A 57,671-nucleotide genomic window follows, 5' to 3' on the forward strand; every position below is an offset into this window, starting at 1 on the left:
AACCAGCTCAGAGCTGACACAGACCCTTGTGATCACCTCTTCGACCGTAACTGAACAGATCACTGAAGCGAACACGGCCCTCACCGGCACGCTCAACACATCTGTACAGTCCATCAGTGAAGTCTCTGAGCACGCAAGCACTCTGATTGTCGACACGCTAAACTCCGGCGTTGCTACGCTGACCGAGAGCGTTTCCGGTGCAAGCCAACAGCTCAACGAAACCCTGACAGGTACAACGGCTGCCGTTACAGACCAGATCAACAGCGCGAACGACACATTGAACGAAACAATGACCCTTGGTGTTGTTTCCATCAACCAAAGTGTCGAAAACGCCGGATCCGAGCTGACAACAACGCTTCTCAGCACCTCTAACGAAGTCACTGAGAAAATCGCGACAGCCAACGACAACCTTACAGAAACACTCAAGGGCAGCGTTGAAACCATCACACGTACAGTGGATGGCGTCAGTGGCGAGCTTTCTCAGTCTCTTGATAGCGGTGTAGAGCTTCTGTCGCAGACTGTGTCTGGCACAACCTCTGCCATTGCCGAGACAATGGAAAGCGGCGTAACCAACCTTAATGAGAGCGTACACGGTGCGACATCTCATCTGACAGAAACACTGGAATCAAGCGCCAGCAACTTCACAGCATCTGTTAGCGGCGCAACTGCCAACATTTCAGAGGCTCTGGAAGGCGGTGTATCAAGCCTGAGCGAAACTGTTACCGGTGCAAAGGCACAGATCTCCGAAACTCTCGACAGCGGCGTCTGCAACCTCAGCGAAACAGTCAACTCGGCCTCGTCTCAGATCTCCACCACGCTAAACAGCGGCATTGGTAGCTTGAGCGATACTGTAAACACTGCAAATGCGCAGCTTACAGACACACTGAACCTGACAGTAACCTCGGTTGCAGAGCAGTTTGGAAATTCAAACGCGCAACTGCATAACACTCTAGAAACGTCCATTACCGGCATCACTGATCACTTCTCGACCGCAAGTACTCGCCTCACCGACGAGATCCTTACCCGCGGCGAAGAAATCAATGCCAACCTGTCTCTTACAAGTGGCCGCCTGATCGATACGATCACCGGACGCACAGAAGAGATGATGGGCGTTGTTGATGAACGTGTTACCAATCTGGATACAGCCTTGCGCGCAACCGGCGAGCAGGCTGCAGACGGCATTGCCAACCGTGGTCGCGAGATCAACGATGCAATTGCTATCCAGTGTACCGACTTCATCGAAACCTTGTCCCACCGCTCCACAGAGGTCTCCGAAGTCCTTCGTGGCGCTGGTGAGAGCATCATTGCTGATCTGTCACTACGTGGCGGCGACATTGCAACGCGTCTTGACGAAACTGCAAACACTTTGGGTACAACAATCACCGTCAGCGGCGGTGCATTGGCTGATCGCCTTGGCGCTGTCAGCACCCAGATTTACGAGAGCATCACAATCAACGGCGCTGAGCTGGATCAACGTCTTGCAGAACGCGGTGCTGAAGTTGCTGAAACAATCAGCACTCAAACTTCCGTCTTCAAAACTGCGCTGGAAAGCACCACAGCTGACATCACCGGTGCCCTTGGTCTGCGGACTGAAGAACTGGCTGATAAACTGGCTGACACCGGTACTGAACTGGCCTACCTCATCGGCTCTCGCGGTGAACGCGTCACAGCTGATCTGAACGAGATCGGTGATCGCATCACTGAGACGCTCGACATTCGTGGTCGCGCACTCAACGATGGTTTGGCAAGCCGCCTTGCAGAACTGGAGCAAGTGGTTACTGAGAACGGGTCCGACCTTGTTCAGTCCCTTGATCTGCGCAGCCAGAACCTGGGCGCTTCCTTCGACAGCCGCATTCAGACGTTGGATGAAAAACTCGAAGAACGCACAAATACGTTCGAGCAGAGCTTCGATACACGTGCTGTTGCACTGACAGAAACCATCGAAAGCCGCACCAACAAGCTGGCCGACGCTGTCGAACAGGGTACCGGCATCATTGCCAGCACTCTGGAAGAGAAAACTCAGTCGATCTCGAAAATTCTGGAGGATCGCACCGACCTTATCGCGGTCAATCTTTCCGAACGTGTGGAACAGGTTGGGGTTTCCCTCTCCAATCGCGCAGAAAAAATCGGCGAAATCCTCGCACAGCGCAGCGAAGCCATCGAAGAGACAATCTCATCGAGCCTATCCACCTTCGATCAGGCCGTGGGCGATAAAGTTGAAGCAGCAGCAACTGTCATTTCCGACCGTGCTGAACACTTGGCTGACTCCCTGTCCACTGGAACTGAGCGCATCGACAGCGCACTCGACGCCCGCGCCAAGCAGATCTCAGAAACACTGGTTACTCGCACCCGTGAAATTGCTAAGGCATTCCACGAGGGCCAAACCGAGATCAACGAAGCGCTCGACAGCCGTCTGGAAGAAGCTGGCAGCATCATCGTACAGCAGTCCAAAAACCTTACAGACGCTCTGTCCGAGCAGGTTGCAGAGATCAACGTATCACTCGGCTCCAAAGTCTTCGAAGTTGCCGAAACTCTCGACAACCGTTCCAAAGCTCTCGAAACAATCCTCACAGATCGTCTCGAAGCCATCTCCTCTACAATGGGAGACGAAAGCGAGAAGGCAGCCACCACGCTCACAAGCGCAATGGCAGAAGCAACAACCTCCCTTGGCTCTGAGAGTACTCGTGTACGCGACCTTATCCTTGAAGTTGTTGGTCAAGCCTCTGATCGCCTTGCACAAGAACGCGATCTCACAACCGAGAAGGTTGTCAGCAGCGTAGAGCAGCTTTCCGGTACATTGAGCAAGGAAGGCGAACGCCTTCAGGAGATCGTCTCCAACTCAATCGGCCAAGCCCGCAACTCTCTGGAAGGCGAAGGCGAAAAAGCAGCCTCCGCAGTATCCGACGCGATGGCAACCGTTCGAGGCACGCTCACGAAGGAAGGCGACGAGGTTGCACAGCGCGTTCTGTCCACCGTTGCACAGGCCGCAAACGCCCTTGCAGTGGAAAGCGAAAACGCACGCGCCATGTACACTGCAACCCTGGCAGAAATGTCTGGTGCACTGACAGGCGAGAGCGACAAGGTACGTGGTGACCTGTCACAAACCATCGAACTGGTTACCGGTCGCCTGTCTGCAGAAAGCGAACGTTCCAAAACGATCCTCGCAGAATCTGCAGAAGATGTTCGCAGGCTCCTGGCTGGTGAAACAGATGAGGTTCGTACCCGCGTCTTCAACACCATCGAAGAAGCAGCAGGCACCTTGTCCACCCGCGTTAAATCTGTAGCAGACGAGCTTCTTGCGAAAGCAGAAAACCTCAACGATGCATTCGGCAGCCGCTCAGCTCAACTGTCCGAAATCATCGGCAAGGACGGCAGCGAACTTATCACTGCAATTGAAACCCGCGCCCATGACCTCACGACCCGTGTCAACGAAGTGCAGAGTGCAATTCTTGATGCAGTGACCGTGAAGGGTCGCGAAGTTTCTGACCGCTTTGCACAAAACGGATTGCAGGCAACCCGCGATCTCGTTGAAGCTGGTGAAAAAATTGCGACCGTCATCGACGAACGCAGCAACATTGCAACCACACGTCTGGATGACAGCCGTGAACGGATGCAGTCTGACATGAATGCCCTCCTCAATGCAGTTTCCACCAAAGGGCATGAGGTCGCGGAGAACGTCACACGCCAAGGTGCAGTCGCAACCGAAGCATTGACCCAGACGATCGATGGCATCGGCAACACCATCGAAGACCGCACCCGTATGGCTGTAAACGTCATGACAGGAACCAAAGAACGTCTGGAAACAGATGTCTCCGAGATCCTGACACGTTTGAACGCCTCCAACGGCAACCTCCGTCAGATTCTCTCTTCTGCAAGCGAAAATCTGTCTGAAGTTGAAACCAACCTTGCCAACCGCGCAGGTGAGTTCAGAACAGCAATTGATCGCGCTGTAACCGAGACTGAGGCCGCTAACGCAACCATCGAGGCTCAGGTCGGCCAGCTCCGCAACACAACACACACTGTGCTGGCGGACGCTGCTAAAATTGCAGGCCGGATGGAAAATCAGAACCAGCTCCTTGGTCAGGCTATCTCTGATCTGGAAGCAACAAACAACCACGTGGACAGCCGCTTCACAGACCGCCGTATGGCGATCGAGATGGTTGCAGACACCCTCATCCAGAAGACACAGGGCGTCGAGCAACTTATGGCCAACTACACCAACACTCTCGGCGATACGCTGGAAGTTGCAGACGACAAGGCACGCGAAGTATCAGGCATGCTCCGCGCCGCTGCAGAAGCGGCAACCAAATCTGTGACAGAGCAGTTTGAAAGCATGCGCATGACTGCTGGCCTTGAAGGGCAGAAGGCTCGTGATGCGGTTCGTACCGCTCATGATGAAGTCCTTCATGACATGAAGGCAACAGTCACAGAAGCATCCGAGCGCTTTACAGATGCAACCGCACGCATGCGCGATGTGGCACGCTCCGTCCATCAGGAACTGGAAGCAACCCGCAGCGAGCTCAACGCAGGCATTCTGGCTCTGCCAGATGAAGCAGAAGCATCAACCTCTGCACTGCGCCGTATCGTGAGCGAACAGGTGAAGGCACTGGAAGAACTCTCCACTATCGTGTCTCGCCAGTCCTCTCAGTTTGATGTGTCGACACCAGCTGAACCTAACCGTACCGTTACCGCAGCTCCTGCTGCAGTGACAGCTGGGGCTCAGTATGCAGCAACCGAAGCACCAACCTTGCAGCAGGTTGCAGCATCTAATGCAAAGCCAGCACGCATGGCACCGGCCCCTCGCCGTATGGAAGCACCTGCGCCTCGTGTAAAGCGGGCACAGGCCGCACCAGCACCGCAAGCAGGCGGCACGTCCAAGGGTTGGATCAGTGACCTGCTCCGCCGCGCATCAGATGATGAAGAGGGTATGGGCGCACCACTACGCGATACCTCAAACGCCCGCACACCTCAGCACATGGTGGAATCCCTCAACTCGCTCAGCATGGACATTGCAAGAGCCGTTGATCATGAAACCTTCGTTGATCTGTGGGAGCGCTACAAGCGCGGCGAACGTGATGTCTTCACACGCCGCCTGTACACACTGCAAGGTCAGCAAACCTTCGACGAGATCCGTCAGAAATATGGTCGTGATCCTGAATTCCGCAGCGCAGTAGAGCGCTACATTCAGGACTTCGAGCAACTTCTCTCCCAGGTCTCCAGAAGCGACAGCGACAATCAGCTTGGTCAGACGTACCTGACCTCTGATACTGGCAAGGTCTACACCATGCTGGCACATGCAAGTGGTCGCTTCGACTAAGCTGCAATAGACACTTAAAATCAAAAAAGGCTCCTGAATTTTCAGGAGCCTTTTTTGTTGGTTAGCTTGAGCTTTAAAGTCACACGTGGAGACAGTCTTTACTGATTGGCAATCTGCTCCCATATGGCTTGCGCCACGGTCCCTGCTGGTATGTCCCTGCGTCGCATCACATAGTGCAGCACCGGGGTTGCCGCATAGCCCTCAACGTTAAGCGCAACAAGCGTGCCCTGCTCCAGCTCCTTCTCGATCATGTAGTCAGGCATGCCACCCCACCCCATGTTCTCCAACAGGATCTCCTTCTTGGTTGCAAAGTCAGAAACAGTCCAACGTAACCCTCCCGGCATCAGGCCTCGGCTTTGCTCTTTCGACTGGCTACTGTCAGCGACCACGACCTGTACATAGTTTTGCATCTCAACCATCGTTCGAAAACCATTGTCCTCTGCAGCCGGAAAATCTCGGTGTGCAACTGGCAGCATCGTAATCGGTGTCAATGGAACCGCTTCGACCAGATCCATTGGTACCTCATCCAGCGTGGTAATGATGATCTGTGCTTCCTCAGAGAGCAATCGCTCGAGCGGCCCACCCATGCTATCGCGTGAAAGGCGAATATGAGTGGCTGGGAATTCGCATGTCAGCTTCCCGATCAGCTTCAAAAGTGGTGGCAGTTGATAAGTTGACGAGACAGAAAGCAGCACCTCTGCTTCATGGTCGGAATTCAAATTCTGAGCGATTGATTTCAGGTCCCGCATTCGGCGCAGAACTCTCGTGGAGTGTCGATAAAAGACCTCACCTCGTGGAGTTAGTTTGGGGCGGTAGTCCTCACGTGAAAGCAACTGAAACCCGATCTCGTCCTCAAGTTTCTTCAGCATATGACTGACTGCAGATTGCGCCTTATTCAAATGCTCAGCCGCTCCCCGAAACGTCCCTGCACTCACAATTGCATCCAGCACAACCAACTGCTCAAACGTCATTCCATTTCCCTCCAACATTACGATCTATAAAATAGATCATCTATGTGAAAATACAATGTTATTAATATATCAAAATGAGGGTTAGGTTCTTTTCAGACAACAAGGAACCAAGCAGATGAGCTTGAACAACACACGTATTATCCACCGCGAAGACCTGCCGCTTGGGGGCTTTGCAGGCATCATTGAGACCCGGATGGTCCAAAACCCCAAGCTATGGAAAAGCGCAAATGAACGCACAGACATCAGTCACGGTCTTGGAGACTTTCTCTATCTGGCGACGGGCCACTTCAAACCAGATGACGGAGCGCCCCTTCACCCGCATCGCAACGTAGACATTGTAAGCTTCATCCCAAAAGGCGCCGTCGGCCACGAAGGCACAATGGGTCACGGGACGACAATTCAGGGCCCAGGCGTCCAAGTGCAACGCGCGGGAACCGGCATTGAGCACGCCGAATTCAGTTTGAATGGAGAAAAAGCTGATCTCGTTCAGCTCTGGTTCTCTCCACCAGAAAATGACCTTGAGCCTGGCTACCAAGAGTACAAGCTGGAGTCCGGTAAGATGACAACAGTGCTGGGAGGGCATGACGACAGCGTGTTCGCCAATAACATGACATGTGAGGTAGGCCTATTGCCAAACGGTTCACAAGCGACCACCGATCATCCTTTTATTGCCTTCCTTTACGAAGGAGAGGCAACCGCAAATGGACTATCGCTCAAATCAGGAGACTTGATCGAGGGCGATGCGCTGGACCTTGTCACCCATACGCCATGCAGTCTCGTTCTCATCCAGTTCACCAAAACATTCTAAGCAACCGACTCATTTAGATACGGAGATAACTCATGAAACTGATCGCCTTTGGAGCAAGCAATAGCAAGAGCTCGATCAACAAAAAGCTGGCAACCTATGCGGCTTCACTCGTAGACAATGCTCAGATTGAAGTGCTGGACATCAACGATTTCGACCTGCCACTGTTCAGTGAAGACTTGGAAAAAGAACTCGGCCACCCACAGGCAGCGCAAGATTTCATAGCGAAAATCTCAGAGGCTGATGGCTTGGTGATTTCCTTTGCAGAACACAATGGCTCATATACCGCCGCTTACAAAAACCTTTACGACTGGGCAAGCCGCATCGAACAGAAGGTTTATCAAAACACGCCGGCGGTGTTTCTTTCAACCTCCCCTGGTCCAGGTGGTGCCTCCAGCGTCTTGAACTCGGCTGTCACATCCGCACAGTTTTTAGGAGCAGAATTAAAGGCCTCTCTTTCTCTAGGAAGCTTCTACGATAAGTTCAATCTAGAAACCAATGAACTGCACGACACCACAGCTTTAAACGAACTCCGCACAACCATGCAGCAACTCGCAGCCATTCCAGCCTAATCTTGAGGTGAAATTGTTCCGTTAAACTCATGTCAAAACCAATATCCTGCACACCCTCATAATGTCAGGTTTCATGTCTACAGCGCTGTCGGGCGTTCTATCATGGCTAGAACTCAGCTTCACCCTCGCGTGGCTTACAACTTGGGGCAACCCGATCGTAATCGCATGGTCCATTGCACTCACTCTGGATCTGATCGCCAGATCAAGTCTGCGTAATGTATATGTTAGGGTTGCAAAATATTGGGAAGGAAGTGGCGCAAATCTTCAAGCTTCAACGGCACAAAGCGAAAGCCAGCAGGCCACTTTCGTTTACCAATACCCAAGTGGTCTGCTTGTAAGATGGTGTTAAACCCGGTTCAATGAGACGTTACGCTTGGCCCTTAACAATAAAGTATCTTTGGCAAAACGAATGCTAACCTCTTGAACACAAAGCCGGTCTTTATAAGAGGTGCTTAGGATAAGAAGGAAGCCTATGCTTGATATACCCGTCCGCTTTCGCAATTGGATCATCCTTGGCCTTGTTTCCGCTCTTATGGCGCTGATCCTTCTGGACGAATCTGTATTTGGTCCTGCCCTGCCAACAATCCAGTCAGACCTGGGTCTGTCGCGCACAGCAACTCACTGGGTGATCAATGCCTACCTGCTTGTGTTTTCAAGCTCAGTGGCGCTTGGCGGAAAGCTGCGAGATATGTACGGGCTCCACGTCCTAGTGGGACTAGGCGGAAGCTTCTTCTTGATTGGCAGTCTTCTAGGGGGAGCATCACAGTCGGAAATCATGATCATCATTGCAAGAGCCAGTCAAGGCCTTGGCGCAGGCATGCTCTACCCGGTGGTAGCAACAACGATTACGGCAACCTTTCCAGCCAAACAACACGGCATGGCTCTTGGTGTTATGGCAAGTACCGGCACGACTTTCCTCGCTCTTGGCCCGCTGCTGGGTGGGGTTTTGACCGAATATGCCAGCTGGCGTTGGGTATTCTGGTTCAATGTCCCCCTTATCTCTGCCATCTGGTGCGCCATTGCTCTCATCTTGCCGCACGCACCTATCACTAAAAAGACACAGGAGAAAGATTGGCTTGGTCTGAGCCTGTTGCTTTTCGGCTTGCTTTTGTTTGTTTACGGTATCATGGAAGCTCCAGTGGGAGGGAGCGCCCAACTATTAATAGTCGCCGCCATTCCAACAGGTCTTGCGGTGCTGTCTTTCTTCTATTGGTTTGAAAGTAAAGCCCGCTCACCGCTAATCGATGTAAGAGTTCTCAAAAACCTATCGATTACCGCATGCTGCACAACAACTTTTGCGGCCCAATACTGCAAGCTCACAGTAACGATCTTCATCGCACTCTATTGCGTTAAGGTTCTTGAACTCTCACCGCTGAAAAGTGGGTTAGCCACATTCGTATGCGTTTCAGCAGCCCCAATAACTGCGCCATTTGCCGGTCGCATAGCCGATAAATATGGTTCACGACGGCCGGTCCTCCTAGGTCTTTTCATTGCAGGCACATCGCTTTTTGCAGCCGCCATCTGCATCCAGCACAACCTCCTTTATCCCACATTGGCAGTTTTATTTATCTGGGGCATAACCTTGCCCTTTTGTTACGTGCCCTCAGTTCGCCTCACCATGAACCAGACCACCCCAAGCAAGCGCGGTGAAGTTCTCGGGATTTTTGGAACAGCCAGAATTATGGGGGGCACAATCGGAATCGCCGTCAGCAGTATGATACTTTCACTCACACAGACTTACGATGCTGTCTTTTTCACAGGTTCAAGTATCTTAGGCCTGAGTTTCCTATTTGCGCTGTTCTTTATGATTGCCAAAGAGTCGGAGGGTAGCAGCGGCATCAAAAACTAACCCTTATCTGTGATCCAGCCTTATCTGTAAAACAACCCGCGGCAAGCTCTGGCTTAATTTGCCTTTGCACCAGAACCAGCAGCTGCTGCCAGCTGACGGTTGCCTGTTGCTTGCTGCTGATTAAGCTCAGCGCGTTGAGCCGCAGCCCTGCCACGTGAAAGACGGCCAACCGTGTTGATCGACCAGCTTGCAATTTGGGCCAGCACATTGTCAGAGGCAGCATTGAGCGCCGGGATCGCATCAGAAACGCTATCACCACTTGTCGGCACACTGGCCGCAAATACATGCATACCAACAGAACGACCATCACGATCATCAACGATGCGCGCGGCCACTTCCACATAGGCCTGATCACCACCATCTACCTGCAACTCGAAGGCACGCAACGTCGTTTGCAGCTGATAGTCAATCAAGAGCCCCTGACCAGGTTGAGAAACACCGCGCAACTTCCCTGTATTTTCCAAAGTCTCGACAAGCTTAGCCTGAAATACACGAGGAAGCGTGTCAGTCCAGGCAACCTTAGGGAAATAGGAATAGACGGGGCCCCCGCCCTGCGTCACAGCAATGTTGCTTGTATCCAGCGCCTGCAATGCAACCGGTGTTGCAACCAGCACCTGATAGTCAGAGGCGCCGACTTTGACAGGAATATCGCTAGGCGCGGTCAAACCATACAGCGCATCTGGACCGCTCGTTCCACACCCAGCCAGCCCACTCAGCAGAACGGTAGCAACAACGATATGTTTAATTGTCGAACCGAACACGCGGAGCTCCAGCTTTCTGCAATAAGCCACCCTCATTTTTCCGAGTCGCTTCCCTATATCTTTGTCAGACATTTCAAAAAACTCAACGCCGCTGTGCCCCATTAAATACAGGTGTGTCTGATCCGCCGAAAATCACACGGTTCGGATTACGATCAAAATTGCTTACAGTGCGCCGAATCTCAATAAGTGTCTGGTTTAACTGCTGCATCGCTGCTGTAAAGTCCTGCCCGCCTTGTTGGCTCAATTTCAACAGGGCAACTGAGATTGGTTCTGCTCGCTTGGCAAAAGCATCTGCGACTTCCCGAATAGAAGCAGCCGCGTCTGTCGCTTCCTTGATAAAGCCTTTTCCATCAGCTGAAACCATGCCGTCAACTTTCTCCAAGATCGTATTCACCCGAACAGAGGCTGCGTTGAGATTCGAGGCGATGTTCTTTGCCTGGTCGATAACCTTCGTGACGTCCGGAACCTTCTTTTTAATCTCAATGCTCATGTCATTGACTGACTTGGCAGCATTTTGGATTTCATCAATTGCTTTAGCAAGTTCCGGTGTTTTATCTGCAAGCGTGGTGGCCACTTTATTTGCAGAGGTAACGATGCTTGTAACTTTCACTGGATCAATCGCTGCAACAACCTCGTTAGTATTGGCAATCAACGCATTTGCATTGTCCATCGTTTTGGTAAGTTGGCCAGATACCACGGTCAGGTTGTTGCCAATTTCATCGGCAGAAACAATAACGCGATCAATCTCTTTATTCCGCCCGGCGACCAGATCACTGACCTGACGAATATTGGCTGACGCCTTACCCGCATCATCAATCGCTTTAGCAATTACCTGATCCTTATCGGACAGCGTTTTCGTAACCGTTTCCACCGATGTCACAATGTTCCCGATCTGCTCAGGGTTCACCTTATCCAAGATACGGTTGGCGTTTTGAGTGGTTAAAACAATCTCCTGTGACGCAATCTCTGCATTCTTAACGATGCGGTCAATGACTGCCTCGTTCTTGGTCAGCTCCACAATCAATTCACGCGCATTGTCCACCACCAAAGAGGCGGAGGCTAACATCGAATTGATGTCACCGCGGCGCTCAGTAAGAACGCCGCCAAGATCTGAGGCTCCCTTGAGAATACGCTCAACTTCCTCTGGCTTAACAGCCGCAATCACAGCCTCAATCTGGGCAAGCTCATCGGAGAGCTCTGTGGTAAAGTTTAGCAACTGATCAGAGGCGAGCTTGCCGTTTGCAACGATATCGCCAACCCCATCTGCCGAAGCTGACAGTTTGTTGGTCATCACCTCCACATTATTGACGATCTGACCAAGCTTATCGGGCGGTACATTCGCCAAGAGCACTTCACCGCGATCAACGAGATTGCCAAGTTTGCCAGATAGCCCAGTGAGCGCCTTGCTGGTTTCCGTAATACCGGCAAGAAAATCATCAACTCCCGAAGCATTCTTTGCCAAAGCGTCCGTAAAGGCCTCTACGTTTTTGATGGTCTTTTGCACATCTGGGCGCGCACTAATCACAAGTTCATCAATATTGGAAAGCGTCGAATCCGCTTTACGCATAATGTCCTTCGCCCCTTCCAGCAGATCTTCAAACTGCGATCTGCGAGCGTACATAACCGGGATTGTCTCCTCAGCCTTGGAAAAGAGCGCAGGAGATTCTGTGGAACCACCAGACAGGTCAACATATGCAACGCCAGTCAGACCAGTAAACCCAAGGGAAGCAACGGTATCGCGGCGCAACGGAGCGTTTGCATCAACGCGCACAATGGCAACAACCAGCTTCGGGTTACTCGGATCATACGTCAGAGCGCTTACGTCACCAATCTTGATACCGTTAAACAGCACCTGACCACCAATCGGCAAACCAGTAACAGCGCCCGGGAAAATAATCTTGATATCACGCCGGCCCGAACGGTCACCCGCACTCAACAGCCAGAATGTGAACAGGAAAGCAATAGCCACCACGGTCAGAACGAATGCACCGATAGCGATATTATTTGCGCGGGTTTCCATGCGTCCTCCTCACACCCGTTTGAGCGCGCGGGCGCCCCGGAAATAGGATTTAACCCAAGGGTGCTCCACCTGCATCATATCTTCAATGGTTCCTTCAACCAAAACCCTACGTTCACTCAAAACAGCAATGCGATCACAAATACTATGAAGGCTGTCGAGGTCATGCGTTACCATGTAAACTGTAAGTCCCAGAGTTTCTTTTAGTTTTACAATCAGATCATCGAACTCGGCCGCACCAATCGGATCAAGACCAGAGGTCGGCTCGTCCAAAAACAAAAGGTCAGGGTCCATCGCCAGGGACCGTGCAAGTGCAGCTCTCTTGATCATTCCGCCCGACAGCTCAGATGGCAGCTTCTCCGCAGCGTCCAACGGCAGCCCGACCATCTCAATTTTCAACAGCGCCAGCTCATCCCGCAATCGGGCAGAAAGCTTCAAATGTTCACGCAGGGGCACCTGAACATTTTGTTTCACCGTCAAAGACGAAAACAAAGCCCCCTGCTGGAACAGCACCCCCCATCGCTTCTCAATCTCGCGGCGCATGTCATCGGTTGCTTCATCGTAGTCCTGCCCAAACACTTCAATGGAACCCGAGCGCCGTGGGTTCAGCCCTAGCACGGTGCGCATAAGGACAGACTTGCCCGTACCCGATGCCCCCACGAACCCCAAAACTTCGCCGCGGTACACATCCAGATTCAAGTTCTCTAAAATGAGCTTTTGGCCAAAACCAACTGTCACATCCCGAGCCCGAAGCAAAACTTCACGTTCATCCACCAGGTCGCGCCCTGTGCCCTGCCCCGATACCGGCTCAGTTCTCTCTTGTCCCATACTGGTTAAAACCCAATAGATGCAAAGAACACCGCAAAAACTCCATCCACTACGATGACCATAAATATAGATTTCACAACAGAAACAGTCGTATGTCGGCCAAGTGACTCAGCAGAGCCTTCAACCTTCATTCCTTCCATACAGGCAATCAGGCCGATGATCAGCGCCATAAATGGTGCCTTCAACACACCAACCATCAGTGTATCAACTGTAACAGCCGCCTGCAGCTGCGCAATGAAGGAATTTGGTACAATGTCCAGGTACCACCAGCATGTCAGCCCAGCCCCAAAAAGAGCCGCCAGGTTTGCCATAAACACAAGAATGGGAAGGGCGATCATCAATGCCACCAGGCGTGGCAAAATAAGGACCTCAGTCACCCGCAGTCCAGTGACCTGCAAAGCATCAATCTCTTCCCGCATTTTCATGGAACCGAGCTCGGCTGTATACGCAGAGCCTGAACGCCCGGCCACCATAATAGCAGTCAGAATGACACCAATCTCTCTCAGCACCAAAATACCGGAGAGATCCACGACAAAAATCTCAGCCCCAAACTGCTTTAGGTAAAAGCCGCCTTGCTGGGCAATAATCCCTCCGATCAGAAAACTCATCAGACAGACTATGGGCACCGCCCCCATGCATGAGCGCTGGAACTGCACAGCAATGGAAACCGGTCGTAAACGTCTCGGGTGTGTCGCGGCAGCCGTAACTGTCGCAGTCAACCCTCCAAGCATCGCCAGGACATCACGCGTGTCGCGCCCCAGCTGGCGGGTCGCTTCGCCCACGCCTGCAAGATAATTCAAAAAGGAGTTACCAGAGACTTTCTCGGGTGGATTATCGACGTCTTCCCGGTCCACTTCTCTCAACAAAATGTCAAAACGTTCGTCTTCGTAAAGAAACTGGACCTGCCGCCCCTGCTCTGCCTGTTCCATCTGAAACCGCTGCAGCAACCAAGCACCAGCCGTATCCAGAAAGCTAACCTTCTTTAAATCAACGCAAATTACGGAGTGAGTAAGCCTAAGCGCTACCTGGGTAATGAGCTTTTCGCATGTCGCTCCTTGGCGGATGCCCCAGGCACCTGAAGCAGTGAGCAAAAGCAACGCACCATCTTGGGCCGCAACCAGATTCGGCGCATCCATCTTATCAGTCAGCTTCATCACAAAACCCTGAGCCCCGAAATTCGAAAATCCTAATGATCCTATACAGATTTCTGTAATGTGTCGTCCAGTATTACGCACTCAGCCACAAGTACAACGGATAATGTCATGACACTATCTAAGCCCTACCTATTATTTCTTGGGGATGCAAAAGACGAGCTTGCTGCAAAAACTGCTCACGGCATAGCCGATTGGAGAGCGGATTGGTGCGTCGGGCAGCTTTCACTTCCCGGTTGTAAGGCCCATACAAACCTGCCTGAGATGACCCCGGTTGAAGCTGCCAAAGCTGGCGCAAAAACCATGGTTATCGGCTGCGTAAACGCTGGGGGGGTTCTTCCTGAAATTTGGATCGAACCCATAGTTACAGCCCTAAACGCTGGACTGGACGTTGCAACAGGTCTGCATATCCGCCTTTCCAGCATTCCTCAGGTGAAGGACGCCGCCGCAAAGAACAATTGCAAACTCCACGACCTGCGCTTTCCAGAACTTTCATTACCAACCGGCAGCGGGAGTAAACGCCTTGGAAAGCGTTTACTCACAGTCGGTACAGATTGCTCCGTGGGCAAAAAATACAGCGCATTAGCGCTACAAAAAGAATTCACTCAGCGAAACATCAGTGCTGATTTTTGTGCAACAGGTCAAACTGGAATTTTGATTGCAGAACGCGGCATCGCTATTGATGCAATCGTTTCTGATTTCATTTCTGGCGCGGCCGAACACCTTAGTCCAGCCAACAAAGACAACCATTGGGATATAATCGAAGGACAGGGCTCGCTGCTCCACCCATCCTATGCTGGCGTTTGCCTTGGGTTGCTTCACGGGTCCCAACCCGATGTCTTTGTTATATGCCACGAACCCACCCGAGCGACCATGCGTGGTGTTTTAACGCCAATCCCCTCCATCAAGGAAATCATTGACCTGACAATGCGTTTAGGGCGCATCACCAACCCCAACATTCAATGTGGTGGGCTTGCCATCAACACGATGATGCTCTCCGAAAATCACGCAAAGAACTTGATTGAAGAGCTCGCAGAAGAGCATAAACTACCGGCAACTGATCCAGTCCGCTTTGGGGCAGCCCAAATCATAGATCATATTTGCCAGGAGCTAAAACTCGCTTGACCTGTCACCTATCTATTAAAGCCGAAACTTTCCCTATTGCGGGAAGCTTTACAATTGCTCGTGGTTCTCGAACCGAAGTGCATGTTGTCACGACCACGCTCACCCAAAATGGCCTGACAGGTCGTGGGGAATGCGTGCCCTATTCCCGCTATAATGAAAGTGTTGAAAGCGTCATCGCGCAGATCGAAACTGTACGCGCGCAGATTGAGGCTGGCCTGTCGCTGGAGGAGCTGCAAAACCTGATGCCACCTGGGGCTGCCCGCAACGCAATTGACTGTGCCTTATGGGACCTGACTGCCAAGCGTAGCGGAACCAGTGTCGCTGAGCTTGTGGGCATCAAATCCCAGCACCGGCTGCAGACCGCCTATACTATTTCCGTGGGAACAGCTGAGAAAATGGCGCAAGACGCGGTAAAAGCTTCCAACCGCCCCCTTCTCAAGGTCAAGCTTGCTGGTGAAGGAGATGTACAGCGCATTGCAGCCGTCAGACAAGCCGCACCGCACAGCAAGCTCATTGTCGACGCAAATGAAAGCTGGTCAGAACACAATCTGGAAGCCAATATCGCAGCCTGTAAAAAGGCCGAAGTCGGTCTGGTAGAACAACCTCTGCCCGCAGGAAAAGATGCGATCCTAGCGCAGGTGGAACACCTGATCCCAATCTGCGCGGATGAGAGCTTACACACGTCCAGTGACCTGGAAAGCCTCAGGGACCGATACTCGGCCATTAACATCAAGATCGATAAAACCGGTGGACTGACCGAAGGCCTGAAGCTGCTGCGCAAAGCCGAAGCATTAGACTACGTCATCATGGTCGGCTGCATGCTTGCCACATCTCTTTCCATGGCCCCAGCCATGCTGCTGGCGCAAAATGCGCAGTTTGTTGATCTGGATGGGCCGCTGTTACTTGCAAAAGACCGCGATCATGCGATCCAGTTCGAAGGCAACCTAATGCATCCACCCTCCCCACAGCTCTGGGGCTAAATAATCAGAAAGGCGGCCTTCATGAGAAGAGCCGCCTTTTTAATATCATACGCGTTTTGAAACCAGCAGGAGTGTAAGCACACCAGCCATGCAGATACCCGACATGAGGTAGAAGGCATACGCCTGCTCGACCTCGTAGAGCCATCCACTTGCGATCCCACTGATCCCCATAACCGCACCAAAAGCCGTTTGGAAAAGCCCCTGAGCCGTTGCCAGCCTCTTATTGGAGACCAACTTGGACAAGTAAGAAACGACGCCCAAAAACACCATTCCAAAGCTACCGGCGTGAAGCAGCTGTAAGATGATTGCAGACCATGCTTCTGTTGCAAAGGGGAAGAGAAGCCATCGAATGATGCTTGCAACTCCGCCTGTCACCATAAGCCCCCAAGCTCCCAGATGCCTTAGGAAGAACGCACCCCAAACAAAGATACCGATCTCTGCCAAGGTACCGAGCGCCCACAGTCCACCAACCATCGCATCACTAATACCCACAGACAGCCAGTATATGCTTGCAAAGGCATAAAGCGCTGAAAAACTTCCGAGCAACAGTCCACCAGAAAGGACCACTAAAAGAAACTGTGGGTCTCTTAACTCCTCAGCGGACCAGACACTTTCTTTGGTCACACTGCGACTTTCAGAGGGCATACCAGGCAAAAGAACCGCAACTACAGCCAGCAACCCAAGACTGCCCACGGTCAAAAACAGCAGGTCAGCTGGCTCACCAAAAGAGAGGTACCAGCCACCAATGAGTGTCGCGACCACAAACGCAATCGAGCCCCATGATCGCATTGGACCATAATTCAAACCCAGCGTATGCACCGTTTCGTAGGCATAAGCATCCTGAAGAGGCTGAATGGGCGTGTAGAAAATGGAGAGGAAAATAACAAGACCAATCACAACCCAGTAGTCACTAGCGTAAATCAGCACCCAAAACGATAACAGCGCGACGACACTGAACAACGCCATGGAATGACGCCTGCGCCCTGCTCGGTCGGAAATACTCGTCATGATCGGCGTTGCAAATATCCGCACAATATTTGGCAGCGCAATTACAAATGCAATTTGGACGGGCGTAAACTTTATCTGTTCCAGAAACAGAGGAAAGTAAGCAAGAAAAAAAGCATTTGCAAAATTGAAAGCAGCAAACAAACCGCTCACACCAGTGGCAATCCAGAATAGGTTGCTTGGTTTTCCTAAAGGAGAGGTACTTCTGGGCATAGTCATTGGAAAACAGTACAAATGGGGGTGGAGAGTACCCATAAACGACAATGCTTAGGGATACTCCTTTTACTTGTGCTAATAGGGACTATCCAAATCAATGTAAACCAATTATTAGCCGTAGAATCTGTTACATAAACTTGTAGTATTATCTTAGATAATTATGAGGGAGCTACATATGGCTTGCAGCAACCGAAAGGTCCTTTTGAGCCCCGAGGAATTTGATGCCATCAAAGGTGCACTCTCCGAAACAGAGAGAGGCCGCGCTTTCCTTCATGATCATCTCACATTGAACAGATCAGTTGAAACTGCAGATCTTTTGGATGCCGTAAGACGACTGGAAAAAACACTAGTCGACCGCGAACTACCCTCAGAGATGGAAAGTTACCGCCTTCACACCTATGAGATGTATGAGGCGATTGAAAGAACTAAGGACGAAGTCTCAAAGATAAGACTTGAAAATGCTGATAATAATCGCTTTTCAGTAGCATCTGACGAGTTGGATGCAATCGTGACTTCGACAGAAAGCGCCACTCAGTCCATTTTGGAATCCTCTGAAGCAATTCAGGATCTGACCGACAAACTACGCGCCTCCGGTAGTGACGATGCAGCATGTGACGCCATTGAAGAAATGGCCATGGAAATTCTCATGGCTTGCTCCTTCCAGGATTTAACGGGTCAACGCATAAACAAAGTTGTGAAGGCCCTCCATTACCTTGAAGATCGCATCAACAAGATGATCCGCATTTGGGGTGTGGACCTGACTGAAGACGGTCACCCGAAGGCAGAAGAGACCGATCAGCACACCAAAAATGATCGCCACACCGACTTGCGTCCAGACGCCCACTTGTTAAACGGTCCGCAAATGGACGGCGAAGGGGTTGATCAAGCTGACATCGACGCGCTGTTTGACACCGCGCCTGTGTCCAGTGAGCACGAACTGATAGAAAACGTGGTGCAGTTTTCTGCAGACACAACCGATCAGGAAGCTCATCAAGAGCTGAAGGAAGAACCTGAAGCAAAAGCATTTCAAGCTGAAGAGCTTAACGATAAGGCAGAAGACCTTGCTGCTCTTGAGGTGTCCCAGAGCGCACAAGCGCAAGATAAAAACCTGGATATTGCTTCAAAAGATGCATCTCAAGCTGGTTCTAGCGCTCAGAAAACCCCTGATGTGAACCCGGTTAAGATAGAGGGGCAATCACCGCCTCTGACAACACCATCAGGCAATAACTCCGATCCGCTACACCATCTTTCAACGGGTGAACGCTTCGCTTTGTTCTCCTGACGAACTATCGAATGGGACCAAGGGTGCTCTATTGAGAATCTCATGAGGAGCCATAGCAGTTTACACTCGCATACTGCTATGGCTTTTAATCAGGCTTCTGCCTTCTCATCGCTATACTGCTTTAACGCAGCTTCAAAGACAGACGGGTCAACATTCCCGCCAGAGATGGTAATGACAGCTGTCTTCCCGTCCAGATCAATTTGCCCACTCAAGAGCGAGGCTAAAGCAACGGCTGCGCCCGGTTCAACAACAAGCTTAAGTTCAAAATAGGCATAAGCAACCGCATGCATGGCCTGTTCATCACTTACGCTCAGTCCCTTGGCCTGGCGCCTTTTTAAAATGGCAAAGCTCTTTTCACCCGGTGTATCAGTCATTATCGCATCGCATACAGAACCACTAAGCGCAGCGTTACGAACCCGCTCGCCACTTTCAAGCGACCGTGCGTAGTCGTCAAAACCGGCAGGTTCCGCAGTATAGATCTGACAGTCGGGGAGGCTCTTTTCCAGCGCCAGAGCGATTCCACTGGTCAACCCACCGCCACCAGTGCAACTGATCAGCACGTCCGGCGACACGCCCAACGCTTCACATTGCTCAACAATTTCCAGTCCACTCGTTCCCTGTCCAACAATCACACCACTGTCATTGAATGGATGAATGAAGGTCGCACCGCGTTCCTCGCAAATGGCATGTGCAATTGCCTCACGATCTTCGCTATGGCGGCAATACAATATCACCTCAGCGCCCAACGCTTTGGTTCGCTGGATTTTTAATTCCGGCGCATCCTTCGGCATCACAATCACCGCAGGAAAACCGAGTATCTTGGCAGATGCAGCAACCCCTTGAGCATGATTGCCCGAAGAACAAGCGACAACACCGCCTGCACGCTGCCCCTGAGGTATTAAAGAAAGACGGTTAAATGCTCCGCGGAACTTAAAAGAACCGGTTCGCTGGAGGTTCTCAGCCTTGATGAAAACTCGCCCATTCACCCGCTCATCCAAAACTGGATAGTTCAAAAGCGGTGTCATAGACGAATACCCTTGCAATCGTGCTCTTGCTTTTTCAATTTCTGAAACGGTAAGTTCAACGGGACTGGAAACATCTAAAACCATGGGAACCTCAAGCAAGAACAATATGGCGTGTGTATATCACGCAGGCGCACTGAGGCTACAAAGATTGTGAGTGCATTCCAAGGAGATTCACTCAACCATTCAGGCGACTTTTGACAAGCCCTTCCCGAAGCGCGCCGCCTTCTCAGAACCGACAGGCACAGTAGGATTGCACGCTTGTGAGGCATTCGCGAAGAACTGCTCTGCACTGGCGCGCCAGGTAAATTGCAAGGCAACCTCCCGGCAATGTTCTCGAGAAATATCAAGAGCTTCCAGCGCGGCCTCCTGGAGGTCGTCCTTCAAAACCCCAGCCCCGCTGCTTCCAATCACATCAATTGGCCCCATGACTGGGAACGCAGCAACTGGCCGCCCGCAGGCGATGGCTTCAAGCAGCACATTTCCAAATGTTTCTGTCAAACTAGGAAACACAAACACATCTGCACCAGAGTAGTATTCAACCAGCTCTTCACCCTCTTTAGGGCCAGTGAAAACAACATCAGGATAGGTTTTGCGCAGTTCGTCCAGCTGAGGCCCGCCCCCCACAACAACTTTGGTTCCCGGCAAAGAAAGGCGAAGGAAGGCCTCTATGTTTTTCTCCACCGCAACACGCCCCACATAGAGAAACCGCGGCCCTGGCAAGTGGGCGAGCCGGTCAGAGTGGATAGGCCTAAAGCGGTTATGATCCACCCCGCGAGACCAGCGTAACAGGTTGGAAAACCCACGCTTACGCAAATCCTCCTCTAGAGTGCGCGTTGCAACCATGCACCCTTGCCCACTATTATGAAACCGCTTCAACCAGTCATACGTTAAGGACAAAGGCACCGGATAACGCGCCCGTAAATACTCTGGAAAACGCGTATGATAGCTCGTAGTGAATGCTCGGCCATCTCGTTTTGCCACCCGCCGCGCCATAAGCCCCAACGGCCCCTCAGTCGCGACATGTAGAAAATCACAATTATTCTTCTCAATAGCATCACGCACCAAATGCGGCAGCGTCAAGCTCAATCGGATCTCGCCATATGAGGGCATGGGCACACTATGAAAAGACTGGGGCGTTAAGAGCTCAACACGAAGCCCCATCTGGCGCAATTCAATCGCCAATCGCTCCAGTGTTCGCACAACGCCGTTGATTTGCGGCTTCCAAGCATCCGTAACAATCAGGATCGAGTTCATGCCGCCACCTGTCTGTCCGAACTGTCTTTTTCCGTCTCTGAAGCTACTCGTCGTCCATCCCCCCATCTGATCACCTCAAAGGAGCCGTCAAAGTTTTCTGCCACAGCTGTGCAGCTTTCGACCCAGTCACCAGTGTTGATGTAATGGACACCGCTAACCTCATGGTCAGCTGCATGGTGAATGTGACCACAAATCACTCCATCAACATTCTGGCGCTGCGCCTCATGGACCAGCGCATCTTCAAACTTTCCAATGAAGTTGACTGCGTCTTTGACTTTTAGCTTGGCCCACGCTGATAAACTCCAATACGTGAGCCCCATTTTCCGACGACAGTAATTCAGCACGGTGTTGAGGTTAAGTGCGCTCACATAGGCCCAGTCCCCCAAAAACGCCAACCACTTTGTATGACGCACCACCACGTCGAACTGATCTCCGTGAATAACAAGGTAGGATTTGCCATTGGCCCCGTCATGAGTGAACTGGTCAACAACTTCGACACCACCAAAGTGCATTCCAAAGAAGTCCCGCAGAAACTCATCATGATTGCCAGGGATGTAGATTATACGTGCGCCCTTGCGCCCTTTTCGCAAAAGCTTCTGAACCACATCATTGTGAAGTTGTGGCCAATACCAGGAGCGCTTAAGCCGCCAACCATCGATGATATCACCAACAAGATAAATTCTGTCAGCGTCGTTCTGCCTCAAGAAGTCCAAGAGTAACTCTGCCTGACACCCACGCGTTCCCAGATGCACATCAGACAAAAACAAGCTGCGGTAGCTTTTTTGAATCGAAATCCCTGTCACCACACTGCTCCTCGAATAAAAGCCTTCCTCCTTTTATCTCGCGGAACAAGAAACAATTATGACAGGGCACACATGCCAGCACAGGATGCTGCAATCGCACACATTAAGGTACTCGTCCCTTGCCCCACAAAAACATAAGACACTGTATCTAAAAGTATAATATGGATATCAGGTATATTCATAAGCTCTGGTCCAAACACAACTTTGTCAGTAAGCTGCTCAAAGGTGGTATTGAATCAGTAGGAAATTGAAATGCATTTGGGAATTGAAGGCCGTAAAGCCATCGTATGCGCTTCCAGCCGTGGCTTGGGGTTGGCAACAGCAAAGTCACTGGCTGAAGCTGGGTGTGATTTGGTAATCAACGGGCGTGACGCAAAAAAGCTTCAACAAATCGCCGAGGAGCTGAGAGCGCAATACAGCGTTCGGGTAACTCCCATCGCAGGTGACATTTCCTCACCAGAAACTCAACAGGCTGTACTCAAGGCTTGTCCAAATCCTGATATTCTCGTCAACAACAATGGCGGCCCACCACGTAAGGATTTCAAGGAACTCAACCGGCAAAGCATTCAGGAAGGCGTGCTACAGAACATGATCACGCCGATCGAGCTGATCCAAGCCGTCATTGAGGGAATGGCCGAGCGCCGATTTGGTCGTATCGTCAACATCACATCCATGTCTGTAAAAATGCCAATTCAGGGCCTCGATCTGTCCAGTGGGTCCCGCGCTGGCCTCACCGCATTCTTAGCAGGCGTATGCAGAGAGTACGCGCCGCACAACGTCACCATCAACAATGTGCTTCCTGGTAAATTCGACACTGATCGCCTCAAGGGCGGTTTTGAGCATCAAGCCCAGCAGGCTAATATTTCCGTTGAAGAAGCAAAGCAGTTGACCTCAAAAGAGATACCGGCAAACCGTCTTGGAAACCCAGAAGAGTTTGGCAAGGCATGCGCATTTATGTGTTCCGCGCACGCTGGCTACATCACAGGCCAAAACCTTCTACTGGACGGTGGCCTCTATCCAAGTGCCTTTTAAAAAATATTTATATTCATAGCCTTAGATACAAAAACCTTCCCGAATTAGGTTTTCGGGAAGGTGGTAACACTACACAGCGATCCAGCTTTAAAACTTGATCCTTGCACCGAGACTTATGATATCAATATTCGCATCATTAACTTTTCCCGCAATGGAGACACCTTCATAATACGCCTGTTCGGGGTTGATATCGATCCGGTCACTTTCAGGGAACAGGTGTGAATACCCAAGATCAAACTCAAGCCAGTCCTCGTAGAAATAGCTTAGACCGGCGCTGATCCAAAACCGGTTGGCATCAGGCAGTCTAGGCGAGCGGTTCGCTTCATCAATTGGCGACCATTCATAGGCTAAGCCAAACCGGCCAGTTATATTCTTTGTAAAATCATATTCTGTACCCAGAGATATGAAGTAGCCATCGTTGTATTGGAACGGTAATTGCGAAACCACATTGCCTTCTAAGTCATAGACTGGAAACGTTCCGAACCGCGACCAGTGCGTCCATTCGAACGTACCCATGCCGCGCCAACGTTCATTCAGTTCTTGCTGAAAAGAAACCGTGACCGTCTCGGGAAGCGTAACATTGGCACGGATCGGCGTCACATCCACACCGCTAACCACAAGGTCGCCTTTCAGATCTTGTTCAACAGGAGAACGGTAACCAATTCCCAGCTGCGTTCCCTTCCAAGGCCTAAAGAGTGCACCCAGTGTTGCGCCAAAGCCAAGATTGTAGTCTTCGCCGCGCAACTCGGCAGTTGGAGCATTGGGCACAAGCGGCGGTACGCCCAGCCCAGATTTCAAGCGCACTTGTAAATACTGAAACTGAACCCCGACACCGACAGAGAATTTTTCAGTCAGTTCATAAGCGGCCATGGGTGTAATGTTGACGGAAAGCACACGTGATGATCGTGCATAGACTTGCCCGGCCCACTCGATCTGAGGCTTGGTCTCAAAGCCATACGGTGCACTGGAGCTAATGCCCAAGGAAAGACGATCATTGACTTTCCACGTACCATATCCAGCAGGCACCCAAGCATCGACCCCAATGTCTCCAGAGGAATAGGGCACACCAGTAACCGGTATCTTGAATGTATCAGTGACATCAATAGTCGCACTGTCCAGATCGATCGTCCCACTGGGGAGAACAAGCGTTTGGGACGTCTCGGACTGCATTCCCTCATGTGCGGTCATTGTGGCTGGGTTCCAGTACATACTGGAAAGGCTCTTTGAAACAGTCGCGTTTCCAGCAAAAGAGAGCCCTTGGAACCAGGCCGATTGTTCGCGAATAGCGAAGGCACCGGCAAAAGCATCCGAGGCAATCAATAACGAAGACACGAAGCTTATTGAAATTGGTAAATATCTACACATGCACGGTACTTTCTGTTCTCAAGAAAACATTCAAGTAGTGCCTCGATCAAGCTACGAGTTACTTATCGATTTGGCTCTCTGTGATATATTTGACCATATTGAAAATTTATTACATTCGTATTTTTGGAGGTATGCTTTGATAATACAGAAACAATCAATGTCACGATCTGAAATCATCTGTAATCGATTAGCATTTTAGACAGTTTTACTGATTATTTTTCTGTGGTAAAACTTCCGCAAATAAAAAACCCTCCAAATGGAGGGCCTTCCAATAGTGTTCAATACGCTCTCTAAGCTCTTGTTGAGATGTTTTTGCCAAGTGACAGAGCACTCCAATCAGAGAGAGCTTCTTTCGCCTGTATGTAACTCTCATAAATATTACGAGTTGCTTTGTCTTTTTGCGTGTAAACGTCGAGCACCTCTTCACTCTTAATTTTCAAGGTGCTTAGAACGTCCTCCGGAAACTCGCGGATTTCAACGCTATGTTCCGTTTGCAACACCTTCAGGCTTGCGGCATTTTGCGCGTTAGCTTCTGAGAGCGCCAGATCAGCTTCCACACGACATGCATTTTCAACGACTGCCTGCAAATCAAGTGGCAGGCCTTCCAAAGCAACTGCGTTCACGATGCCTTCACCGGTGCCATTTGGCTTGTTGAAACCTGGGCCGTAATAATACTTCACCAGTTTCTGGAAACCCAATGCGCTATCGCTCCAAGGGCCGAGAAACTCGACGCCGTCCACCACATGTGTCTGTAGGCTTGTGAAGATCTCAGAAGCCGGAATGTTGACGGGCGTAACACCAAGCTTGCGCATGACCTCACCGCCAAGGCCCGCCATACGCAGTTTGCGGCCCTTCAAGTCATCAAGTGTCTCAACTGGCTCTCGGTACCACCCAGCCATTGTCGGCCCGGTGTTGCCGCCCATAAACGGCTTTACACCAAAGGGAGCATAAAGCTCATCCCAGAGCTGTTGACCGCCAAGTTGGTCAATCCATGCAGTGTGTTCATGTGGCAGAAGCCCAAACGGAACAGTAGTAAAGAACACCGACGCCGGCATTTTCCCTGCCCAATACATAGCAGCAGAATGCCCCATCTGTGCTGTCCCGCTGGAAACAGCATCAAACACTTCAAAAGCTGGAACCAGCTCACCAGCAGCAAACAGGCGAACACGCATGCGGCCGTTGCTCATCATATTGATACGATCACAAATGCGTTGCGCAGACATTCCAGGGCCCGGCAGGTTTTTTGGCCAGCTAGTGACCATACGCCACTCAATAACCGGCTCTGAACTTTGGGCAACAGCTGGCGCAGCCAATGCAGCACCTCCGGCAACAGCCCCTGCAGCAAGCCCAAACGCCTGACGGCGGGTCAGGTTTTTCTCGTTTTCTTTAATCATTATCTCCGCCTTCTACTTAGGCCAGAATTCATGGAAATGGTGTACCGGACCATGTCCTTCACCCACATCAAGCGTATCTGCAGCCCTAATCGCCTGACTTATGTATTTCTTTGCCTCACCAATTGCATCTTCCAGCTCAAGCCCCTTTGCCAGGCCAGCTGCAATTGCAGATGATAAGGTACACCCCGTCCCATGGGTATTTTGCGTTTTGTACCGGGGAGCAGAATACCACCTCTCCACTTCCCTGGTTAAAAACAGATCATCACAGGTCTCATCAACCCCGTGTCCGCCTTTTAAAAGGACCCGTTGCGCGCCCAGATCAAGCAACGCCAAAGCCTGTTGACGCATATCTTCACGAGACGCGGCCAAAGGCTGATCAAGCAAGAAAGCTGCTTCTTGCATATTGGGCGTGATCATCATCGCCAAAGGAAACAGCCTTTGCTTCAGCGAAGAAACTGCCGAGCTTTGCAACAAGACATCCCCGGAAGTCGCCACCATAACGGGATCAAGGACGAGGCGCGTTACATTATATTCCGCCAGTTTTGTGGCAAGAACATCAATTACTTCTGGCTGTGACAGCATTCCAACTTTTACGGCATCCACTTTTAAGTCAGAAAAAACCGCATCCATCTGGTCTGCAACAAAGAGCGGTGGAACATCCTGAATTGCGCTTACACCCTTTGTGTTCTGTGCAGTTAACGCGGTAATCACGCTCGCTCCATAAACACCCAGTGCAGAAAAAGCCTTCAGATCAGCCTGAATCCCAGCGCCACCGCCGGAATCAGAACCCGCAATTGTGACTGCTATCGCACTCATTCAGCCAGCACTCCACCATTATTATTTATTATTTCTAGTTTGAGGCGCTCGTTGAACTGGTCACCCTGCAAGCCATAGAGAGTATCGAGGAAAGCTGGCGTGAAGCTTCCCGGTCCCCTCGCCTGCTCAGCTGCAATCTCCCCGCACACACCATAAATGGCAAGTGCAGCAAGCATGGCGAGCTCTTGATCAGGCTCCACTGCCGCAAAACCAGCCATAACCCCGCCCAAAGCACAGCCAATACCAGTCACTTTGTCCATGTAAACATGGCCGTTGCTCATTTTGTACGTATGTTGACCAGAAAATACGAGATCCTCTTGCCCTGTGCGTACAACCAACTGTTTGTCTGAGACAGCCTCTTTTAGCCCCTCATACTCCGCTTGGTTGGCTTTCAGGATCGACACGTTCTCAGCCAGTATGTCTCTGGCAAACTGCATACGAATGTCAGAACGATCCACTTTAACCGGATCCAGCACGACTGGTATAGGTTTCTTGATAGCCCCCTCAAGGCCGAGCCGAATCCCGTGCCGCCGCTTGCCATCAAGCGTCCCAAGGTTCACGAGCAACCCATCCACACTATCGATAAATGTTGGAATTTCATCATGAGACGCAGTCATGGAAGGCACAATATTACAGGCCAGCATGACATTCGCCGTAATGTTTTGTGCAACTGAGTTCGTCAGGCAATGAACCCGAACACCGCGTGCACGCAGGTTTTCAAAGACCTGCCAAAAATCGTCAGCTGTATAGGACATTTGTTTTCGCTCCCCTATCGATTTCGGCGGGAACGATTACATTGGTACACATCCCAATTCCCTCCGCCGGTACAATCCGGATCAGGTTCTAGGAGTTGGCAGAACAGCCTCTCAGCCCGTCAATCATGTCAGGGCACCCCCATTGGCTCTTGTTTTTTGCTAACAAACTAGAGCAGGAACTGCAAGAGGAAACGAGCGACACCAAGCAGAGGCAACTGGGGGTAGTTTTCACTAAAAAACGCAAAAGCTTGCAAAAAAACGCTACTTCGCTGCAAAATGCCTACAAAACAACGCAAGCTCAAATTTAAGCTTACGGAACAGAAGGATAGCCGATAAATGATTCCGTTCTTTGTTCAAATCAAATGCCAGCTGGGAAAAACCTATCAGGTTGCCAATGCCATTGCTGACGCGGAAATTGCCTCCGAAATCTACTCCACTTCCGGAGATTACGATCTGCTGGCCAAATTCTACATAAACGATGATGACGACATCGGTCATTTTGTTGCCGACAAGGTTCAGGTGTTTGAAGGCATACAAGACACCAAAACCACTATCACCTTTAAGGCATTCTAATCACAACACAAACAGGCGGGCCACAAACCCGCCTGTTGCTTCAAAACTATTCGCTCCACGAAATACCAAAACTAACTTCCGGCGCTTTGAGCTTCCTGAATTGCAGTCCAGACCGCAATGGGTGTAGCAGGCATATTGATATGCTCAACACCGGCGTTCTTTCGCAGCGCATTTTGTACGGCATTCATCACCGCAGGCGCAGCTCCAATAGAACCAGCCTCACCAGCCCCTTTAATTCCCATTGCATTTGTCGTCGAAGGAACGTTGTTGGTTGAGAAATCAAAACTCGGCAAATCATCTGCACGAGCAACATGATAGTCCATGAAAGATGCACTCAGCAGCTGACCGTCCTCATCATAAACAGTATGCTCACAAAGAGCCTGTGAGATCGCTTGGCCAGCTCCCCCATGCACCTGCCCTGCCAAAAGCATAGGATTCACTGTGACACCAAAGTCATCAACGATCACATAGTTGACCACTTCTGTTTTGCCAGTATCAGGATCAATCTCAACCTCACACACATGGGTGCCATTCGGGTAAGTACATTCATCCTGCATCACTTTTTCGGCTGCACTCAAAGTACTTTCCTGAGATTCAGCCACACTCACAAGGCTGACTTGCTGGTCCGTACCAACAACGCGGACCTGACCATCCTCCAGCGTAAGATCCCCAACACCAACCTCTAGCTTCTCGCTGGCAATCTCTTTGATCTTAGCAACTAATGTCTCTGATGCCGCCTTAACAGAAGGCAGACCGAGCGGAATCGACCTAGACCCACCGGTTCCGCCACCAGTGGCGACACGGTCGGTATCACCCTGCACCATCTCCACCTGGTCCATCTGTAAACCAAATTGTTCAGCAATAATTTGCCCATATGCAGTCGCATGGCCCTGCCCATTGCTCTGAGTACCAATCAGCAATGTCACAGTGCCGTTCGCGTTCAGCTCCAGCTTAGCTTCTTCACCACCAGGAAATGCGCAGGCCTCCACATAGCTTGATAGCCCAAACCCACGGTAAAGCCCCTTCGCTCGGCTTTCCTCTTCACGCTCAGCAAATGTAAGATACTGCGCCTTCTCCAAAGCTTTTGTCAGGTGCGCTCCAAAGGACCCGGTATCATAAGTACGCCCTGTCGCCGTGGTATATGGGAGCGCATCGTCAGCGATAAAGCTTTGCCGGCGAAACTCAGCTGGGTCCATACCTATTTCATAGGCTGCTTTATCTGCCAAACGCTCAATCAAATAAAGGGCTTCAGGACGCCCTGCACCGCGGAAGGCATCAAGTGGCACTGTGTTTGTGTAAACGCCTTTTGCCTCTATCCATGTTGCAGGAACATCATAGAGTCCAGAGGACATTGTAATGCCAGTGCCGGGGATACCCGGGCCAAACTCATGTAGATAAGCGCCCATATTTGCAAGTACATCAACCTTAAGGCCAGTCATTCTACCGTTCTCATCCAACGCCAGCTCTGCAGTGGACACATTATCGCGGCCATGTGCATCAGATACAAAATGCTCAGTACGTTCCTGCAGCCATTTAACAGGGCGGCCCAGACGTTTCGCAGCTATCAAGCAGAGCGGGTACTCTAGGTAGGTGAATATTTTTGTCCCAAAGCCACCGCCCACATCAGGCGTCACCACTCGGATATCTTTTGGGTCAATTCCAAGAATGTGCTTCGAAATTACATCGCGAACAGCGTGCCCACCCTGGGTCCCTGTCGTCAAAGTGTATCGGCCACTCTGCGTATCAAATTCGCCAAGACAAGCCCGTGGCTCGACAGCGTTGGAAACGACACGGTTATTAACGACCTTAATCTTTGTAACGTGATGGGCAGTCTGGAAAGCCTCTTCCATCGCGTCCTTATTGCCCATTCCAATGTGAAATGCTTGGTTTGAGCCATGCTCAGGCCAAACCAAAGGCGCATCTTCACCTAATGCAGCTTCTGTCCCTATCGCGGGGTCCATGTCCCCATAATCTACCTCAATCATTTCCAAAGCAGCACGCGCTTGCTCAATAGTGTCAGCCACAATAAAAGCGATCGCGTCTCCCACAAAACGAACTGTATCAGAGCAAAGGACTTCACGCTTAGGAACCCAATGCTTGCTCCCATCGATCTGTCGCAGCACTGCTTTACACGGAATAGAGTTTGTTTCTTCAATATCCGCAGCTGTCAAAATGAGGTTCACACCCTCCATAGCCCGTGCATCATCCAGTCCTCCCAGAGTGAATTTTGCAAACGCAAGTGATGACCGCAAGACAACAGCGTGGGCACTTCCAGCCACTTTCAGATCATCGGTGTAATGACCCTTTCCGGAAATAAAGTCAGCATCTTCTTTTCGGCGAACGGGAGCACCAACTCCAAACTTCGGTGTAGCAATCTGATTCATGAAAACCTCAAAAGTCTGGAGAGCGACACAACACCGCACCTCCCAATACAGCTTTTTACGTATCAGCAGAGAAACTACAGTGCTTTTTTCAACCTGCAAGTGTTTTCTACAACACCGCAGAGGTCCAATTACAATAGTTACTTGGCACAAGTACCACCTGATATTGCGCAGTTTATGGCAGGATACTTGAACTCATAAGTTGTTACGAGCTTCGCGCTCCCTGTCGAAACTCTCAAGTTAAAATTTATTTTAGAATTTGACCAAACTACAAACATTAGGTTATTTAAGCCAAACACCCATCTGATCCTTGTTACGATGTACGCTCCTTAGCGAACATCACTTTGCACCGGACATCGGGTCTGGTCTTTTGCTCGTAACAAGGCAGCTTCGAAAGCAGTTACATGCCTGTTCCTTCAGCCACGCCTGAAGGCAGCTCATCACCTGCTGCGTACAAAACGAGGTTTTCCGAAAAATGGCAAAGCCTTTCAAATAACACACGCGGTATCTGCTGGGCCCTTCTGGCAACATTCCTTATGGCCGTTATGAGCACAATCATCAAACTGCTCGGCGATCATCTACACGTTACTCAAATCCTTATGCTTCGTCAGTTCTTCATGCTGGCAATCTCGGCACCAGTCGTCATAAAAGGTTTCCCGGGCTCACTTAAAACACAGGCTCCATTGCTTCACCTTGGCCGTATTCTGCTTGCAGCCGCTGCAATGTACTTGGGCTTTACAGCGGTTATCCATTTGCCACTTGCAGAAAGCACGGTCATCGGCTTTGCAAGAACGTTTTTCATTACGATTTTCGCCGTCATTTTCTTGAAAGAGGTCATTGGAGTTCACCGCATATCAGCAACGCTCCTAGGCTTTATCGGAGTGATGGTCATCGTTCAGCCTGGTACCGGCGCTGAAATGAGCATCTACAGCGCCATGGCTATTTTTGCCTCAGCCTGTGCCGCGCTCGTTGGCATCATTTTGAGAAAAGTCACACAGCTTGATCGGCCAATTACGATCTTGACGTTTCAGGCCACCTTTGTCGGGCTGATAATGGCGCCATTTGGCATTTACAACTGGGCTCCCATTAGTGTTAACGATGCAATCCTATTGCTCTGCTTAGCCGGTGTCAGCTGGGGTGCACAAATGTGCAATATTCAAGCCCTTAGGTTTGGTGAAGCTTCTGCAATCGCGCCATTCGATTACATCCGGCTCGTATATGCCGCAATCATATCCATCGTCATATTCGGTGTTTGGCCGCTCTGGACGACATATCTCGGCGGAGCCATCATTGTAGCAGCCTCGTTGTACACACTGCACCGTGAGACAGTACTCGGCAAAAAAGTTGCTACGGGAACAGCTCCCTCCAAAACACATTAACGTAACGATCACGTACAAAAAAAAGCCCTCGCACTTGCGAGGGCTTATCTTTTGCAAACGGCTTATTCAGCTTGCGTTTTCGAGAGTCCGAGCCTTAGCTTTTTCTTCCTCGACAAGCTCTTTCTTGGAGAGTTTACCAACCATTGTTTTTGGAAGCTCATCCCGGAATTCAATTGCCTGAGGCATCTCGATTTTCGAAATATGGTCCTTCAAGAACTCCTTCAGCTCACCTTCGCTGCTGCTTTCGCCATCTTTCAGCTTCACGAAAGCCTTAGGCGCCTGACCGCGGTATCCATCAGGGATCGCAATCACAATAACCTCAGCAACCGCTGAGTGCTGATACAACGCCTCCTCGATCACACGCGGATAGACATTGTAACCAGAGCAGATGATGAGGTCTTTGATACGATCTACAAGGAAGATAAACCCTTCCTCATCCATATAACCGACGTCGCCCGTGTGCAACGCACGGCCATCTTCGAGCGTCTTGGCCGTTTCATCAGGACGATTCCAGTAGCCCTTCATAACCTGCGGGCCGATAATACACAGCTCGCCTTTTTGACCGCGTTCAACAACCTTTTCAGGCTCATCCAGATCACGGAACTCAATAGACGTGCCCTGCATGACCACACCAATCGAACCGTCTTTACCAGTCCCGTCCATAGGATTAGCTGCGGCAACTGGAGAACTCTCCGTCAAACCGTAGCCTTCCACCAGAACACACCCGGTCAGCGCTTCAAACTTCTGCTTCACTTCAACAGGAAGCGGCGCGCCACCAGACATACAATAGTTGATCGAACTAAGATCGTAATTCTTGGTCATCTCGCTATTGTTGATTGCAGTGTAGATTGTTGGAACCGCTGCAAATAGAGTTGGCTTTTTCTTGGCAGCAAGATCAAGCAGTTCTTTCAAATCAAAGCGCGGCATCAGCAGCATCTCTGCTGCTCCAAGAATAGACAGGTTCTGCAAAACAGTCATTGCGAACACATGGAAGAAAGGCAACACGCATAGTGTTTTCTCTTGACCACGCCTCAATTCACCATAATGGCTATCCAGCATCTCCATATTCGAAGTGATGTTATAATGCGTTAGCATTGCGCCCTTTGGAACACCAGTTGTACCACCAGTGTACTGCAAGATCGCAACATCTTCCTTCGGTTCAATCTCGACCGGAGTAACCGCCCTACCTTTAGCAAGAAAGTTCTTAAAGCGGATATGAGCTTTGTCCGCTGGAATGTTGGAAACATCCTTGCGTTTGAACATCTTGAACAGGAGTTTTTTCGGCTGAGGTAGGATGTCTGCCATTGGACATACAATGATGTTGTCTAAAGCCCCTTCCTGACGAACCGCTTCCACCCGGTCATAGATCACAGAAAGATCCATAGTCACCATGATGCGGGCACCAGAGTCCCTCGCCTGGAAGGCGATTTCGCGCTCAACATAAAGCGGGTTGAAGTTGACAACGACTCCACCAACTTTCAGGATCGCGAAATAGAAAATGGTGTAATATGGCGTGTTGGGCAAACACAAACCGACCTTATCGCCTTTTTTCACACCCATCGCCTGAAGGGCGCCTGCAGTGCGCTCGACGAAGTCTCCCAGTTCGCCATAGCTTGTAGTCTTGCCCATAAAATAGATAGCTGGACGGTGAGCATAACTCTTTACGGTCTCATCCAGATAGCTGTCGATGGTACGAATTGGAAATTCCAGTTGTCCCTCACGATCTGTCACCATATGCAGATCTCCTCCCCGAATTATTTTAGTTCTTCAGACGAAGTTGACAGGAAACCCAGACTGAACGCTGAAGTTCGAGTGCGCACCATATCAGAAAAACCTTATTGCATCATGTTTTGCGCAGAACTTGAGATAAGCTTACCAGTGCGTCAACCCAGACATAGGGTTGAACTTCAATGTATCACTTTCCTCAATTCTCCTGATTTTTTCTCGATAAACAAAGAGATTTCAATGTCCTGCTCTATTGTACGAGTGCAAACTTAGAAACATCAAACAGCCCAAAATCAGTAATTTTAAGGTGGGGAATAACTGGAAGAGGCAAGAATGCAACCTGCAAAAACGGTTCTGGCAGCACACAATCAAGTGACTTTGCCGCAGCCCGCAACTCTTCAAGGTGTTCCTTTACAACTTCAAACCGCTCAAGGCTCATCAACCCGGCGAGCGGCAGCTCCATTTCAGCAATCACATCACTCCCTTTCGCGACAACGAATCCCCCCTTCAACGCAACACACCGGTTTACTGCGACGGCCATCGCTTCTTCATCAGCACCAACAACGCAAATATTATGACTGTCATGCCCGACAGAGGACGCGATCGCACCGCAAGTCATCCCAAAGCCGTTAACGAACCCAGTGGCGATATTGCCTGTTTTTCCATGTCGCTCAACCACTGCAACCTTAAGCGCATCCTGCCCAAGGTCGATCTGCGAAGCGCTATCCTGAGCAGGGAGTCTCATCTTCAAATGCTCAGTGATAATCAATCCCGGTTTCACGCCAATTACAGAGGTTTCTTGCCGCGCTTGCACATCAAAGCTGTCAGCACTCACTGGCGCGGCATGGCAACTGTCCTGCAGCCCTTCCGGCTCAACCAGCTTCCGGTTGGCAAACAGCTCTGGCGTCACCAGGCGTCCAGCGCTGATGACCTCAGCAACATCACAGCTATCCAAATCATTAAGCAAAACGATATCAGCACGCCAGCCTGGAGCAATTAATCCACGATCCCTCAATCCAAACGCATTTGCTGCAGACCAGCTTGCCGCACGATATACGTCCATTGGCGCACATCCATGGGCGATCAAACGCCGAATAAGGCTATCAAGGTGCCCTTCCTCAGCAATATCAAGCGGGTTCCTGTCATCGGTACACAATGCGACGAAGCTTGATGTTTGCGGTGTCAGAACAGGTGCCAGAGCATCCAGATCCTTAGAAACGGAACCTTCCCTGATCAAAATCGTCATACCCTTAGTGATCTTCTCCAGGGCTTCTTCAGCTGTCGTAGCTTCGTGGTCAGTGCGAATTCCAGCGGAAAGGTAGCCGTTTAAGGCTTTGCCGCGCACAAGTGGCGCATGACCATCGATATGCTCATTCTCAAACTCGGCGATTTTTGCAAGTGCATCCGGGTCACCTGCAAGCACGCCAGGAAAGTTCATGAATTCGGCAAGCCCAATGACACTCGGATGCTCCTTAAATGGCAAAAGGTCGTCAATCTCCAACCGCGCGCCAGCAGTTTCAAATTGCGTCGCAGGCACACACGAAGACAGGTTCACGCGCAAATCCATGATCGTCTCAACTGAGCTATCAAGAAAGTACTGGATCCCTGCTGCGCCCGTTACATTTGCAATTTCATGAGGGTCGCAGATCGCAGTGGTCACACCGTGAGGCAAGACACATCGATCAAACTCAAAGGGAGTTACCAGCGAGGATTCCACATGCAGATGGGTATCGATAAAACCAGGGACTGCAGTTTTCCCACTGCAATCAATTTCCGTTAAGCCATGATAGGTATCGTAGGTCCCAACGATCTTCTCACCGCAAATAGCAATATCGGTCGTGGTCAAACTTCCATCAATTACGTTGAACAGCCCGACATTCTTTAACACCACATCAGCAGGGGTATTCCCTTGCCCCTGATCGATGAAAGATTTTAAACCGGCGACTTTTTGCTGGCGAGATTTCATAATGCATCCTCCCAGAGGAAGAACATCCCATGCCCTCCTCACCTATTTTTCGTGCTCATCAGCTTAGCAAAAGATTACAAGCTCCCCAATCCCACCAATACAAATGCTTGTTGGAATTGTACAAATCACTCCAGCAAGGTAATAAAACCCACAGAATTTATGGCACATCAAAGCTCAGCTCTGGTTTTGCCAAGGCTCAGTGCCTAGTTTCTAGGCACATTCGTATTTTTGCTTGCTTTTTGACGAAACCCAGACCAAACAGAGGTGCGAATTCATAGGTACAACCTTTGTATGAGTTTTGACGTAAAAAGAGCAGTCAAACTGCCGGCCTGCGGCCCAAGAGCCGCGCCTCTTGCAACTCTACAAACAAATATAATTCAGCTGGCCTGTGGGATTTCTCCCACAATTCCCCCATCTGAAACAACGCATGCCAAGCAATTGAAGCCGGATATCCAATACCGGCTCACGACCAAGGGAACTCCATGCCGAACCGTCCTGCACAATCTGATCCATTTGATCTCGTCGTTTTTGGAGGAACAGGCGACCTTGCTCACCGCAAGTTGCTGCCGTCCCTCTATCACCGCGAACCTGTTGGTCAACTTGGCGAAGGTGCCCGTATCATTGCAGTTTCCCGCCGCCCGCTTAGCGATGATGAATACCGGGACTGGGCTCGTAAAGCGATCTGCGAACACGTTGCAGACATTGATCAAGATGCACTGGAACGCTTTCTGGCACGCATCCAGTATGTATCCGTCGACGTCGCCCAAAATACCGGGTGGGAAACATTGGAGCAAACGCTAGCTGGCCGCGAAGGCGTCGTCCGCGCCTTCTACCTGTCTGTTTCTCCTGATTTCTTCGGCCCGATCTGTTCATCCCTTGGCGAACATAATCTGGTGACCGAAAAATCTCGCGTTACGATCGAAAAGCCAATTGGCAAGAACGGCAAGTCAGCCCATACCGTAAACGAAACCATCGGCTCGGTCTTTAAAGAGCATCAGATCTTTCGTATCGATCACTATCTTGGCAAAGAAACCGTTCAAAACCTCATGGCCCTGCGGTTCGCCAATGTGCTGTTTGAACCCCTTTGGAATGCAGCTCACATAGATCATGTGCAGATCACGGTGGCAGAAACTCTCGGCGTTGAAGGCCGCGCTGGCTATTACGACACCGCAGGGGCTCTGCGTGATATGGTGCAAAATCACCTACTCCAGCTGCTTTGTCTTGTCGCAATGGAACCTCCAGAATCCATGGCCCCAGACAGCGTGCGAGATGAAAAGCTCAAGGTCTTGAAAGCTCTGCATCCAATGTCTGCAGAAATGGTCGAGCGAAACACCGTGCGTGGGCAATACCGAGCAGGTGCTTCTGCTGGCGGTGCTGTAAAGGGCTACCTTGATGAACTGGGACATCCCGATTCCCACACGGAAACCTTCGTGGCAGCAAAGGTAGACATCCAGAGCTGGCGATGGGCCAACGTGCCCTTCTACCTACGTACAGGCAAGCGCCTCGCAGCTCGTGTTTCAGAGATCACCATCCAGTTTAAAGACCTGCCACACTCCATTTTCCTACCCGGAGCCGGGAGGATTGCAGCCAATAAGCTGGTTATCCGCCTGCAACCAGATGAAGGCGTCAAGATGCAGGTGATGATCAAAGACCCGGGCTCCAGCTCTATGCGCCTACGCGAAGTGCCGCTGGACATGACCTTTGCAGAGGCCTTCAACGTCCGCCAACCAGATGCCTATGAACGCCTCATCATGGACATGATCCGCGGCAACCAGACGTTGTTCATGCGCCGTGATGAAGTGGAAGCAGCCTGGAAGTGGATTGACCCGATCCTAGAGCACTGGTCACACCTCAAAGAGGCTCCAAAGCCATATACATCAGGTACCTGGGGGCCGTCTGCATCCATCGCACTGATCGAGCGAGATGGCCGTACATGGCATGATGAGAGTTACTGATAGCAGCAAAGGTGCCGAGCCATCGGCACCCCTTTACCTGCAAAAGCCCCTCTCCCGTAGCCCCCATTATCTAAGCACTAACATTCCTTTGGACAGATCAGAACCACAAGCAGAACTTAAAATTTAAATCGATTGATATCTCAAAAATACGAAGGATTCCTTTTATAGCCTCGTCCAGCGGCATCTTTAGCCCAACTCACTGCGCCTGTGAGCGCTGTGCAGAACCGAGGATATAAAGTCGCACTTTTAACTGACGGACAACTGTCAGGGGTATGCAGCAAGATTCCACCTGCAATCCATGGTACGCCCGAAACGAAAGACGGGGCATTTGTTGTAAAGGTAAGGGACCGAGGCCTGTTACGCCTTGGCGCCGTTCATGAGTGTTGAAACGCTTGTTTCGCGAAAAGGGCTTGCACAAAGGACAGGCAAACCTGCCAAACATCAAAGTTACCCGAGCGGGGACGAAAGAGACTTATTTACAAGCTTCAAAGAGAACATAAGCTCTGCCGATAACAGAGCTTAAATTTTCAAACCGGAGCAATTCATAAAACTACAGGCAACTGATGCTTTAATCAGCACGAGGGAGAAAGTGTAATGGCTCAAAACACCGAGCGTCTCGAAGCAATCATGACCGCAGCACCCGTGATTGCTGTTCTCATTGTCAATGATCCTCATAAAGCTGTCGCAATGGCCCAAGCGTTAATACGTGGCGGCATTCCAGGCATTGAAATCACGCTGCGCACTCCAAATGCACTGGACTGCATCAAAGCAATTTCAGACAGTGTCGAAGGTGCACTGGTAGGTGCAGGCACCGTCCTTACACATCATCAATACGAAGCCGCTGTTAAAGCAGGCTCTACCTTCGTTGTGTCACCGGGTGCAACCGATAACCTGATAGCAGCAGCTGAAGAGTTCACGCAGGTTCCATTGCTACCTGGTGCCAGCTCACCCTCAGAAGTGATGAAGCTCTTAGAGATCGGTTACGAGCGCCTCAAGTTCTTTCCCGCAGTCCCTGCAGGCGGCACTCCGATGCTGAAAAGTCTGTCTTCCCCATTTGCGGCGGCAAAGTTCTGCCCAACCGGTGGCATCCATATCGGCAACGCAAATGATTTCCTCGCTTTGCCAAACGTTCTGTGTGTAGGCGGTTCATGGATTGCAGACGCTAGGGCGATTGAAACCGAAGATTGGGTTGGCATTGAACAAAGAGCCCGCGAAGCTGCTGCCTTGATCGTTTAATCGTAAACCACAACGATTAAACTCATTGAATTTTATGCCCGCAGACTTACATCACAGGCCTCGGGTGAGCTGGCAAGGTAGAACACGCGCAGCCAGTCAAAAACTATTAAAAACATGGAGGCCTTGATGCCAACAGCAGATCTAAAAACAATCCTTCAACGCCTTGAAGATCATGCTCACGCCACTCGCTCATCAAAGATCAACGATCTTTTCGCATCAGACCCTTCCCGCTTTGACAAGTTCTCCCGCTCAGCAGACGATTTGCTCTACGATTTCTCAAAGAACAAGTTGACTGCAGAGACGCTTGAGTTGCTGTTCGAGCTTGCACGCGCCGCGAACGTGGAAGCTAAACGCGATGCTATGTTTGCAGGGAAGCACATCAACACGACTGAAGACCGCGCCGTGCTTCATACAGCACTGCGCAACCAGTCAGAGGCCCCGGTCATGGTCGATGGCCATGACGTCATGCCAGATGTAAACGAAGTGCTCGTCAACATGGGTGATTTCGCAGAAGGCATCCGCTCTGCAGAAATCTCCGGTTCAGCAGGCAAGAAGTTTACTGATGTGGTCAACATCGGCATTGGCGGGTCTGACCTTGGCCCGGCAATGACAACCCTTGCTCTTGCGCCGTACCATGATGGCCCAAACCTACATTACGTCTCCAACATTGATAGCGCTCATATTGCTGATACGCTTGCAGCACTGAACCCGGAAACAACACTCTTCATCATCGCCAGCAAAACATTTACCACCATTGAAACCATGACCAATGCAGCCACTGCGCGTCGTTGGATCGCCAAACACTGCGGTGAAGATGCTGTTGGCGATCACTTTGCTGCTGTATCCACTGCACTGGACAAGGTCGAGGCCTTTGGTATTCCTCAAGACCGCGTTTTTGGGTTCTGGGATTGGGTTGGAGGCCGTTACTCCATATGGTCGGCTATTGGCCTGCCTCTTATGATCGCAATTGGCCCTGATGCATTCTCAGATTTCCTGGCTGGTGGCCACGCCATGGACAATCACTTTTGCACAGCTCCAATCGAAGAGAATATCCCATTTCTCATGGGCCTCATCGGCGTATGGCATCGCAACATGATGGGCTATGACACCCGCGCAGTGCTGCCTTATGACCAGCGCCTCGCCCGCTTCCCTGCCTACCTGCAGCAGCTGGACATGGAATCCAATGGCAAACAGGTGACAAAAGATGGGGCCGCAGTTGAAACTCAGACCGGCCCAGTGGTGTGGGGGGAGCCCGGTACCAACGGTCAGCACGCATTTTACCAACTCATCCATCAAGGCACGAGCGTTATTCCATGTGAGTTCCTAGTGGCTGCCAACAACCACGAAGAAGACCTTCAAAACCATCATAATCTCCTTCTGGCAAACTGCCTGGCACAAAGCGAGGCCCTCCTGAGAGGCCGATCCTTGCAGGAAGTTGAAGACAAACTTCGAGCAGACGGAAAGTCTGAAGAAGACATTGCCAAACTAGCTCCACAAAAGGTGTTCCCGGGTAACCGGCCTTCAACGACACTGATCTATGATCGTCTCGATCCATTCACACTGGGTAGGTTGATCGCGTCCTATGAACATCGCGTATTTGTTGAAGGAGCGATCTGGAACATCAATTCCTACGACCAGTGGGGAGTTGAGCTTGGGAAGGAACTCGCAACTCAGCTTTTACCAATGGTTGAAGGCAGTCAGTCCGCAAAGAACAAAGACAGCTCGACCCAAGGTTTGTTGAAATACCTGATCAAGGCGAGGAGCCTCTAAATTTTAACAAACTTTAACCATGTTCTTTTTGTTAGTTCGCTTTCACAAGTCGAGCTGCCAGGAGGCATCGGGGTCCGGTCAAAATGGATTGGCAGCAAAAGGAGACTGGAAATGAAAAAACTTGCTCTCGTAGGCGCATGTATCAGCCTACTTGCTTTGGCTGGCTGTAACACATCCTCAAGTACTGACCGTACTCTTGTGGGTGCAGGGCTAGGTGCTGCAACAGGCGCTGCGATCGGCGCAGCAACCGGTGATGTTGGATCTGCAGTAGCAGGTGCAGCGATCGGCGGCGTTGCAGGTGGTGTTGTCGGTAACGTGACAACCCCTAAGAACTGTACGGCATATGACCAGTATGGTCGCCCATATCGGGTCAAATGCCCTTAAAGCCACACAAAAAGAACAGGTTCAGCCGTTCCAAAGGCCCTGCCAGCGCGGGGCCTTTTTTCTTGCGATAATGACAAATTTTAATATCCCGGATAAACGAGATTAACCACCTTGTCGTTTCCTCCTGTCAATTCACCGTACAGCAACCCCCGCGTTCTACCTTAAGCTTCAAACCAGCAAAGCACAGGTTAGAACGTGAAAAAAGCAATTCTGGTCACGGCAATGCTGCTCTCTCTTGGAGCGTGCAGTCAGTATAATCGAACAGACCGTGCCCTTGTCGGTGGCGGTCTTGGTGCAGCAACGGGTGCAGCCATTGGTGCAGCCTCGGGTAATGTGGGCACCGCCTTCGCAGGCGCAGGCATTGGCGCTTTAGCAGGTGGATTGATCGGGATTTATACAACACCGCGCCGGTGCGTCGGGTATGACAGACACGGGCACCCTTATTACTACCGCTGCTGACAGCTTACAGACCAAAACGGGAGCCCAAGGGGCTCCCGCTTCTCATCTCTTAACCCATGCTTTAAAAAGCTTAGGCTGCTTCTGTTTCCTGCATCAAAGCCACTTGCGGATCAACGTAAGCATACCCAAGTGTTTCAGCTACTTCTTCAACAGTAACCTGACCTTTGTAGACGTTCAGGCCTGGCAGGAACCCAGGAATGTCGCGCAGTGCTACGGCATAACCGTTGTCTGCCAGCGCAAGGACGTAAGGCAGGGTTGCATTGTTCAGGGCATAAGTGGAGGTGCGGGCCACAGCGCCTGGCATGTTAGCAACGCAGTAATGAACCACATCGTCCACGATGTAGGTTGGGTCCTGATGGGTTGTTGCATGGGAGGTTTCAAAACACCCGCCCTGATCAATCGCAACATCAACAACAACCGAGCCCGGCTTCATCGCCTTGATGTGTTCTTTGGTCACAAGTTTCGGAGCTGCAGCACCTGCAACCAGAACAGCACCAACAACCAGATCGGCTGCTAGAACTTCGTTCTCAAGCGCGGCACGGCTGGAGAATACTGTCTTCAGGCGCGACCCAAAACGAGCCGACAGCGCATCAAGCACGTCCACGTTTCTGTCCAGCACGGTCACGTCAGAGCCAAGGCCTATCGCCATTTCAATTGCGTGAGCACCAACAACGCCGCCGCCAATGACTACAGTTTTGGCAGGAGCTACACCCGGTACGCCGCCCAGAAGAACACCGGCGCCGCCATTTGCTTTTTGAAGCGCAGTTGCACCAGCTTGAATGGACAGACGTCCAGCAACCTGAGACATTGGCGCCAGCAAAGGAAGGCGACCCTTTGTGTCCTTGACGGTTTCATACGCAATGCAAACTGCACCCGATGCGACAAGGTCGGCAGTCTGCTCTGGATCTGGAGCCAGGTGCAAATAGGTGAACAGAAGATGGTCAGGACGGAGCATCTTACGCTCAACAGCCTGAGGTTCTTTCACCTTTACGATCATTTCCGCTTTTGCAAACACATCAGCTGCAGTCGGCAAGATCGTTGCGCCAACATTAACGTAGTCAGCATCACTTGCGCCAATACCAACACCAGCATTGGTCTCAACAACCACGTTATGACCATGAGCCACAACTTCACGCACGCTGTCTGGCGTCAGACCAACGCGATATTCGTGGTTTTTTATTTCCTTAGGAACACCTACAAGCATGTTTTCCTCCCACTTATCTTCGGACCTGTGTTTCTTCTTAGCTTATTGAAATATCTGCGGCAGATGCTTGCAATGTGCGCGTTAATCGGTACATTTTAGCAAACTTCTACGAATTTTCATCATTGAGACACAATAATCTGCGAAAACGGCAAAGCTATGAAACTCGACAAACTTGATAAAAAGATCCTTTACGCTTTGCAGGACAATGGACGTATTTCCAATACGGATCTGGCAGATCAAGTCGGCCTTTCTGCCTCAGCCTGCCTGCGCCGTGTGCGTAGTTTGGAAGCCGAGGGTGTGATTGAGAAATATGTCGCTCTTCTCAACCCGAAGAAACTCGGAAAACGAATGAGTGTTTTTGTCGAGATTTCACTTGGCTCCCAATCTGAAGAAGCACTGGCCACATTCGAGAAGGCTGTTAATCGATCCTCCGAGATCATGGAGTGTCACCTTATGGGTGGAGATGCAGATTATATCCTGCGCGTCATGGCAGATGACCCGGTTGATTTTGAGCGCATTCATAGAGACCACCTGACCCGCCTCCCTGGTGTTGTACGCATGCGCTCCTCGTTTGCGATCCGCTCCACCAAACAAGGCAGCGCTTTACCCATTTCGGTAGGCTAGCCTTAGTTAGGAAACCCGCAGCTTCGTAGATGAATACTCGACGCTCATCCCAAACCGCTTTATAACAACGCTTAATTGTAGATAGCCCGCAGCACTCCTGGGCTGATTGAACTTTGGAGCACGACATTGACACCGATTATCACTTGCTTGCTGGACGAACGCTACGAGCTGGCAGAGGGTCTCATTTGGGATGAGCTTACAAACCATTTGTTCTTTTGCGATATCCTCAAAAAGCAGATCCATGCAATGCATTGGGTGACAAAGGAAGTCACCAGCTGGGACTTTCCAAAAGTAGTCGGCTCCTTTGGCATTTGCAAAGATGGACGCTTGGTCGTGGCCATGAAGGATGAAATCATCCTGTTCGATACAGCTACAAAAATGTACGACACCCTCGCCCAGATAGAGCCGGACAACCCACGCACCCGCCTCAATGACGGTAAAGTTGGACCAGACGGCGCCTTCTGGGTTGGCACCATGGACGACATCAGCCCACGAACGCCAATTGGCAGCCTCTACCGTGTTACCTTGGACGGCACCACAACCAAGATCGCGACCGACATTAGAACTTCCAACGGTCTGGCCTGGTCACCAGATACCAAAATCATGTATCACTCTGATACCGGATCCGGTGAAGTCTTTGCCTACGATTTTGACCGTGACTTCGGTGCAGTGAGCAATCGCAGAACATTCCTTCAGCTCGATAACACTGTGGGCCGGCCAGATGGCGCAACCACCGACACCGACGCAAACTACTGGTCAGCCGGTGTGTCTGCTGGCAACCTGAACTGCTTTGCACCAGATGGACAACTGATCCGCTCTATTGCAATGCCAGTACCACGCCCAACCATCCCGTGTTTTGCAGGTCCCAACCTCAACACACTGGTCGTGGCAAGCCTGCGCCCTGGAGGGGACCCTGAACTCCTCAAGCAAGCGCCCAAGTCAGGCGGGCTTTTCGCAATGGACGTAGAGCATAAAGGCCTACCAACGTTCAGGTTTGGCTAACGGGCACGCCCATAAAAACAAACAGCAAAAGCACCGCATGGCCGTCCATGCGGTGTTGAGCGAGAGGACCCGCAAAACGGGTTGGGCAACGCGAACAGGCAAGGTCTGCGATACGCCCTCAGATCACCAAAGGCAGGAACACGGGCGGGATCGCGCGCTGAAGACAGCGCACGCCGCCGTCGCAAAATTATACGCAAAGCAAGCAAGGGGCAGTAACAGCCACCCCTCAATCACATCAGCCCTCTGTTTCCTTTGAAGGCCGGTCATCAATCTGATAGGGCGCCAGAACTGCCTTGGTCTTTTCAGGCAAATTCTTGCCCCAACCAGCATCCAGATTATGGTCGACGGAAACGCGGTCATCAAAGACGAAGCACTCGCCCTTCCAGAGACTTTCCTTTTCCGACACCTTCTCAAGATAGTTCAAGATACCACCCTCAAGGTGGTAGACCTCATCATAGCCCTGCTCCAGCATCAAACCCGTTGCTCGTTCACAACGAATGCCACCCGTACAGAACATCGCAACCTTTTTCTTGGCGCGCAGAGAATTGTCGTTCCGTTTCACCCAGTCAGGAAACTCATTGAAGGTTTCCGTATCTGGGTCAAGCGCACCTTCAAATGTGCCCAATGCAAACTCGTAGTCATTTCGGGTATCGATGACCACAGTGTCCGGATCAGCGATGAGTGCATTCCAGTCCTCTGGCTTCACATAGGTGCCAACAAGATCATTGGGGTCGATCTCGTTCATACCCATGTTCACAATCGCGCTCTTCAAACGAACTTTCATGCGTTTGAACGGAACTTGTTTCGCCCAGCTTTCCTTGACTGTGATGTCACTGAAACGAGGGTCATTGCGCAGGTAAGCGATCACTTCCCGCATCTGTTGTTCTTCACCAGAGATTGTTCCGTTGATGCCCTCACGAGCGATCAGCAGACTACCGCGTATGCCTCGCTCCTTGCAAAACGCAAGCAGGGGTTCACGCATATCTTCGTAGTCCGCAAACTCTACAAACTTATAGAGTGCGCAGACCAAAATGGGGGTTAGCGTAGATGTCATTCTCAGCCTTTTGGCATTATTAGCAGATACACCTATACTCATTTAAGCGCAGTCTGTCAGCAAAAGAGACATGTACATCGAAACAAAACCTCCCCCACAAGGGCGGGGAAGGTTCTTAGGCAAACACTCCGAATACGAATTAAACTCAAGACGTCTGGCAGGAATACAACTACCGCGGACGGAACGCCTCCAGGATCGCAAGTAAGGATTGCATCTGATCTGGCGTACCGCTTTGAGCAACTTTTTCGGTAGCACCAGCAGCGGCCATTGTATCCATGGAGTAAATCTGCATGACCCCCTGATTGGTCGCAGCCTGCGCCAGCGTATTCTGCTGCTGAGCCGCAGACACGTTATTCTCAAAGAGAATTCCGGTCGAATGTGCCATAGTTTGGAAAAGCGACCCCATAGCGATGGCGGGCGCTTCAGCAACCACCTTCACATTAGTTTGGGTCACCGCATCGGTGATCATTGGACTAACCGTATCTGGCATAGTCATCATCCTTCAAAATAAAAGAGAGAACTCGTGTCCGGTGGCTTCACAGAAAACCGCGTGAGCGCCCAACTGCAAACCAACCGGACACCATTTTGATATAACCCTTGAAGACGCCGCCCAGCAGCGACGTCAGAACGTGTTAGGTTGGGTTAAAGACACGCAGAATAGTAAGCAGCGTATTCAGCTGATCTGGCGTCCCGCTCTGAGCAACTTTTTCGGTAGCACCAGCACCAGCCATCGTATCCATGGAGTAAATCTGCATAACTCCCTGGTTAGCTGCAGCTTGAGAAAGAATGTTCTGCTGCTGTGCGGCAGAAACATAGTTCTCAAAGAGAATTCCGGTGGAATGAGCCATAGTCTGATAGACACTGCCCATCGCCATAGCAGGAGCTTCTCCAACGACCTTTACGTTGGATTGAGTAACAGCGTCAGTGATCATAGGGCTAACAGTAGTTGGCATTCTAATAATCCTCTTTCATACAGTTCTGGTCAAAAATCCGGTTCTGCTTTTCCTCGAACTGGCTCCAAGGGAGTACGCGCTACTACAAATTAAGGATGCATCAGAACCATTCTCATCGCTTCGGTACATCCACCAGAAAGCGAAGCTCGAAAGTTCCGGTTATTGATTGAGACTACGCAAGGTAGTCAGCAGCGCATTCAGTTGATCAGGTGTTCCGATTCCAGAAATTTTCTGAGTAGCCGATGCCCCGGCCATCGTGTTTGCACTGTAGATTTGTAAGATGCCCTGATTGGTTGTCGCTTGAGAAAGCGCTGTCGATTGAGAGGCCAATGCGACTGAGTTTTGAAAGAGAAGGCCAGTCGAATGTGCAAGAGAGCTATAAATGTGCCCCATTGCCATTGCTGGTGCTTCCCCAATCACCATCACATTGGTTTGCGTTACAGCATCAGTTACCATACCACTCTCTGGAATTTCGGGGCCAATGCCCAAAAGGTCCGCCATATATTCACTCCCACCAATTCAACCGAACTTGAGCGCAATTCGGCAAAACGCAGCCCTGCTTTACCTCTGATCAAACGCAGATAACGCGCTGACCAGAGATAAACTTTCAATTATTTCAAATTCATAGAAGTATTTAAGCAGCTTCAAAAACGTCGTTTAATTCGAAAAGTACCGACGTAGCGATGAGAGTAAACTCTCATTCACCTGCTCGCCGTCCTGTGAATCCATATGCGAGGTGCTATTAGCCGCCGCCATGGACCCGACCGAAAACATATGCAAAATTCCCTGGTTCAACGCAGATTGCGCGATGATATTCTGACGCTGTGCGTTCGCCACAGCATTTTCAAACAAAATTCCAGTCGATTGCGCTGCACTCAAATAGGTAAGCGCCATCGCAAATGCAGGCGCGACACCTAGAACTTCAACAGGGTTCGCATCAAAGGCTTCATCACCAGCGTTGTTTGAAACGCCAGATTGTTTCTCAATAGTCTTTGGCATTTTTTCTCCAATATGCTTGTTATTATTGCCATTTACAGACTATTGACGCTGCCTCTTTCCATTTGTGAACTTTTTCCTAATGCTGTTTACCTCTGGTAAGGATTGGTTCACAACTCCTTTACCTGTCGCGAGATCTCTGTTGCAGATACCCAATCAAAACTTCCGAAAGCTTGTCGTTTAACGGGGCAATCTGCTTGGATATCTCCGAGTTGATTTCCTTTTTCAAATAGTCCCTCAAGGCTTCAGCAACCTGAGCCGCCATCACTTCCTGATTTGCCGGATTTGGGTTAACTGGATGGCCCGCAACAGGCATCGCGCCACCTGCGACCGGTACACCTTGCCCCGGCGCCAGTTGAGGTGGTGGTTGCACCGGAGGAACTTGCGGCGCAGCGACCTCTACAGCTTCCTCCCCGGTACCAATCACGCTCTTGATCGTGTTGATTTCTTCATCAATAGAGTCGCAAAGCTTAGAAGCCGCCTGCTCAACGTCAGACACGATCGTCTGAGCTGACGACGTTGCATCTTCACAAGCCCGATTGATTTGCGCCTGTTGCTGACGTATGTCCGCCACCACCTCGTTGTAATTGGGAATTCCCTGACGCAGCTGCGCAAACTCACTTGCTGCCTGATCCACGTTCTCCTTCACCTTGGTGAGTTGCAACACGGCATCGTCAAGCGCAGAATTGAGCTCTGGACCTGGCGTATTTGTCACTTTCTTCGCGCCAGGTGCATCTGCTGGCCCTTGCTGCCCGTTTGCGGCTGTACTCATCGCCTCGCTCCTCAAATTCAGGGTTACCTGTCATAATCACTATGCCGCTCGCTCTCCTCACCACACTCGTTAAGCTCGATGTCACCAGTTGACGTGAACCGTGCAAGGATCTGCTCCTCCACACCATCTTGTAGGACCCTGTCATCAAGATCGCGATCCATGTGCCGCTCAACATCGTCTTCAAGGCGGGTATCACGAAACCCTAAAATCACATCCGCTTCGCTAAAATCCTGATCACCAACCAACACCCCTTCAGCTTTCACCAGCGCATCCCGCGCCAGACTCAAGTGGCAAAGAAGCCCCGGCAAACCATCCACGCCAGAACTTGAAAGTGTGAGCGGCTCATCCTGCTCGATAACCCCTTCCCAGCGGCGCAACTGATTGAGGATCACCTCCTCCAATTCCTCTCGAATATATGTAACGTCCCGTTCCATGTTTCACCTTTTGAGCTAACAGGGGATCTGCTAACGCGTCAGAGCCCGAAGAAAAGTGGCAAGCAAAATGTAGTCACGCTGTAACAACTTTGAAATCTCTTGAACCAATCCCGGTAGCTGATCATCCTCCTTTAAGTCGCAGTGGTCTGGCTCAGGCTTGCAAGGAGGTTCAGCGCCATACGTGCGTCGTGCAAAACGAGAGCTCATTTTATCGCCTCCCCGTGATCAGCCGCTTACATCCTGAAAGGCAGCAATCGCATTGGTCACCATTTCATTAAGTTCAGTCAGCGCCGGTGTTGCAGCAAGTGCAGGGTCCTGCGCTATCTTTGCAGCAACAATCGCCTGGGCTGCCATAGAGATCTGCATCACACCGTTCATATAGGTCTCTGCGTCTTGCGAGGCATGTCCACTCGACTGCTTGGTCATCACGCTGTCAGGAATGGAAATCATGGTTTCCAGGCCCTGATAGTTCTGGAAATTTGTAAACTGTACCGCTTGAGTGATCTGGTCATTCAAAGCTGGAGTTGCAGGCGCTGCACTTGGCAATGACGGATAGGTCGGACCAGCGGTTTGTTCCTCCGCGCCCGCGCTAGAACCCGCTTGCGAGCGCGTACCGGTCGCCCCAAAGCCCTGAGCGTTCTGATGCCCCGCATCGCCAGCCGATCCCTTTTCACTGTCCTTCACCATGGTTTGCTGCGCTCCGGATTGACTGTTGCTCTCACTTGCTGTGTTGACGGCTGCTGCGTCCGCCTGTGAGGACATTTTGATCGTTGGAGAGGATTGCCGAGCACCCTGTGGTACAGGTGCCTCAGCCCTTGAGTGAGTTGAAGAACGCAAACTACGATCACCCAAAGGTCCATGGAGTAGAGAGATCATGCGCTTACGACGCATAACCGCAGTCTCGTACTCTTGAGAAGTTGAACTCTCACCTCTCTCCTTAGCCATCAAATTCCCTCAAATTAACCACCTGAAGGTTTAGACTCCGCTCCAGAGGTTGGGCCAATTTCCATAATGAGCTGGACACCCTTGGAAACCACTGCGGTCGAAATCTGATTCATGGACTGTTGGGCATGGGTTGCGTTTTGAACTGACAACCCGGTCGCATTGCTAACCACTTGATAGAGATTGGCGATTGCCTGAGACGGCGCCTCCCCCACCACCTTGACATTGGTCTGGGTAACGGCATCCGTCACCTGTGCATTTACAGTATCTTCCGCCATGCTCTTACCCTCACAGTCTAAGTCATTAACTATTCGGAGAGACGCGCCTCACACTCTCCTGTGAACATACAACTTGCTCACGCAAGCCGCCCACGCTTTCTAGAGCGGGCATTTCTTAACTTCTCGCGCAAAAACTGGACCCGTTTGCGCGCCAATGCCTGAGAGATGTTCAGCTCCTCGGAGATCTCGCTATAACTGCGATCCTCTACAAACTTCATGGAAAAAATCTGCTGATAGATAACCGGGAGCTTCTCCAGCGTCTGACCGATCAGCATCAACTCTTCTTTTTGAGCAAGCAAAACTTCTTGGGGTGCGGATTGTACCTCAGCGGGGGCAAGGTGTTCATCATAAACATCTTTCTCACCATCACGAAATCGATACTCATATCTCTTTTTTCGATATTGGCTGATGAACTCGTTTTTAAGCGCATACATAAAGAACGCGATTGGCTCACGCATATTCAAAGGGCGCTGCTCAAAATGTGACGCAACCTTTATGATGGTTGCAGACATTAACTCTTCTGCGGCATCCATATCTCCACTTGTAAGATGAAATGCTCGACCAAATATTTTTCTTCTATTCTCATTCCAATATTTCCAAACAGGCGTCAGATCATGACGCCCATCAAGATGTTCAAACTGAGTATTCTTACAATACATCCGCCACACCTCAATGTATTACGGTAATATTGAATCTCAGATATTTTCATGACCTATCATTTAGACAATCCAACATGGAATGCCATCAATAATAATCTTGCTTTACTGAGAATTATCCCGCTTCAATGAGGATTAAGATACGGATATTCTTTGGGAGCGAAAACCAACGCAATCTTATGGGTTGTAGTAAATAAAAATACAACTAAAAGCAGGCGCGTCAATGTACATAAGAATAAGACATTTAAATTCAACACCTTACAAGTTGCCTATGAATTAATCTGCATATATGCAACACAACCGGAAACAAGAGGAATGCCTGTTAACAACCTATAAGGTGTATTTTACAACCCGATACAACCCGGAAATCCGCTAAGGATATTCTCATGATGCCTCGCAGATCTGCCTTATGTTGACACCCCAGCGCGCCTTTTGTGACACTAAAACGAATCTTCTAGGCTTCGCCTTCATGCCGAGACACATACTCAGCCACAAATTTTACGCGGGCTGCAACATCGCTCTGTGGCACTTCGACAAGCGAATAGCCATAGGCTTTGTAAGCCCAGATGTTTGCCTCATAGTCTTGTTGTGCAAATAGAAAATCGTGCTGGCGCTCATCATCACCTGTGAAAATCTCAGGCCAGGGAGCACACACAAACACATAAGGCGAAAATCGACGCGAGCGCGCCTCTTCTTTCATCCTGTCACAAACCGGAGCACCAATGATACGGCTATACGCTATAGCCTCAATGAAACTACGGTCAAAAAACACCGGCACAGATACATCCGCGTCAACAGCATCAAAAGCTTCAATAGATCGCGCAAATAGCTTATCACGAAAAGCAGTTGGGTCCATGTCAGGGCGCGCAGAACCGCCAGAGTGCAGCTCGTCCTTTATAAGCTGACGACCGATCTCATCCTGGCATCGAAAGCCAAGATTTCCCAAGTGTTTCAATAAGGTAGATTTTCCAGCGCCAGACGCACCAGTAATGACGTAGATCGGCATAACGCCTCTCACAAATACATATCCTAAGCGAGCATAAGGGCTACTCTTAGATATGAACACCAATTTTCAAGGAGAAAATGGTGAGCCCGCACGGGTTCGAACCGTGGACCTACTGATTAAAAGTCAGTTGCTCTACCAGCTGAGCTACGGGCTCACTAAAACGAGACGCTTGGTGGGTGCATAGGGATTCGAACCCTAGACCGGCTGATTAAGAGTCAGCTGCTCTACCAACTGAGCTATACACCCAAACGTATCCCGCCGAAGCGATGGCGGGTGTATATATAGCCTTTTGCAAGAGCGCAAGGCCTGAGCAGTGAGTTTTCAAAAATGTCTTGTGTAAAGTAAACTTATCCCAGACTTACCTCCGAAAATCTACGAAGTTTCCCCTTTCCAGCACAATCAGAGGATGCAATCACCAGTAAGACACAGAAAAGTCGTGCACTGTGCCTCCTATCAATTAGTCCAATGTGCCCTCCTTCGTGAGATATCATATTCCGATACGCTACCCCTATCTCCTTCATGCATCTAGGCGCTTGTCACTTTACGCCCGCCCACAACAGGATAGTTCAAAGCCGCACATTTCTGCGGGTTTTCTGGGAGCTTAAAAGAAGCCTGCCAAAATGCAATACAAACAAGGCGGGTAAGCGCTCACGCAGCGCAACTTTACAAAAGCATTGCGACTGTTGCAGATAACTCAAGAAAACGAGAGGTCATTGCGGCGCAACATTGAGCATAGACACTTGACCTTTCTCTATAACTAAGCCTAATCTCTCCCCCGAAATTCAGAGTTTATCTAAGCCTTCCAATAGGGCGGCATGGTGAACGACCACACGGTTTGAACATCTCAAAGGAGAGCGAAGCCCAGCGGCTTCCAATACCAGTATGTATACTTCTATTCTTCTAATCGTGGTGGGAAGCGCGTCGCCGGAGTGAGTAAGGTCACTCGGAACGGTTAGACGCGCACATGGAGCCAAACGGCTCCTTTTTTTATGGCTAATTCGCAAAGAACTTTAATCAGGCATCTTTGCAAAACAAACAGCAAGATTGATCGCACACCCTTCAATCGAGCGTAACGGGCAGATACAGGCAACAAGGACTTGATGATGCAACGGGAGATGACAGGCGCTGAAATGGTTCTTCAAGCGCTGAGGGACAATGGGGTGGAGCATGTATTCGGATATCCGGGCGGCGCAGTTCTGCCTATATACGATGAACTGATCCAGCAGGATGACATCCAGCATATCCTCGTCCGTCACGAGCAAGGCGCAGGCCATGCTGCAGAAGGCTATGCAAGATCGACAGGCAAAGCCGGTGTCGCTCTTGTGACATCAGGTCCAGGTGCAACCAATATGGTGACCGCACTTACAGATGCGATGCTGGATTCCATTCCGATGGTCTGTATCACGGGTCAGGTTCCAACCAACCTTGTTGGCTCAGATGCATTTCAGGAATGTGATACAGTGGGCATCACCCGCCCCTGCACCAAGCACAACTGGTTGGTAAAGGATGTGAAGGACTTGCCACGCGTCCTGCACGAAGCCTTCTATGTTGCGACCTCTGGCCGTCCAGGCCCTGTTGTTGTGGACATTCCCAAGGATGTTCAGTTCGCAACAGGCACCTATGAAAAGGCACAAACCAACCCAAGCGCCCATAAAAGCTACCGCCCGCAATTGAAGGGCGAAATGACGGCCATCCGCGCTGCTGTAGAGTTGATGTCCAAGGCCAAGCGCCCTGTGTTTTACACCGGCGGTGGAGTTGTAAACTCTGGCCCAGCTGCCAGCCAGCTCCTGCGCGAACTGGTTGACCTGACAGGTTTCCCGCTCACCTCCACCCTCATGGGCTTGGGCGCCTACCCTGCCTCTGGCGAACAGTGGCTGGGAATGCTTGGCATGCATGGAACCTATGAAGCCAACATGGCAATGCACGATTGTGATCTGATGATCTGTATCGGCGCACGCTTTGATGACCGCATCACAGGCCGGCTGGATAAATTCTCGCCGAACTCAACCAAAATCCACGTGGACATCGACCCTTCTTCAATCAACAAGATCGTTCATGTAGACCTGCCTATCGTTGGCGATGTTGCGCATGTACTGGAAGATATGGTCCGCATCTGGCGCGCTTCCAGTTTCCGCTCTCAGCCTGAACTGAAGGGATGGCAAACCCAGATCTCCAAATGGCGTGCTCGTGATTGCCTGTCCTACAGCGAAAATAACGACGTCATCATGCCTCAATATGCGCTGCAGCGTTTGAACGCTGCCATCAAAGGCCGCAAGGATGTTTACATCTCCACCGAGGTTGGGCAGCATCAGATGTGGGCGGCACAGTACCTTGGTTTTGAATCTCCAAACCATTGGCTGACCTCAGGCGGCTTCGGCACCATGGGCTATGGCCTGCCAGCAGCAATTGGCGCTCAGGTCGCTCATCCAGACGCTCTATGCATTAACGTTGCAGGCGATGCGTCTATCTTGATGAACATTCAGGAAATGTCGACCGCAGTGCAGCACGGTCTGGCACCTAAAACGTTCATCTTGAACAATTCCTACATGGGCATGGTGCGCCAGTGGCAGCAGCTACTGCATGGAAACCGCTTGTCTCACTCCTACACTGATAGCCTGCCAGACTTTGTAAAACTGGCAGAGGCGTATGGAGGCAAGGGTATTCGCGTTACAAAACCGGCTGAACTGGATGATGCTATTCAGGAAATGATAGAAGCACCAGGCCCGGTTCTGTTTGACTGTCGCGTTGCTCAGCTGACCAACTGCTTCCCAATGATCCCGTCAGGCAAAGCCCACAACGAAATGTTGTTGCCAGATGAAGCAACTGATGAAGCTGTTGCAAACGCCATCGACACCGCTGGCAAGTCATTGGTATAGGTAGGCTGGGAGATACATTATGAACGCACAGAAAACAGACGCTCTATCGGCTTATTTCCTAGCCGAGACCAGCGATGTCCAAGAAACACATACGCTATCCATCATCGTTGACAACGAACCAGGTGTTCTTGCCCGCGTGATCGGCCTGTTCTCAGGCCGTGGCTACAATATCGACAGCCTCAGCGTATCTGAGACCGAGCATGAAAAGCACGTTTCCCGCATCACCATCGTCACCACGGGCACGCCGCAGGTGATCGAACAGATCCGCCACCAGCTAGACCGCCTTGTCCCAGTGCATATTGTGCGCGACCTCACCGTCGCTGCAAAGCATACAAGCCAGGAAAAGCCACTGGAACGCGAACTTGCGCTGATCAAAGTTCGTGGTGAAGGTGAGAAACGTCTGGAAGCGCTGCGCTTATCAGATGCATTCAAGGCAACTGTCATTGATGCAACCGTTGAACACTTCGTGTTCGAGATCACTGGCCGAACAAACAAGATCGACCAGTTCATCGAAATCCTTTCTCCGCTGGGTCTTGTAGAAGTATCCCGCACAGGAGTTGCAGCGCTGGCACGTGGTGGTCAGGCGCTAAAGGATCTGCACGACGAAATTTAATGGTTGGTGGACAGTTTTGTCCTATTGCTATTCAGCGGCGTCTTTTGCAAGTCTGCAAAGACGCCGTTGTATTTTAAAACCATAACTTCAATACGAGCTGCCCCATGAAGACGCCAAGTCGCCTGTCCGTCAACGTAAACGCTGTCGCCGTGCTGCGTAATCGCCGCGACCTTCCGTGGCCAAGCGTCACGCATTTGTCCGCTTTAGCTCTGAATGCAGGAGCCAAGGGCATCACCATTCATCCGCGCCCGGATGAGCGCCATATTCGCCACTCCGACGTGCTGGACCTTTCCCAAATGCTGAAAACCGAGCAACAGGGCAAAGAACTCTGCCTTGAAGGTTACCCAGACCAGCGCTTCATGGACCTGATTGAAAAGGTGCGCCCAACACAAGTCTTGTTCGTTCCCGATGACCCATCTCAGCAAACCTCCGATCATGGCTGGGATTTCGCAGCTCACATGGACCTCCTTAAAGAGGTAATTGCCAAAGCAAAGTCATGGGACATCCGTACATCTTTGTTTGTTGACCCAGACCCGACCCAGCCAGCACTTGCCGCGGAAGCAGGCGCAGAGCGTATCGAAATCTACACCGGCCCTTATGGGGCGTGCTACTCTGACAAAGAAGCTGAAAAACACGAGCTGGAAAAGGTCGTTGCAACAGCACAAGCTGCAAAGGCTGCTGGCCTTCTGGTCAATGCAGGCCATGATCTTACTGTCGAGAACCTGCCAGCACTGATTGAGCGCGTACCCTACATCTCCGAGGTCTCAATCGGCCACGGCTTTACAGCAGACGCTCTCATCTACGGTTTTGCAGAAAGTGTCCGCCGCTTCCGCAAAGCACTCGCAGAGATCTGATACACTCACCTTTCTGGTAGATGATGCAAAAATCAAACCTGCTGCAAGCATAAACACCTCTTGCAGCAGGTATTTTGTATCACCCGATCACACAAAAACTTGCACCAAAACGCAAAGAAACGATCCGCTTTCATGTGGTTACTGCCAGCCTAGCCAATGATTTCGTTCCTTGGCACATCCTTAGTCGTATCCACATACGTATAGTTAGCCTTCGCTCATGGCATACTAGCGATTTCGCCTAACGAGATCGAACTGGAGGCGCGCAAACACAAAAATCAAGCTTTGTATTACACTTGAAATACAAATGCGCATACACTAACTTAAATAACAACTTCTAATTGCGGTTTATTTCTTCAACACCAAGTTGGTTATGCAAAAAAGCGGGAGACTTTGATGGGCAATCGTAGCAGGCCACCTAACATCAATGGCAGAGATAGCTTTGAAAAGACTGCAAAGAGTGAGAACCACGGTGCAACACTTACCCCCAAACGTAAATCTGGCATCTTAACATCAATCAAGTGGCTGATAAGGAATTTCGGCAGGATCATCTCACTTGTTGCTCATACATTTCTCTTCCTTTGTTTTTTGCCTGAGGTAATCATCAGTTATTATGTTGAATTACTCCACCGAAACAGAAAATAAGATTACGCATTTAGCAGCTACAATCCTGAGTTAAATAAAAACGATTTCAATGCCCCCCAAAAGACAATTTGGAACAGAAGGCGCGCCAACTAAAAGCATCAGTCACGCGCCTCTGAGCCGGTTTAAGCGAAGATGAAATCGCTTTCGCTTAAGTTGCGAGTAAACAACCATGCAGTATCCACGTCCAGCACATCATCGCCATAGGAAATGGAAACCCAGCCTCCCAAAATGCTTGCGTCAATTTCCAGCTCTGCAAAGGATGTAACCCCCGCAGCCGAAAGGTCGATAACATCCTCCCCAACGTCAAAATCGTCAATTACGTCGAGTTGACCATCATCTACAAAGCAGAAGGTGTCGGCTCCATCTCCCCCGATGAGAAAGTCAGCTCCTTGCCCATCGTGAAGCACATCGTCACCATCACCTCCCTCTAAAATGTCATCCCCTGCACCGCCCAGCAAACGGTCGTTGCCATCTTCTCCGCGCAAATGGTCATTCCCGGCGAAGCCTTCCAATCCGTCATCACCTGAGTTGCCGCGTAAAAGATCATCCTTCTCCGAACCCAGAATATAAGCGGATTGCCCATAATGTCCTGTTGGATCGAGAAAAATAGGGAGATCTTCAACCCATGTATCATCCCGTTTTTGATCAGACAGACCAGAGATAACCACCAGACTGTCTCTGGTCATTTCGCCATAAAACGAGGACGCGCTGATAACATTAAAAGCAGTGCTGTAATTGAAGGGCAGATGAGCGGACCAGCTCGGCAGGTTCAAAATCCCACCACCATCTTGATACAGGATCGTATCGTACCAATCATTGAAAATGACGATATTGCTGGTGTCATACCCATAATCAGTATCATTGCCTGTCACATCCAAGCCATCAGAAGAAATGACCGAAGGCACTGGGTCGTTCTCCAGATCAAAACTCAACAGCTCGGCCCCGCTATCAAGCACCGACGCACCATCCTCTGGAGTATAGTGGCTCGCAAATGCAAGATAGTTGGCGTCTACAAAAAAGCCATCCAGCCACGCATTGCTGCGCTCTGCCATATTAGCAACAGCACCACCACCCAGTGAGTGACCAGTAACAATAAGGTCATTCCCTTCCAGACCATGAGCAATCATGAAGTCTTTAAGCGCAGATAAGAGCCCGCCAAACGCTTCTTCCACGTAGTGAGGTTCATCCTGAAAGAACTCAAGGTAATCGATCACATCACCGATCGAGTCAGAGATGATGTTATCAAGCGTGCCTGTTGTGCCGCGAAAGGCTAACGCAACCTGCGTGATGTTGCCCTCCTCGTCGTATTTGGCAAGCACATCTGCCTGAGCATCTTTAAATTCAAACGTCTCACCCTGAAACGTGCCGTTGTGATCGACCTGCGCTTCCTCATAGCCAAGATCGTCGGCAGTGAGCACTGTCCAGCCCTTCTCCTCAATCTTGTCACGCGCTGCTTGCTCGCTTTCACCGTTGAGCAAGCCCTCAGCATCCTCTGTTCCCCACATTGCACCAACAAGTGTGGCCAACGAAAACCCGTTCTCTTGATAAGCGCTCCCGAGCGCATCATCCAATCCGTGATAGCTGTAAAGCATCAAATCCAAAGCATCTGAAACA

Annotated in this window: 51 protein-coding genes, 2 tRNA genes, 1 pseudogene and 1 riboswitch (2 of these 55 cut by a window edge); of the genes and pseudogenes, 22 read left to right on the forward strand and 32 right to left on the reverse strand. The window is 50.7% G+C overall.

Annotated elements, in window-relative coordinates:
• Positions 1-5,317 carry the 3' portion of an apolipoprotein A-IV repeat region-like domain-containing protein gene (locus BMZ51_RS13440; RefSeq protein WP_068002167.1) on the forward strand. Its footprint begins 1,682 nt before the window's first position, so only the last 5,317 of its 6,999 coding nucleotides appear in the window; the start codon falls outside the window, past its left edge; the stop codon is at positions 5,315-5,317.
• A gap of 98 nt (positions 5,318-5,415) precedes the next feature.
• Here BMZ51_RS13440 and BMZ51_RS13445 read toward each other — a convergent pair whose 3' ends face one another.
• Positions 5,416-6,288, reverse strand: coding sequence for a LysR family transcriptional regulator (locus BMZ51_RS13445; RefSeq protein ID WP_068002170.1), 873 nt, complete (start codon positions 6,286-6,288; stop codon positions 5,416-5,418).
• A 115-nt stretch (positions 6,289-6,403) separates the two neighbouring features.
• Between BMZ51_RS13445 and BMZ51_RS13450 the strand changes: the two genes are divergently transcribed.
• The 4 genes from BMZ51_RS13450 (at position 6,404) to BMZ51_RS13465 (ending at position 9,514) form a co-directional block, all read left to right on the forward strand.
• Positions 6,404-7,096 carry a pirin family protein gene (locus tag BMZ51_RS13450; RefSeq protein WP_068002173.1) on the forward strand — a complete coding sequence of 231 codons (693 nt, stop codon included), beginning with the start codon at positions 6,404-6,406 and terminating at the stop codon, positions 7,094-7,096.
• Positions 7,097-7,128: 32 nt separating this feature from the next.
• Complete coding sequence (locus BMZ51_RS13455) at positions 7,129-7,665, forward strand: NADPH-dependent FMN reductase (RefSeq protein ID WP_068002176.1); 537 nt, start codon at positions 7,129-7,131, stop codon at positions 7,663-7,665.
• Positions 7,666-7,711: 46 nt separating this feature from the next.
• Positions 7,712-8,014 carry a DUF2798 domain-containing protein gene (locus tag BMZ51_RS24735; RefSeq protein WP_476748453.1) on the forward strand — a complete coding sequence of 101 codons (303 nt, stop codon included), beginning with the start codon at positions 7,712-7,714 and terminating at the stop codon, positions 8,012-8,014.
• A 123-nt stretch (positions 8,015-8,137) separates the two neighbouring features.
• On the forward strand, positions 8,138-9,514 hold the full coding sequence (locus BMZ51_RS13465; protein WP_068002179.1) for an MFS transporter: 1,377 nt from the start codon (positions 8,138-8,140) through the stop codon (positions 9,512-9,514).
• A gap of 53 nt (positions 9,515-9,567) precedes the next feature.
• Here the strand turns inward: BMZ51_RS13465 and BMZ51_RS13470 are convergent, their stop codons facing one another.
• From BMZ51_RS13470 to BMZ51_RS13485, 4 genes are all read right to left on the reverse strand, one after another.
• The gene (locus BMZ51_RS13470) at positions 9,568-10,275 is read right to left on the reverse strand and encodes an ABC-type transport auxiliary lipoprotein family protein (RefSeq protein WP_208979460.1); all 708 of its coding nucleotides are present in this window, start codon (positions 10,273-10,275) and stop codon (positions 9,568-9,570) included.
• 82 nt (positions 10,276-10,357) lie between these two features.
• On the reverse strand, positions 10,358-12,295 hold the full coding sequence (locus tag BMZ51_RS13475; protein WP_068002185.1) for an MlaD family protein: 1,938 nt from the start codon (positions 12,293-12,295) through the stop codon (positions 10,358-10,360).
• A gap of 9 nt (positions 12,296-12,304) precedes the next feature.
• Positions 12,305-13,120 carry an ABC transporter ATP-binding protein gene (locus tag BMZ51_RS13480; protein WP_068002188.1) on the reverse strand — a complete coding sequence of 272 codons (816 nt, stop codon included), beginning with the start codon at positions 13,118-13,120 and terminating at the stop codon, positions 12,305-12,307.
• A 5-nt stretch (positions 13,121-13,125) separates the two neighbouring features.
• Positions 13,126-14,274, reverse strand: a complete 1,149-nt coding sequence (locus tag BMZ51_RS13485; protein WP_068002190.1) for an MlaE family ABC transporter permease — start codon at positions 14,272-14,274, stop codon at positions 13,126-13,128.
• Positions 14,275-14,382: 108 nt separating this feature from the next.
• Here BMZ51_RS13485 and dgcN point away from each other — a divergent pair, with 108 nt between their 5' ends.
• Positions 14,383-15,396 carry an N-acetyltransferase DgcN gene (dgcN, locus tag BMZ51_RS13490; protein ID WP_074882101.1) on the forward strand — a complete coding sequence of 338 codons (1,014 nt, stop codon included), beginning with the start codon at positions 14,383-14,385 and terminating at the stop codon, positions 15,394-15,396.
• Positions 15,393-16,376 carry an N-acetyl-D-Glu racemase DgcA gene (gene dgcA, locus BMZ51_RS13495; protein WP_068002193.1) on the forward strand — a complete coding sequence of 328 codons (984 nt, stop codon included), beginning with the start codon at positions 15,393-15,395 and terminating at the stop codon, positions 16,374-16,376. Before dgcN ends, dgcA begins: the two co-directional genes overlap by 4 nt.
• Positions 16,377-16,421: 45 nt before the next feature.
• Here dgcA and BMZ51_RS13500 read toward each other — a convergent pair whose 3' ends face one another.
• Positions 16,422-17,534, reverse strand: coding sequence for an MFS transporter (locus tag BMZ51_RS13500; RefSeq protein WP_208979461.1), 1,113 nt, complete (start codon positions 17,532-17,534; stop codon positions 16,422-16,424).
• A gap of 238 nt (positions 17,535-17,772) precedes the next feature.
• Between BMZ51_RS13500 and BMZ51_RS13505 the strand changes: the two genes are divergently transcribed.
• Positions 17,773-18,879 carry a protein phosphatase CheZ gene (locus BMZ51_RS13505; protein ID WP_208979462.1) on the forward strand — a complete coding sequence of 369 codons (1,107 nt, stop codon included), beginning with the start codon at positions 17,773-17,775 and terminating at the stop codon, positions 18,877-18,879.
• A gap of 89 nt (positions 18,880-18,968) precedes the next feature.
• Here the strand turns inward: BMZ51_RS13505 and BMZ51_RS13510 are convergent, their stop codons facing one another.
• The 3 genes from BMZ51_RS13510 to BMZ51_RS13520 form a co-directional block, all read right to left on the reverse strand.
• Positions 18,969-19,988: a threonine ammonia-lyase gene (locus tag BMZ51_RS13510; RefSeq protein WP_068002199.1), complete on the reverse strand. Its 1,020-nt coding sequence runs from the start codon at positions 19,986-19,988 to the stop codon at positions 18,969-18,971.
• Positions 19,989-20,087: 99 nt separating this feature from the next.
• The gene (locus tag BMZ51_RS13515; protein ID WP_068002202.1) at positions 20,088-21,158 is read right to left on the reverse strand and encodes a glycosyltransferase family 4 protein; all 1,071 of its coding nucleotides are present in this window, start codon (positions 21,156-21,158) and stop codon (positions 20,088-20,090) included.
• Positions 21,155-21,961 carry a UDP-2,3-diacylglucosamine diphosphatase gene (locus BMZ51_RS13520; protein ID WP_068002828.1) on the reverse strand — a complete coding sequence of 269 codons (807 nt, stop codon included), beginning with the start codon at positions 21,959-21,961 and terminating at the stop codon, positions 21,155-21,157. The genes BMZ51_RS13515 and BMZ51_RS13520 overlap by 4 nt, the downstream gene beginning before the upstream one ends.
• 252 nt (positions 21,962-22,213) lie before the next feature.
• Between BMZ51_RS13520 and BMZ51_RS13525 the strand changes: the two genes are divergently transcribed.
• Positions 22,214-22,993, forward strand: coding sequence for an SDR family oxidoreductase (locus BMZ51_RS13525; RefSeq protein WP_068002205.1), 780 nt, complete (start codon positions 22,214-22,216; stop codon positions 22,991-22,993).
• An 87-nt stretch (positions 22,994-23,080) separates the two neighbouring features.
• Here BMZ51_RS13525 and BMZ51_RS13530 read toward each other — a convergent pair whose 3' ends face one another.
• The 4 genes from BMZ51_RS13530 to BMZ51_RS13545 all read right to left on the reverse strand — a co-directional run bounded on the left by BMZ51_RS13530 (position 23,081) and on the right by BMZ51_RS13545 (position 27,323).
• Positions 23,081-24,325, reverse strand: coding sequence for an OmpP1/FadL family transporter (locus BMZ51_RS13530; RefSeq protein WP_208979463.1), 1,245 nt, complete (start codon positions 24,323-24,325; stop codon positions 23,081-23,083).
• A gap of 323 nt (positions 24,326-24,648) precedes the next feature.
• The gene (locus tag BMZ51_RS13535; RefSeq protein ID WP_068002212.1) at positions 24,649-25,752 is read right to left on the reverse strand and encodes a TRAP transporter substrate-binding protein; all 1,104 of its coding nucleotides are present in this window, start codon (positions 25,750-25,752) and stop codon (positions 24,649-24,651) included.
• Positions 25,753-25,764: 12 nt separating this feature from the next.
• Positions 25,765-26,568: a bifunctional hydroxymethylpyrimidine kinase/phosphomethylpyrimidine kinase gene (gene thiD, locus BMZ51_RS13540; RefSeq protein WP_068002215.1), complete on the reverse strand. Its 804-nt coding sequence runs from the start codon at positions 26,566-26,568 to the stop codon at positions 25,765-25,767.
• Entirely contained in the window at positions 26,565-27,323 is a 759-nt protein-coding gene (locus BMZ51_RS13545) for a hydroxyethylthiazole kinase (RefSeq protein WP_068002218.1), read from the reverse strand. Before BMZ51_RS13545 ends, thiD begins: the two co-directional genes overlap by 4 nt.
• Before the next feature lie 41 nt (positions 27,324-27,364).
• Positions 27,365-27,474: riboswitch (TPP riboswitch) on the reverse strand.
• 185 nt (positions 27,475-27,659) lie between these two features.
• On the opposite strand from BMZ51_RS13545, the gene BMZ51_RS13550 reads away from it, so the two are divergent.
• Positions 27,660-27,896, forward strand: coding sequence for an Lrp/AsnC ligand binding domain-containing protein (locus BMZ51_RS13550; RefSeq protein WP_068002221.1), 237 nt, complete (start codon positions 27,660-27,662; stop codon positions 27,894-27,896).
• A gap of 71 nt (positions 27,897-27,967) precedes the next feature.
• Here BMZ51_RS13550 and BMZ51_RS13555 read toward each other — a convergent pair whose 3' ends face one another.
• Positions 27,968-30,280: a xanthine dehydrogenase family protein molybdopterin-binding subunit gene (locus tag BMZ51_RS13555; RefSeq protein WP_068002225.1), complete on the reverse strand. Its 2,313-nt coding sequence runs from the start codon at positions 30,278-30,280 to the stop codon at positions 27,968-27,970.
• A 401-nt stretch (positions 30,281-30,681) separates the two neighbouring features.
• Here BMZ51_RS13555 and BMZ51_RS13560 point away from each other — a divergent pair, with 401 nt between their 5' ends.
• Entirely contained in the window at positions 30,682-31,656 is a 975-nt protein-coding gene (locus BMZ51_RS13560) for a DMT family transporter (RefSeq protein WP_068002228.1), read from the forward strand.
• Between the two features lie 66 nt (positions 31,657-31,722).
• Here the strand turns inward: BMZ51_RS13560 and BMZ51_RS13565 are convergent, their stop codons facing one another.
• A complete protein-coding gene (locus BMZ51_RS13565) occupies positions 31,723-33,390 on the reverse strand; it encodes a long-chain-fatty-acid--CoA ligase (protein WP_068002231.1) in 1,668 nt (555 codons plus the stop codon).
• A gap of 241 nt (positions 33,391-33,631) precedes the next feature.
• Positions 33,632-35,347, reverse strand: coding sequence for an adenine deaminase (ade, locus tag BMZ51_RS13570; RefSeq protein WP_068002234.1), 1,716 nt, complete (start codon positions 35,345-35,347; stop codon positions 33,632-33,634).
• A gap of 482 nt (positions 35,348-35,829) precedes the next feature.
• Between ade and zwf the strand changes: the two genes are divergently transcribed.
• The 6 genes and pseudogenes from zwf to BMZ51_RS13600 all read left to right on the forward strand — a co-directional run bounded on the left by zwf (position 35,830) and on the right by BMZ51_RS13600 (position 41,151).
• On the forward strand, positions 35,830-37,302 hold the full coding sequence (gene zwf, locus BMZ51_RS13575; protein WP_068002237.1) for a glucose-6-phosphate dehydrogenase: 1,473 nt from the start codon (positions 35,830-35,832) through the stop codon (positions 37,300-37,302).
• A 204-nt stretch (positions 37,303-37,506) separates the two neighbouring features.
• Positions 37,507-37,689: pseudogene (locus BMZ51_RS24740) on the forward strand (hypothetical protein); the annotation flags it as partial.
• Between the two features lie 207 nt (positions 37,690-37,896).
• The gene (gene eda / locus BMZ51_RS13585; RefSeq protein WP_068002240.1) at positions 37,897-38,538 is read left to right on the forward strand and encodes a bifunctional 4-hydroxy-2-oxoglutarate aldolase/2-dehydro-3-deoxy-phosphogluconate aldolase; all 642 of its coding nucleotides are present in this window, start codon (positions 37,897-37,899) and stop codon (positions 38,536-38,538) included.
• 126 nt (positions 38,539-38,664) lie between these two features.
• Positions 38,665-40,308 (forward strand): glucose-6-phosphate isomerase, encoded by a 1,644-nt coding sequence (gene pgi / locus BMZ51_RS13590; protein ID WP_068002831.1) that lies wholly within the window; start codon positions 38,665-38,667, stop codon positions 40,306-40,308.
• 111 nt (positions 40,309-40,419) lie between these two features.
• Entirely contained in the window at positions 40,420-40,692 is a 273-nt protein-coding gene (locus BMZ51_RS13595) for a glycine zipper domain-containing protein (protein WP_068002243.1), read from the forward strand.
• A 195-nt stretch (positions 40,693-40,887) separates the two neighbouring features.
• Positions 40,888-41,151 carry a glycine zipper domain-containing protein gene (locus BMZ51_RS13600; RefSeq protein WP_068002246.1) on the forward strand — a complete coding sequence of 88 codons (264 nt, stop codon included), beginning with the start codon at positions 40,888-40,890 and terminating at the stop codon, positions 41,149-41,151.
• A gap of 70 nt (positions 41,152-41,221) precedes the next feature.
• Here BMZ51_RS13600 and ald read toward each other — a convergent pair whose 3' ends face one another.
• Positions 41,222-42,355, reverse strand: coding sequence for an alanine dehydrogenase (ald, locus tag BMZ51_RS13605; protein ID WP_068002248.1), 1,134 nt, complete (start codon positions 42,353-42,355; stop codon positions 41,222-41,224).
• Between the two features lie 156 nt (positions 42,356-42,511).
• Here ald and BMZ51_RS13610 point away from each other — a divergent pair, with 156 nt between their 5' ends.
• Both BMZ51_RS13610 and BMZ51_RS13615 read left to right on the forward strand, forming a co-directional pair.
• A complete protein-coding gene (locus BMZ51_RS13610; protein WP_068002251.1) occupies positions 42,512-42,979 on the forward strand; it encodes an Lrp/AsnC family transcriptional regulator in 468 nt (155 codons plus the stop codon).
• Between the two features lie 126 nt (positions 42,980-43,105).
• Positions 43,106-43,981, forward strand: a complete 876-nt coding sequence (locus BMZ51_RS13615) for an SMP-30/gluconolactonase/LRE family protein (RefSeq protein WP_068002255.1) — start codon at positions 43,106-43,108, stop codon at positions 43,979-43,981.
• Positions 43,982-44,216: 235 nt separating this feature from the next.
• On the opposite strand, the gene trhO is transcribed toward BMZ51_RS13615, so the two are convergent.
• The 14 genes from trhO to BMZ51_RS13680 all read right to left on the reverse strand — a co-directional run bounded on the left by trhO (position 44,217) and on the right by BMZ51_RS13680 (position 51,318).
• Positions 44,217-45,035: an oxygen-dependent tRNA uridine(34) hydroxylase TrhO gene (gene trhO, locus BMZ51_RS13620; RefSeq protein WP_068002258.1), complete on the reverse strand. Its 819-nt coding sequence runs from the start codon at positions 45,033-45,035 to the stop codon at positions 44,217-44,219.
• 169 nt (positions 45,036-45,204) lie between these two features.
• A complete protein-coding gene (locus BMZ51_RS13625) occupies positions 45,205-45,531 on the reverse strand; it encodes a RebB family R body protein (protein WP_068002261.1) in 327 nt (108 codons plus the stop codon).
• 136 nt (positions 45,532-45,667) lie between these two features.
• Positions 45,668-45,988, reverse strand: coding sequence for a RebB family R body protein (locus tag BMZ51_RS13630; protein WP_008547907.1), 321 nt, complete (start codon positions 45,986-45,988; stop codon positions 45,668-45,670).
• A gap of 159 nt (positions 45,989-46,147) precedes the next feature.
• Positions 46,148-46,444 carry a RebB family R body protein gene (locus BMZ51_RS13635; RefSeq protein WP_068002833.1) on the reverse strand — a complete coding sequence of 99 codons (297 nt, stop codon included), beginning with the start codon at positions 46,442-46,444 and terminating at the stop codon, positions 46,148-46,150.
• A 201-nt stretch (positions 46,445-46,645) separates the two neighbouring features.
• Positions 46,646-46,987, reverse strand: a complete 342-nt coding sequence (locus tag BMZ51_RS13640; RefSeq protein ID WP_068002265.1) for a RebB family R body protein — start codon at positions 46,985-46,987, stop codon at positions 46,646-46,648.
• A gap of 118 nt (positions 46,988-47,105) precedes the next feature.
• Positions 47,106-47,756, reverse strand: a complete 651-nt coding sequence (locus tag BMZ51_RS13645) for a hypothetical protein (RefSeq protein ID WP_068002269.1) — start codon at positions 47,754-47,756, stop codon at positions 47,106-47,108.
• A 23-nt stretch (positions 47,757-47,779) separates the two neighbouring features.
• Positions 47,780-48,190, reverse strand: coding sequence for a hypothetical protein (locus BMZ51_RS13650; protein WP_068002273.1), 411 nt, complete (start codon positions 48,188-48,190; stop codon positions 47,780-47,782).
• A gap of 30 nt (positions 48,191-48,220) precedes the next feature.
• Positions 48,221-48,397, reverse strand: a complete 177-nt coding sequence (locus BMZ51_RS24105; protein ID WP_175485028.1) for a hypothetical protein — start codon at positions 48,395-48,397, stop codon at positions 48,221-48,223.
• 18 nt (positions 48,398-48,415) lie between these two features.
• Entirely contained in the window at positions 48,416-49,135 is a 720-nt protein-coding gene (locus tag BMZ51_RS13655; RefSeq protein WP_208979465.1) for a hypothetical protein, read from the reverse strand.
• 14 nt (positions 49,136-49,149) lie between these two features.
• The gene (locus BMZ51_RS13660; protein WP_054663306.1) at positions 49,150-49,410 is read right to left on the reverse strand and encodes a RebB family R body protein; all 261 of its coding nucleotides are present in this window, start codon (positions 49,408-49,410) and stop codon (positions 49,150-49,152) included.
• A 77-nt stretch (positions 49,411-49,487) separates the two neighbouring features.
• A complete protein-coding gene (locus tag BMZ51_RS13665) occupies positions 49,488-50,069 on the reverse strand; it encodes an RNA polymerase sigma factor (protein ID WP_068002276.1) in 582 nt (193 codons plus the stop codon).
• Between the two features lie 451 nt (positions 50,070-50,520).
• Entirely contained in the window at positions 50,521-51,072 is a 552-nt protein-coding gene (locus tag BMZ51_RS13670) for an AAA family ATPase (RefSeq protein WP_068002279.1), read from the reverse strand.
• Between the two features lie 78 nt (positions 51,073-51,150).
• Positions 51,151-51,226: transfer RNA gene (locus tag BMZ51_RS13675), tRNA-Lys, on the reverse strand.
• A 16-nt stretch (positions 51,227-51,242) separates the two neighbouring features.
• Positions 51,243-51,318 (reverse strand) — tRNA-Lys (locus tag BMZ51_RS13680).
• An 857-nt stretch (positions 51,319-52,175) separates the two neighbouring features.
• On the opposite strand from BMZ51_RS13680, the gene BMZ51_RS13685 reads away from it, so the two are divergent.
• The 3 genes from BMZ51_RS13685 (at position 52,176) to BMZ51_RS13695 (ending at position 55,415) form a co-directional block, all read left to right on the forward strand.
• Complete coding sequence (locus tag BMZ51_RS13685) at positions 52,176-53,948, forward strand: acetolactate synthase 3 large subunit (RefSeq protein WP_068002839.1); 1,773 nt, start codon at positions 52,176-52,178, stop codon at positions 53,946-53,948.
• Between the two features lie 19 nt (positions 53,949-53,967).
• Positions 53,968-54,561, forward strand: a complete 594-nt coding sequence (ilvN, locus tag BMZ51_RS13690; RefSeq protein WP_068002282.1) for an acetolactate synthase small subunit — start codon at positions 53,968-53,970, stop codon at positions 54,559-54,561.
• 104 nt (positions 54,562-54,665) lie between these two features.
• Positions 54,666-55,415, forward strand: a complete 750-nt coding sequence (locus BMZ51_RS13695) for a pyridoxine 5'-phosphate synthase (RefSeq protein WP_068002284.1) — start codon at positions 54,666-54,668, stop codon at positions 55,413-55,415.
• A 764-nt stretch (positions 55,416-56,179) separates the two neighbouring features.
• On the opposite strand, the gene BMZ51_RS24505 is transcribed toward BMZ51_RS13695, so the two are convergent.
• Positions 56,180-57,671, reverse strand: partial view of a triacylglycerol lipase gene (locus BMZ51_RS24505; protein ID WP_244271357.1) — the 3' portion only. It continues 41 nt past the right edge of the window; the window shows 1,492 of its 1,533 coding nt (coding positions 42-1,533); the start codon falls outside the window, past its right edge — the gene reads right to left on this strand; its stop codon occupies positions 56,180-56,182.

Origin of the sequence: Pseudovibrio axinellae (assembly GCF_900110875.1) — a bacterium.
GTDB lineage: Bacteria > Pseudomonadota > Alphaproteobacteria > Rhizobiales > Stappiaceae > Pseudovibrio > Pseudovibrio axinellae.

What these genes read in the sequence shown, in the direction of transcription:
- BMZ51_RS13650 (WP_068002273.1), bottom strand. Translation starts at nt 48,190, where the DNA reads ATGGAACGGGACGTTACATATATTCGAGAGGAATTGGAGGAGGTGATC.
- BMZ51_RS13695 (WP_068002284.1), top strand. Translation starts at nt 54,666, where the DNA reads ATGAAGACGCCAAGTCGCCTGTCCGTCAACGTAAACGCTGTCGCCGTG.
- BMZ51_RS13505 (WP_208979462.1), top strand. Translation starts at nt 17,773, where the DNA reads ATGGCTTGCAGCAACCGAAAGGTCCTTTTGAGCCCCGAGGAATTTGAT.
- BMZ51_RS13525 (WP_068002205.1), top strand. Translation starts at nt 22,214, where the DNA reads ATGCATTTGGGAATTGAAGGCCGTAAAGCCATCGTATGCGCTTCCAGC.
- zwf (WP_068002237.1), top strand. Translation starts at nt 35,830, where the DNA reads ATGCCGAACCGTCCTGCACAATCTGATCCATTTGATCTCGTCGTTTTT.
- BMZ51_RS13630 (WP_008547907.1), bottom strand. Translation starts at nt 45,988, where the DNA reads ATGCCAACTACTGTTAGCCCTATGATCACTGACGCTGTTACTCAATCC.
- trhO (WP_068002258.1), bottom strand. Translation starts at nt 45,035, where the DNA reads ATGACATCTACGCTAACCCCCATTTTGGTCTGCGCACTCTATAAGTTT.
- BMZ51_RS13560 (WP_068002228.1), top strand. Translation starts at nt 30,682, where the DNA reads ATGCCTGTTCCTTCAGCCACGCCTGAAGGCAGCTCATCACCTGCTGCG.
- BMZ51_RS13685 (WP_068002839.1), top strand. Translation starts at nt 52,176, where the DNA reads ATGCAACGGGAGATGACAGGCGCTGAAATGGTTCTTCAAGCGCTGAGG.
- BMZ51_RS13485 (WP_068002190.1), bottom strand. Translation starts at nt 14,274, where the DNA reads ATGAAGCTGACTGATAAGATGGATGCGCCGAATCTGGTTGCGGCCCAA.
- BMZ51_RS13510 (WP_068002199.1), bottom strand. Translation starts at nt 19,988, where the DNA reads ATGGTTTTAGATGTTTCCAGTCCCGTTGAACTTACCGTTTCAGAAATT.
- BMZ51_RS13670 (WP_068002279.1), bottom strand. Translation starts at nt 51,072, where the DNA reads ATGCCGATCTACGTCATTACTGGTGCGTCTGGCGCTGGAAAATCTACC.
- BMZ51_RS13475 (WP_068002185.1), bottom strand. Translation starts at nt 12,295, where the DNA reads ATGGAAACCCGCGCAAATAATATCGCTATCGGTGCATTCGTTCTGACC.
- eda (WP_068002240.1), top strand. Translation starts at nt 37,897, where the DNA reads ATGGCTCAAAACACCGAGCGTCTCGAAGCAATCATGACCGCAGCACCC.
- BMZ51_RS13455 (WP_068002176.1), top strand. Translation starts at nt 7,129, where the DNA reads ATGAAACTGATCGCCTTTGGAGCAAGCAATAGCAAGAGCTCGATCAAC.
- BMZ51_RS13635 (WP_068002833.1), bottom strand. Translation starts at nt 46,444, where the DNA reads ATGGTAACTGATGCTGTAACGCAAACCAATGTGATGGTGATTGGGGAA.
- BMZ51_RS13625 (WP_068002261.1), bottom strand. Translation starts at nt 45,531, where the DNA reads ATGACTATGCCAGATACGGTTAGTCCAATGATCACCGATGCGGTGACC.
- BMZ51_RS13555 (WP_068002225.1), bottom strand. Translation starts at nt 30,280, where the DNA reads ATGAATCAGATTGCTACACCGAAGTTTGGAGTTGGTGCTCCCGTTCGC.
- BMZ51_RS13545 (WP_068002218.1), bottom strand. Translation starts at nt 27,323, where the DNA reads ATGTCCTATACAGCTGACGATTTTTGGCAGGTCTTTGAAAACCTGCGT.
- BMZ51_RS13610 (WP_068002251.1), top strand. Translation starts at nt 42,512, where the DNA reads ATGAAACTCGACAAACTTGATAAAAAGATCCTTTACGCTTTGCAGGAC.
- BMZ51_RS13645 (WP_068002269.1), bottom strand. Translation starts at nt 47,756, where the DNA reads ATGAGTACAGCCGCAAACGGGCAGCAAGGGCCAGCAGATGCACCTGGC.
- pgi (WP_068002831.1), top strand. Translation starts at nt 38,665, where the DNA reads ATGCCAACAGCAGATCTAAAAACAATCCTTCAACGCCTTGAAGATCAT.
- ald (WP_068002248.1), bottom strand. Translation starts at nt 42,355, where the DNA reads ATGCTTGTAGGTGTTCCTAAGGAAATAAAAAACCACGAATATCGCGTT.
- BMZ51_RS13660 (WP_054663306.1), bottom strand. Translation starts at nt 49,410, where the DNA reads ATGGCGGAAGATACTGTAAATGCACAGGTGACGGATGCCGTTACCCAG.
- BMZ51_RS13445 (WP_068002170.1), bottom strand. Translation starts at nt 6,288, where the DNA reads ATGACGTTTGAGCAGTTGGTTGTGCTGGATGCAATTGTGAGTGCAGGG.
- thiD (WP_068002215.1), bottom strand. Translation starts at nt 26,568, where the DNA reads ATGAGTGCGATAGCAGTCACAATTGCGGGTTCTGATTCCGGCGGTGGC.
- BMZ51_RS13655 (WP_208979465.1), bottom strand. Translation starts at nt 49,135, where the DNA reads ATGGCTAAGGAGAGAGGTGAGAGTTCAACTTCTCAAGAGTACGAGACT.
- ilvN (WP_068002282.1), top strand. Translation starts at nt 53,968, where the DNA reads ATGAACGCACAGAAAACAGACGCTCTATCGGCTTATTTCCTAGCCGAG.
- BMZ51_RS13640 (WP_068002265.1), bottom strand. Translation starts at nt 46,987, where the DNA reads ATGCCAAAGACTATTGAGAAACAATCTGGCGTTTCAAACAACGCTGGT.
- BMZ51_RS13450 (WP_068002173.1), top strand. Translation starts at nt 6,404, where the DNA reads ATGAGCTTGAACAACACACGTATTATCCACCGCGAAGACCTGCCGCTT.
- ade (WP_068002234.1), bottom strand. Translation starts at nt 35,347, where the DNA reads ATGAAATCTCGCCAGCAAAAAGTCGCCGGTTTAAAATCTTTCATCGAT.
- BMZ51_RS13550 (WP_068002221.1), top strand. Translation starts at nt 27,660, where the DNA reads ATGATTCCGTTCTTTGTTCAAATCAAATGCCAGCTGGGAAAAACCTAT.
- BMZ51_RS13595 (WP_068002243.1), top strand. Translation starts at nt 40,420, where the DNA reads ATGAAAAAACTTGCTCTCGTAGGCGCATGTATCAGCCTACTTGCTTTG.
- BMZ51_RS13565 (WP_068002231.1), bottom strand. Translation starts at nt 33,390, where the DNA reads ATGGTGACAGATCGTGAGGGACAACTGGAATTTCCAATTCGTACCATC.
- dgcN (WP_074882101.1), top strand. Translation starts at nt 14,383, where the DNA reads ATGACACTATCTAAGCCCTACCTATTATTTCTTGGGGATGCAAAAGAC.
- BMZ51_RS13480 (WP_068002188.1), bottom strand. Translation starts at nt 13,120, where the DNA reads ATGGGACAAGAGAGAACTGAGCCGGTATCGGGGCAGGGCACAGGGCGC.
- BMZ51_RS13515 (WP_068002202.1), bottom strand. Translation starts at nt 21,158, where the DNA reads ATGAACTCGATCCTGATTGTTACGGATGCTTGGAAGCCGCAAATCAAC.
- BMZ51_RS13465 (WP_068002179.1), top strand. Translation starts at nt 8,138, where the DNA reads ATGCTTGATATACCCGTCCGCTTTCGCAATTGGATCATCCTTGGCCTT.
- BMZ51_RS13535 (WP_068002212.1), bottom strand. Translation starts at nt 25,752, where the DNA reads ATGATTAAAGAAAACGAGAAAAACCTGACCCGCCGTCAGGCGTTTGGG.
- BMZ51_RS24105 (WP_175485028.1), bottom strand. Translation starts at nt 48,397, where the DNA reads ATGAGCTCTCGTTTTGCACGACGCACGTATGGCGCTGAACCTCCTTGC.
- BMZ51_RS13665 (WP_068002276.1), bottom strand. Translation starts at nt 50,069, where the DNA reads ATGTATTGTAAGAATACTCAGTTTGAACATCTTGATGGGCGTCATGAT.